General features: G+C 66.2%; 38 protein-coding genes, 2 tRNA genes and 23 pseudogenes (2 of these 63 cut by a window edge). 45 read left to right on the forward strand and 18 right to left on the reverse strand.

Annotation, left to right across the window (positions count from 1 at the left end):
• The 14 genes and pseudogenes from ACSJDS_RS10950 to ACSJDS_RS11015 all read left to right on the forward strand — a co-directional run.
• Positions 1-310 (forward strand): annotated as a pseudogene (locus ACSJDS_RS10950) (tripartite tricarboxylate transporter permease); it begins 1,186 nt to the left of the window's first position.
• A 422-nt stretch (positions 311-732) separates the two neighbouring features.
• Positions 733-2,024, forward strand: a pseudogene (urtA, locus tag ACSJDS_RS10955) (urea ABC transporter substrate-binding protein).
• Positions 2,025-2,115: 91 nt separating this feature from the next.
• On the forward strand, positions 2,116-3,711 hold the full coding sequence (gene urtB, locus ACSJDS_RS10960; RefSeq protein WP_473033313.1) for an urea ABC transporter permease subunit UrtB: 1,596 nt from the start codon (positions 2,116-2,118) through the stop codon (positions 3,709-3,711).
• Positions 3,712-3,715: 4 nt separating this feature from the next.
• Positions 3,716-4,857: pseudogene (gene urtC / locus ACSJDS_RS10965) on the forward strand (urea ABC transporter permease subunit UrtC).
• Positions 4,854-5,693 carry an urea ABC transporter ATP-binding protein UrtD gene (urtD, locus tag ACSJDS_RS10970; protein ID WP_473033315.1) on the forward strand — a complete coding sequence of 280 codons (840 nt, stop codon included), beginning with the start codon at positions 4,854-4,856 and terminating at the stop codon, positions 5,691-5,693. The pseudogene urtC and the gene urtD overlap by 4 nt, the downstream one beginning before the upstream one ends.
• Positions 5,693-6,390: pseudogene (gene urtE, locus ACSJDS_RS10975) on the forward strand (urea ABC transporter ATP-binding subunit UrtE). Before urtD ends, urtE begins: the two are co-directional and overlap by 1 nt.
• Positions 6,391-6,630: 240 nt before the next feature.
• A complete protein-coding gene (locus ACSJDS_RS10980; RefSeq protein WP_473033316.1) occupies positions 6,631-7,524 on the forward strand; it encodes an urease accessory protein UreD in 894 nt (297 codons plus the stop codon).
• A gap of 29 nt (positions 7,525-7,553) precedes the next feature.
• Complete coding sequence (locus ACSJDS_RS10985) at positions 7,554-7,856, forward strand: urease subunit gamma (protein WP_473033317.1); 303 nt, start codon at positions 7,554-7,556, stop codon at positions 7,854-7,856.
• A gap of 26 nt (positions 7,857-7,882) precedes the next feature.
• Positions 7,883-8,202, forward strand: a pseudogene (locus ACSJDS_RS10990) (urease subunit beta).
• A pseudogene (gene ureC / locus ACSJDS_RS10995) lies at positions 8,199-9,900 on the forward strand (urease subunit alpha). Before ACSJDS_RS10990 ends, ureC begins: the two co-directional pseudogenes overlap by 4 nt.
• A gap of 239 nt (positions 9,901-10,139) precedes the next feature.
• Positions 10,140-10,723: pseudogene (gene ureE, locus ACSJDS_RS11000) on the forward strand (urease accessory protein UreE).
• Positions 10,713-11,420, forward strand: coding sequence for an urease accessory protein UreF (locus tag ACSJDS_RS11005; protein ID WP_473033318.1), 708 nt, complete (start codon positions 10,713-10,715; stop codon positions 11,418-11,420). The pseudogene ureE and the gene ACSJDS_RS11005 overlap by 11 nt, the downstream one beginning before the upstream one ends.
• A gap of 248 nt (positions 11,421-11,668) precedes the next feature.
• Positions 11,669-12,310 carry an urease accessory protein UreG gene (gene ureG, locus ACSJDS_RS11010; RefSeq protein WP_473033319.1) on the forward strand — a complete coding sequence of 214 codons (642 nt, stop codon included), beginning with the start codon at positions 11,669-11,671 and terminating at the stop codon, positions 12,308-12,310.
• A gap of 73 nt (positions 12,311-12,383) precedes the next feature.
• Positions 12,384-12,992 (forward strand): HupE/UreJ family protein, encoded by a 609-nt coding sequence (locus ACSJDS_RS11015; RefSeq protein ID WP_473033320.1) that lies wholly within the window; start codon positions 12,384-12,386, stop codon positions 12,990-12,992.
• Positions 12,993-13,079: 87 nt separating this feature from the next.
• On the opposite strand, the gene ACSJDS_RS11020 is transcribed toward ACSJDS_RS11015, so the two are convergent.
• Both ACSJDS_RS11020 and ACSJDS_RS11025 read right to left on the reverse strand, forming a co-directional pair.
• Positions 13,080-14,012, reverse strand: a complete 933-nt coding sequence (locus ACSJDS_RS11020; RefSeq protein ID WP_473033322.1) for a YihY/virulence factor BrkB family protein — start codon at positions 14,010-14,012, stop codon at positions 13,080-13,082.
• 166 nt (positions 14,013-14,178) lie between these two features.
• Positions 14,179-15,081 carry a serine hydrolase domain-containing protein gene (locus ACSJDS_RS11025; RefSeq protein WP_473033323.1) on the reverse strand — a complete coding sequence of 301 codons (903 nt, stop codon included), beginning with the start codon at positions 15,079-15,081 and terminating at the stop codon, positions 14,179-14,181.
• 369 nt (positions 15,082-15,450) lie between these two features.
• Between ACSJDS_RS11025 and ACSJDS_RS11030 the strand changes: the two genes are divergently transcribed.
• The 5 genes and pseudogenes from ACSJDS_RS11030 to dcd all read left to right on the forward strand — a co-directional run bounded on the left by ACSJDS_RS11030 (position 15,451) and on the right by dcd (position 19,433).
• Complete coding sequence (locus tag ACSJDS_RS11030) at positions 15,451-16,053, forward strand: hypothetical protein (protein ID WP_473033324.1); 603 nt, start codon at positions 15,451-15,453, stop codon at positions 16,051-16,053.
• Between the two features lie 10 nt (positions 16,054-16,063).
• Positions 16,064-16,476 (forward strand): annotated as a pseudogene (gene arfB, locus ACSJDS_RS11035) (alternative ribosome rescue aminoacyl-tRNA hydrolase ArfB).
• Positions 16,477-16,659: 183 nt separating this feature from the next.
• On the forward strand, positions 16,660-17,781 hold the full coding sequence (locus ACSJDS_RS11040; protein WP_473033325.1) for a hypothetical protein: 1,122 nt from the start codon (positions 16,660-16,662) through the stop codon (positions 17,779-17,781).
• Between the two features lie 162 nt (positions 17,782-17,943).
• Positions 17,944-18,746 (forward strand): annotated as a pseudogene (gene apbC, locus ACSJDS_RS11045) (iron-sulfur cluster carrier protein ApbC).
• A 121-nt stretch (positions 18,747-18,867) separates the two neighbouring features.
• Positions 18,868-19,433 (forward strand): annotated as a pseudogene (gene dcd / locus ACSJDS_RS11050) (dCTP deaminase).
• A gap of 117 nt (positions 19,434-19,550) precedes the next feature.
• Here the strand turns inward: dcd and purN are convergent.
• Positions 19,551-20,291 (reverse strand): phosphoribosylglycinamide formyltransferase, encoded by a 741-nt coding sequence (gene purN / locus ACSJDS_RS11055; protein ID WP_473033326.1) that lies wholly within the window; start codon positions 20,289-20,291, stop codon positions 19,551-19,553.
• Positions 20,288-21,363, reverse strand: a pseudogene (gene purM, locus ACSJDS_RS11060) (phosphoribosylformylglycinamidine cyclo-ligase). The gene purN and the pseudogene purM overlap by 4 nt, the downstream one beginning before the upstream one ends.
• A gap of 157 nt (positions 21,364-21,520) precedes the next feature.
• On the opposite strand from purM, the pseudogene ACSJDS_RS11065 reads away from it, so the two are divergent.
• Together ACSJDS_RS11065 and hda are read left to right on the forward strand one after the other, a co-directional pair.
• Positions 21,521-22,596 (forward strand): annotated as a pseudogene (locus ACSJDS_RS11065) (AI-2E family transporter).
• Positions 22,593-23,293 (forward strand): annotated as a pseudogene (gene hda / locus ACSJDS_RS11070) (DnaA regulatory inactivator Hda). The pseudogenes ACSJDS_RS11065 and hda overlap by 4 nt, the downstream one beginning before the upstream one ends.
• A 30-nt stretch (positions 23,294-23,323) precedes the next feature.
• On the opposite strand, the gene ehuB reads toward hda, so the two are convergent.
• The 3 genes from ehuB to ACSJDS_RS11085 all read right to left on the reverse strand — a co-directional run bounded on the left by ehuB (position 23,324) and on the right by ACSJDS_RS11085 (position 25,382).
• Positions 23,324-24,184 carry an ectoine/hydroxyectoine ABC transporter substrate-binding protein EhuB gene (gene ehuB / locus ACSJDS_RS11075; RefSeq protein ID WP_473033327.1) on the reverse strand — a complete coding sequence of 287 codons (861 nt, stop codon included), beginning with the start codon at positions 24,182-24,184 and terminating at the stop codon, positions 23,324-23,326.
• A gap of 106 nt (positions 24,185-24,290) precedes the next feature.
• Complete coding sequence (locus ACSJDS_RS11080; protein WP_473033328.1) at positions 24,291-24,845, reverse strand: carboxypeptidase-like regulatory domain-containing protein; 555 nt, start codon at positions 24,843-24,845, stop codon at positions 24,291-24,293.
• Between the two features lie 156 nt (positions 24,846-25,001).
• The gene (locus ACSJDS_RS11085) at positions 25,002-25,382 is read right to left on the reverse strand and encodes a phasin family protein (protein ID WP_473033329.1); all 381 of its coding nucleotides are present in this window, start codon (positions 25,380-25,382) and stop codon (positions 25,002-25,004) included.
• 295 nt (positions 25,383-25,677) lie between these two features.
• On the opposite strand from ACSJDS_RS11085, the gene ACSJDS_RS11090 reads away from it, so the two are divergent.
• On the forward strand, positions 25,678-27,057 hold the full coding sequence (locus ACSJDS_RS11090) for a class II fumarate hydratase (protein ID WP_473033330.1): 1,380 nt from the start codon (positions 25,678-25,680) through the stop codon (positions 27,055-27,057).
• Positions 27,058-27,078: 21 nt separating this feature from the next.
• On the opposite strand, the pseudogene glpD reads toward ACSJDS_RS11090, so the two are convergent.
• Together glpD and ACSJDS_RS11100 are read right to left on the reverse strand one after the other, a co-directional pair.
• Positions 27,079-28,585: pseudogene (glpD, locus tag ACSJDS_RS11095) on the reverse strand (glycerol-3-phosphate dehydrogenase).
• Positions 28,586-28,736: 151 nt separating this feature from the next.
• Entirely contained in the window at positions 28,737-29,495 is a 759-nt protein-coding gene (locus tag ACSJDS_RS11100) for a DeoR/GlpR family transcriptional regulator (protein WP_473033331.1), read from the reverse strand.
• A 295-nt stretch (positions 29,496-29,790) separates the two neighbouring features.
• Here ACSJDS_RS11100 and ACSJDS_RS11105 point away from each other — a divergent pair.
• Positions 29,791-29,867, forward strand: a tRNA-Val gene (locus ACSJDS_RS11105).
• A gap of 33 nt (positions 29,868-29,900) precedes the next feature.
• Positions 29,901-29,977 (forward strand) — tRNA-Val (locus ACSJDS_RS11110).
• Positions 29,978-30,055: 78 nt separating this feature from the next.
• Here ACSJDS_RS11110 and ACSJDS_RS11115 read toward each other — a convergent pair.
• The 4 genes and pseudogenes from ACSJDS_RS11115 to ACSJDS_RS11130 all read right to left on the reverse strand — a co-directional run bounded on the left by ACSJDS_RS11115 (position 30,056) and on the right by ACSJDS_RS11130 (position 33,193).
• A complete protein-coding gene (locus ACSJDS_RS11115; protein ID WP_473033332.1) occupies positions 30,056-30,523 on the reverse strand; it encodes a GAF domain-containing protein in 468 nt (155 codons plus the stop codon).
• Between the two features lie 72 nt (positions 30,524-30,595).
• Positions 30,596-31,411, reverse strand: coding sequence for a MetQ/NlpA family ABC transporter substrate-binding protein (locus ACSJDS_RS11120; protein ID WP_473033333.1), 816 nt, complete (start codon positions 31,409-31,411; stop codon positions 30,596-30,598).
• Between the two features lie 75 nt (positions 31,412-31,486).
• Positions 31,487-32,139, reverse strand: a pseudogene (locus ACSJDS_RS11125) (methionine ABC transporter permease).
• Positions 32,120-33,193, reverse strand: coding sequence for a methionine ABC transporter ATP-binding protein (locus ACSJDS_RS11130; RefSeq protein WP_473033334.1), 1,074 nt, complete (start codon positions 33,191-33,193; stop codon positions 32,120-32,122). The pseudogene ACSJDS_RS11125 and the gene ACSJDS_RS11130 overlap by 20 nt, the downstream one beginning before the upstream one ends.
• A 587-nt stretch (positions 33,194-33,780) precedes the next feature.
• On the opposite strand from ACSJDS_RS11130, the gene ACSJDS_RS11135 reads away from it, so the two are divergent.
• From ACSJDS_RS11135 to ACSJDS_RS11200, 14 genes and pseudogenes are all read left to right on the forward strand, one after another.
• Complete coding sequence (locus tag ACSJDS_RS11135; protein ID WP_473033335.1) at positions 33,781-34,407, forward strand: riboflavin synthase subunit alpha; 627 nt, start codon at positions 33,781-33,783, stop codon at positions 34,405-34,407.
• Between the two features lie 203 nt (positions 34,408-34,610).
• Entirely contained in the window at positions 34,611-35,912 is a 1,302-nt protein-coding gene (locus ACSJDS_RS11140) for an NCS2 family permease (RefSeq protein ID WP_473033336.1), read from the forward strand.
• Between the two features lie 22 nt (positions 35,913-35,934).
• Complete coding sequence (locus ACSJDS_RS11145; RefSeq protein WP_473033337.1) at positions 35,935-36,480, forward strand: adenine phosphoribosyltransferase; 546 nt, start codon at positions 35,935-35,937, stop codon at positions 36,478-36,480.
• Between the two features lie 10 nt (positions 36,481-36,490).
• On the forward strand, positions 36,491-36,967 hold the full coding sequence (gene gpt, locus ACSJDS_RS11150) for a xanthine phosphoribosyltransferase (protein ID WP_473033338.1): 477 nt from the start codon (positions 36,491-36,493) through the stop codon (positions 36,965-36,967).
• A gap of 3 nt (positions 36,968-36,970) precedes the next feature.
• Positions 36,971-37,654 carry a uracil-DNA glycosylase gene (gene ung / locus ACSJDS_RS11155; RefSeq protein ID WP_473033339.1) on the forward strand — a complete coding sequence of 228 codons (684 nt, stop codon included), beginning with the start codon at positions 36,971-36,973 and terminating at the stop codon, positions 37,652-37,654.
• 163 nt (positions 37,655-37,817) lie between these two features.
• Positions 37,818-38,447, forward strand: coding sequence for a uracil phosphoribosyltransferase (upp, locus tag ACSJDS_RS11160; RefSeq protein ID WP_473033340.1), 630 nt, complete (start codon positions 37,818-37,820; stop codon positions 38,445-38,447).
• A gap of 111 nt (positions 38,448-38,558) precedes the next feature.
• A pseudogene (locus ACSJDS_RS11165) lies at positions 38,559-39,801 on the forward strand (uracil-xanthine permease family protein).
• A 135-nt stretch (positions 39,802-39,936) separates the two neighbouring features.
• Positions 39,937-40,542, forward strand: coding sequence for a molybdenum cofactor guanylyltransferase MobA (gene mobA / locus ACSJDS_RS11170; protein ID WP_473033341.1), 606 nt, complete (start codon positions 39,937-39,939; stop codon positions 40,540-40,542).
• Positions 40,539-41,123 (forward strand): molybdopterin-guanine dinucleotide biosynthesis protein B, encoded by a 585-nt coding sequence (gene mobB / locus ACSJDS_RS11175; RefSeq protein WP_473033342.1) that lies wholly within the window; start codon positions 40,539-40,541, stop codon positions 41,121-41,123. The genes mobA and mobB overlap by 4 nt, the downstream gene beginning before the upstream one ends.
• Positions 41,120-42,382, forward strand: coding sequence for a molybdopterin molybdotransferase MoeA (gene moeA / locus ACSJDS_RS11180; protein WP_473033343.1), 1,263 nt, complete (start codon positions 41,120-41,122; stop codon positions 42,380-42,382). Before mobB ends, moeA begins: the two co-directional genes overlap by 4 nt.
• 5 nt (positions 42,383-42,387) lie before the next feature.
• A pseudogene (gene moaC / locus ACSJDS_RS11185) lies at positions 42,388-43,194 on the forward strand (cyclic pyranopterin monophosphate synthase MoaC); the annotation flags it as partial.
• A gap of 7 nt (positions 43,195-43,201) precedes the next feature.
• The gene (moaE, locus tag ACSJDS_RS11190) at positions 43,202-43,651 is read left to right on the forward strand and encodes a molybdopterin synthase catalytic subunit MoaE (RefSeq protein WP_473033344.1); all 450 of its coding nucleotides are present in this window, start codon (positions 43,202-43,204) and stop codon (positions 43,649-43,651) included.
• A 2-nt stretch (positions 43,652-43,653) separates the two neighbouring features.
• Positions 43,654-44,645, forward strand: a pseudogene (gene moaA, locus ACSJDS_RS11195) (GTP 3',8-cyclase MoaA).
• 152 nt (positions 44,646-44,797) lie between these two features.
• Positions 44,798-45,087, forward strand: a pseudogene (locus tag ACSJDS_RS11200) (H-NS family histone-like protein).
• 115 nt (positions 45,088-45,202) lie between these two features.
• On the opposite strand, the gene ACSJDS_RS11205 reads toward ACSJDS_RS11200, so the two are convergent.
• Positions 45,203-46,795, reverse strand: coding sequence for a ribonuclease J (locus tag ACSJDS_RS11205; RefSeq protein WP_473035023.1), 1,593 nt, complete (start codon positions 46,793-46,795; stop codon positions 45,203-45,205).
• 248 nt (positions 46,796-47,043) lie between these two features.
• Between ACSJDS_RS11205 and purU the strand changes: the two genes are divergently transcribed.
• Both purU and ACSJDS_RS11215 read left to right on the forward strand, forming a co-directional pair.
• Positions 47,044-47,898, forward strand: a complete 855-nt coding sequence (gene purU, locus ACSJDS_RS11210) for a formyltetrahydrofolate deformylase (protein ID WP_473033345.1) — start codon at positions 47,044-47,046, stop codon at positions 47,896-47,898.
• Between the two features lie 22 nt (positions 47,899-47,920).
• Positions 47,921-48,592: an energy-coupling factor ABC transporter permease gene (locus ACSJDS_RS11215; RefSeq protein WP_473033346.1), complete on the forward strand. Its 672-nt coding sequence runs from the start codon at positions 47,921-47,923 to the stop codon at positions 48,590-48,592.
• A 181-nt stretch (positions 48,593-48,773) separates the two neighbouring features.
• Here ACSJDS_RS11215 and dinB read toward each other — a convergent pair.
• Positions 48,774-49,828: pseudogene (gene dinB / locus ACSJDS_RS11220) on the reverse strand (DNA polymerase IV).
• 40 nt (positions 49,829-49,868) lie between these two features.
• A pseudogene (gene lexA, locus ACSJDS_RS11225) lies at positions 49,869-50,512 on the reverse strand (transcriptional repressor LexA).
• A gap of 205 nt (positions 50,513-50,717) precedes the next feature.
• Between lexA and ACSJDS_RS11230 the strand changes: the two are divergent.
• From ACSJDS_RS11230 to ACSJDS_RS11245, 4 genes and pseudogenes are all read left to right on the forward strand, one after another.
• Positions 50,718-51,383, forward strand: coding sequence for a TetR/AcrR family transcriptional regulator (locus ACSJDS_RS11230; RefSeq protein ID WP_473033347.1), 666 nt, complete (start codon positions 50,718-50,720; stop codon positions 51,381-51,383).
• A gap of 2 nt (positions 51,384-51,385) precedes the next feature.
• A complete protein-coding gene (locus tag ACSJDS_RS11235; RefSeq protein ID WP_473033348.1) occupies positions 51,386-51,901 on the forward strand; it encodes a L,D-transpeptidase family protein in 516 nt (171 codons plus the stop codon).
• Between the two features lie 119 nt (positions 51,902-52,020).
• Positions 52,021-53,033: pseudogene (gene nagZ / locus ACSJDS_RS11240) on the forward strand (beta-N-acetylhexosaminidase).
• Positions 53,034-53,082: 49 nt separating this feature from the next.
• Positions 53,083-53,660, forward strand: a pseudogene (locus tag ACSJDS_RS11245) (hypoxanthine-guanine phosphoribosyltransferase).
• Positions 53,661-53,901: 241 nt separating this feature from the next.
• On the opposite strand, the gene ACSJDS_RS11250 reads toward ACSJDS_RS11245, so the two are convergent.
• Together ACSJDS_RS11250 and ACSJDS_RS11255 are read right to left on the reverse strand one after the other, a co-directional pair.
• Positions 53,902-55,593 (reverse strand): AMP-binding protein, encoded by a 1,692-nt coding sequence (locus tag ACSJDS_RS11250; RefSeq protein ID WP_473033349.1) that lies wholly within the window; start codon positions 55,591-55,593, stop codon positions 53,902-53,904.
• A 136-nt stretch (positions 55,594-55,729) separates the two neighbouring features.
• Positions 55,730-56,182: a MerR family transcriptional regulator gene (locus tag ACSJDS_RS11255; protein WP_473033350.1), complete on the reverse strand. Its 453-nt coding sequence runs from the start codon at positions 56,180-56,182 to the stop codon at positions 55,730-55,732.
• A gap of 264 nt (positions 56,183-56,446) precedes the next feature.
• Between ACSJDS_RS11255 and ACSJDS_RS11260 the strand changes: the two genes are divergently transcribed.
• A protein-coding gene (locus ACSJDS_RS11260; RefSeq protein ID WP_473033351.1) for an acyl-CoA dehydrogenase family protein crosses the window boundary here: on the forward strand, positions 56,447-56,751 show its 5' portion. 862 nt of this gene lie beyond the right edge of the window; only the first 305 of its 1,167 coding nucleotides appear in the window; the start codon lies at positions 56,447-56,449; its stop codon lies off the right edge, out of view.

Genomic DNA, 56,751 nt, shown 5'->3' on the forward strand with positions numbered 1-56,751 from the left:
GATCTTCTGCATGGTCGGCGTCTATGGCATGGGGTTCAGCGTCATCGACCTGGTCTATCTGCTGGGCTTCGGCCTGCTGGGCCTGGGGATGCGGCTGTTCGGCTTCCCGGCGGCGCCGCTGATCCTGGCGCTGATCCTGGGGGCGATCATGGAGGAGTCCATGCGCCGGGCCCTGCAGATCTCCGGCGGCGACTGGATGGTGTTCATCGACAAGCCGATCTCCATGTGGCTGCTGATCATTGCGGCCCTGTCGCTGATCCTCCCGCTGGTCAAGCCGTTGCTGAGCAAGCTGCGCGCCAGAAGCGGGTAGGGGAGGCGAGTAGGCCCTGGACGATACCCGATGACAGCGGGGATGCCGAGAGATCGGCATCCCCGCCGTCGTTTGGGCTCCACCGCTCTTGCCCGATGCGCCAGCCTGCACCCTGGTGGTGCGAGATGGCAGTGCAGGCTGTTGCAGAGTGCACGCGGGTGGTCGGGAACCCTGCACGCTGGCGGTGCGGTGGCCCCGGGTGGTCGCCGGTGAGGTTTTCTAAGTGTATGAAAATAAGTAGGTAAACCGGGATGCGGCCGGGATGGCTTGCCTCTTGCAAAAGCTGATGGCTGACACTCGCACCCTGACCTTGGCGCGGTGCCATGCCAAGCCAATGAGTCCTTCCCACAAGAAGACGCAAGGAGATTCATGTGAACGCATCCCGATCCAAGACCCTGCGGCTGCGCCCCCTCGCCACGGCGCTGCTCACCACGTCCCTGCTGGGCGCCAGCGGCCAGGCCCTCGCCGATGATGACCCCATCAAGGTGGGCATTCTGCACTCGCTCTCGGGCACGATGGCGATCAGCGAGACGGTGCTCAAGGACACCGTCGAGATGCTGATCGCACAGCAGAACGAGCAAGGCGGTCTGCTGGGGCGTCCGCTCGAGGCGGTGGTGGTCGATCCGGCCTCCAACTGGCCGCTGTTCGCCGAGCGAGCCCGCGAGCTCCTCGCCCAGCACGACGTCGACGTGGTCTTCGGCAACTGGACATCGGTGTCGCGGAAGGCGGTGTTGCCGGTGTTCGAGGAGCTTAACGGCCTGCTCTTCTATCCGGTGCAGTATGAGGGGAGGAATCCTCCGAGAACGTCTTCTACACCGGCGCGGCGCCCAACCAGCAGTCGATTCCCGCAGTCAACTATCTGCATGACCAGGTGGGTGTCGAGCGTTGGGTGCTGGCGGGCACCGACTATGTGTTCCCGCGTACCACCAACCGCATCCTCGAGGCCTATCTCAAGGATGAGTTCGGGGTGGCCGACGAGGACATCATGGTCAACTACACCCCCTTCGGGCACTCCGACTGGCAGAACATCGTCTCGGACATCCGCCGCTTTGGCAGCGAAGGGAAGAAGACCGCGGTGGTCTCCACCATCAACGGCGATGCCAACGTACCCTTCTATAGCGAGCTGGCCAACCAGGGCGTTGATGCCGCCGATATCCCGGTGGTCGCCTTCTCGGTGGGCGAGCAGGAGCTCACGGGTATCGACACCGCCCCGCTGGTCGGTCACCTGGCTGCCTGGAACTACTTCATGAGCGTCGATACTGACGTCAACTACGACTTCATCGACGCCTGGATCGACTGGACCGGCGACGAAGAGACGGTCACCAACGACCCGATGGAGGCCCACTACATTGGCTTCAACATGTGGGCCGAAGCAGTGCGCAAGGCCGGCACCACCGATGTGGACGCTATCAAGGACGCCATTATCGGCGTGACGGTACCCAACCTCACCGGCGGCTATGCAGCGATGATGCCCAACCACCACATCACCAAGCCGGTGCTGATCGGTGAAATCCAGGACAACGGCCAGTTCGACGTGGTGTGGCAAACGCCCTCCACCGTGGCCGGCGACGCCTGGTCCGACTACCTGCCGGGCTCGCGTGACCTGATTGCCGACTGGCGCGCCCCGATGCGCTGCGGCAACTTCAATGTCGCCACCGGGCGCTGCGGCGGCAGCACCGCCGCCGAGGAGGCCGAAGCCGCCCTCGCCGAGTAACCCCCGCTCCCGGCGTCGCATCAAGCGCAAGGCGCCGGGGCGCACGCCCGCTTTACCCACTTCGTGACTTCCTAATGCAAAGGATGAACCCATGAGGCGTCTCCTTTTATTCTGGCTGCTGGTGCTTCTGGCCGTGCCGCTTGGCGCCCAGGCTCAGCCCTCGGCCGACGACTCGGCGGCCATCGAGCTGCTCGACGCGCTGGACGTCGACAGCTTCTCCGCCAAGGGCGAGGCCATCGAGGCCATCGTCGCAAGCGAGGACGAGCGCGCCCGGGACTGGCTCCAGGCCCTGCTCGACGGTCGCCTGCAGCGTACCGATGACGGCCGCTTCGTGGTGGTGCTGGACAATCGCGGCCGCGAATGGCCGGTCGCAGACGCCTTCACCGGCGAGCCGCTGGGCGAGATGTCGCGCCGCGAGCTGGATCGCATCGGCATCAACAACGCCCTGCGCAACCAGCTGCGCAGCGCCATCGCCGTGGTGGACCTCTACTCGGCTGACTTGACGCTGCGGCGTGCCTCTGCCGAGCGGCTGCTGGGTGAAGTGGACGCCGAGCTGGCCGGTCCTCTGGCCGAGCTGATCGAGGACGAGGAGGATGCCCGGGTGCGCCGCCGCCTGACCCAGGCGCTCGCCATCTACCGCCTGGAGCAGGGCGAGGTGGATGCTGTGGCCGACCTGGAGGGCAGTCTGCACTCCCGGGTCCGGGTCGCCCTCAGCCGGGCGACGGCAGGCGACGACCCGGTGCTGGCCGACGCCGCCCGCAACGCCCTGAACGGCATCGAGCAGATGCTCAAGGTCAATCGCGCCGCCGAGACCCTCTACTTCGGGCTATCGCTAGGCTCGGTGCTGGTGCTGGCGGCCATTGGCCTGGCCATCACCTTCGGGGTGATGGGGGTGATCAACATGGCCCACGGCGAGCTGATCATGCTCGGGGCCTACACCACCTGGATGATGCAGCAGCTGCTGCCCGGCCAGCCGGGGCTGGCGCTCATCCTGTCGATACCCGCGGGGTTCATGGTCGCGGCGCTGGCCGGCATCGCCATCGAACGCGGCGTGATCCAATTCCTCAAGGGGCGCCCCTTGGAGACCCTGCTGGCCACCTTCGGCGTCAGCCTGATCCTGCAACAGCTGGTACGTACGGTAATCTCTCCGCAGAACCGCACCGTGATCACCCCAGAGTGGATGAGCGGCTCTCTGGTGGTCAACGATGCGCTGTCGCTGACCCTGAATCGCATGGTTGTGCTGGGCTTTACCCTGGTGGTGTTCGCCGCCCTGATGCTTATCATGCGCCGTACCCGCCTGGGTCTCGAGGTGCGTGCCGTGACCCAGAACCGTGCCATGGCCCGCTCCATGGGCATCCGTGCGACCCGGGTCGATATCCTTACCTTCGCCCTGGGCTCCGGCGTGGCGGGGCTGGCCGGGGTGGCGCTGTCGCAGCTCACCAACGTGGGCCCCAACCTGGGTCAGAACTACATCATCGACTCCTTCATGGTGGTGGTGTTTGGCGGCGTCGGCAATCTCTGGGGCACCTTGGTGGCCGGTCTCTCGCTGGGTGTCATCAACCAAGTGCTGGAGCCCTGGGCGGGCGCCGTGCTGGCCAAGATCATCGTGCTCGTCTTCATCATCCTGTTCATACAGAAGCGCCCCCGCGGACTCTTTCCGCAGAAGGGCCGGGCGGCGGAGGGCTGAACTGATGCATTCCACACACTTCTGGCTGACGCGCCCCTTCGGCGAGCGCTCGACGCAGCTGTTCCTCGGCGTGCTGCTGGCGGCCATGACCCTGGTAACGGTGTTACATCTGGCCGTGCCTCAGGGCCATCCGCTCCATGTCAACGCCTATACCGTCAATCTCTTCGGCAAGTACCTGAGCTATGCCCTGCTGGCGGTGGCAGTGGACCTGGTGTGGGGCTATCTGGGCATCCTGAGCCTCGGCCATGGCGCGTTTTTCGCCCTCGGCGGCTACGCCATGGGCATGTACCTGATGCGCCAGATCGGCGACCGCGGTGTCTACGGACATCCGGAGCTGCCGGATTTCATGGTGTTCCTCAACTGGGACGCGCTGCCCTGGTACTGGACCGGCTTCGATATGGCCTGGTTCGCCTTTCTCATGGTACTCCTGGCACCCGGCCTGCTGGCGCTGGTGTTCGGCTTCCTGGCGTTTCGCTCACGGGTTACCGGCGTCTATCTGTCGATCATCACCCAGGCGCTGACCTTTGCCCTGATGCTGGCCTTCTTCCGTAACGAGATGGGGTTTGGCGGCAACAATGGCCTGACCGACTTTCGCGATATTCTTGGTTTCAATCTGAGAAGCGATGCCACTCGGCTGGGGTTGTTTATCGCTACCGGGGTGGCATTGGCGCTGGGCTATGTGCTGTGCCGGGCCATCGTCGGCAGCAAACTGGGCCGGGTCTGCGTGGCGACCCGTGATGCCGAGGCGCGCACCCGCTTCCTCGGCTATCGGGTGGAGCGATTCCAGCTGTTCGTCTTCGTGGTGTCAGCGATGCTGGCGGGGGTGGCCGGCGCCCTCTACGTGCCCCAGGTAGGCATCATCAATCCCAGTGAGTTCTCGCCGATCTTCTCCATCGAGATCGTGCTCTGGGTGGCCCTGGGAGGCCGGGCGACCCTCTACGGGGCGGTGATCGGCGCCATCCTGGTCAACTACGCCAAGACGGTCTTCACCGGGGTGATGCCCGACGCCTGGCTGTTCGCCTTGGGGGGATGTTCGTGCTGGTCACGGTCTTCCTGCCTCGGGGCATCGCCGGTCTGCTCCACTATCGCCGGCGCCGTGAGGATGACGGCGTGGAATCCACCACTGGCAGGGAGGTATCGGCATGAGCCTGATCAAGTCGTTTGCCGATCGGGACCGGGTGTTCGATTTCCTGGTGCCGGCGGCCTCACCGGTGGACGTGCGCCATGGCCCCATCCTCTACTTGGAAGATGTGACGGTCAGCTTCGATGGCTTCAAGGCCATCGACAACCTCAACCTCACCGTCGACGACGGCGAGCTGCGCTGCATCATCGGCCCCAATGGGGCCGGTAAGACCACCATGATGGATATCATCACCGGCAAGACCCGGCCCGACCGGGGCCAGGTGTGGTTCGGCAGCCGCCACAACCTGCTGACCCTGAATGAGCCGGAGATTGCCAGTCTGGGCATCGGCCGCAAGTTCCAGAAGCCCACGGTGTTCGAGGCGCTCAGCGTGTTCGAGAACCTGGAGCTGGCCATGGCCGCCGACAAGCGCATCCTGCCCACCCTGACTGCCGGTATGAGCGGCGAAATACGTGATCGTATCGATGAGGTGCTCGTGACCACTGGCCTCACCGCGCTGCGAAGCCGGTCGGCGGGGATCCTCTCCCACGGCCAAAAGCAGTGGCTGGAGATCGGCATGCTGCTGATGCAGCGTCCCAGGCTGTTGCTGGTAGATGAGCCGGTGGCCGGTATGACAGAACAGGAGATGGAGCGGACCGCGGAGCTGCTGACAGGCCTCGCCGGCAAGCAGTCCGTCGTTGTCGTCGAGCACGATATGGGCTTTGTGCGCTCCATCGCCCGCCAGGTGACGGTGCTCCACCAGGGGGGCGTGCTGGCCGAAGGCACCATGGACCAGGTGGCCAGCGACCCGAGGGTGATCGAGGTCTATCTGGGGGCCGAGGCCGACGAGGAGGTGGCGTGATGCTGAGTATCGAAAAGCTCAACCAGTACTACGGCGAGAGCCACACCCTCTGGGATCTCGATCTCGAGGTGCCGGCGGGGGAGTGCACCTGCGTGATGGGCCGCAACGGGGTGGGCAAGACCACCCTGATGAAGGCGATCATGGGCGAGGTGAGGGTGGCCTCTGGCAGCATCCGTTACGCCGACGACGTGGAGCTGACCAAGCGGCGCGTGGAGGCGCGCTCGCGGCTGGGCATCGGCTATGTGCCTCAGGGGCGACAGATCTTCCCGCTGCTTACCGTGGAGGAGAATCTGCGCACGGGGCTCGCCGCCCGGGGCGACGGCCGCAGGACGATTCCGGCGCGCATCTATGAGCTCTTCCCGGTGCTTCAGGAGATGAAGCACCGCCGTGGCGGCGATCTTTCCGGGGGCAGCAGCAGCAGCTGGCCATCGGACGGGCGCTGGTGATCGAGCCGCGCCTGCTGATCCTCGACGAGCCGGGAGAGGGCATTCAGCCCAATATCGTCACCCAGATCGGTGAGGTAATCCGTCGGCTGATCGCCGAGGACGGCCTCACCGTGCTGCTGGTGGAGCAGAAGCTGCCCTTCGCTCGCCGCTATGCCGATCGCTTCGTGATCATGGACCGGGGACGGCCGGTGGCGAAAGGCGAGATCTCCGAGCTCTCGGATGCCCTGATCAGGGAGCATCTGACGGTCTAGGCCATGCTGCCCCCTCTGCGGCGGCAGGGTGCGTGCACCTATATGGGCAGTCTGCACGCCCCGGTGCACTTATGGGGTGCGTGGGGAGCCCTGACTGTGCACCGTGGCGGGGCGTCGGAGCGACGCAGTGCAGCTGGGTGTTAATTCAAGTTGCTGAATATCAATAGGAAAAAATTTCATCGCCCGTTCTGGTACGTCCCTTGCTCTTCTTGGATAGATACCCTGAAGCACGAGCCGCCCATGACCGCGATTGAGACAGCCCCGGATGCCAGCCCGTTGACGGACTCCGGCCATCGCTTCGATGACGGGCGTCGCTGGCACGCTTCTCTCGAGCTTGGCTTCGAGGAGCGCCATGGAGTCACGAGGTTGGCGAGGGCGCGCCACCGGGGGCCGCTGCGGGTCCAGCGCCCCTTCTACCCGGAGGGGCGTTCGGGCCCCTGTCACCTTTACCTGCTCCATCCGCCGGGGGGGCTGGTCAGCGGCGACGCCCTGACCATCTCGGCGCGGGTCGAGGCGGGCGCCCAGGCGCTGCTCACTACGCCGGCGGCCAACAAGCTCTACCGCGCCGACAGCCACGGGGTGGCCTGGCGCCAGGCCACCCACCTCGCGGTCGCCGACGGCGGCACCCTGGAGTGGCTGCCCCAGGAGACCCTCGCCTTCGACGGCTCCCGGGGCGAGCAGGCCTCCACCCTCGAACTGGCCGGCAGCGCCCGCTGCCTGGGCTGGGAGGTGCTGGCTCTGGGGCGGCCGGCAAGCGCGCTGCCCTATCGTTCGGGGCGCATCGAACAGCGCTTTCGCCTCACCCGCGACGGCAGGCCCCTATGGCTGGAGCGCCAGCCGCTGGACCCGGCCCACCCGCGCTTCACGGGGCGCTGGGGCCAGGGGGGCGCCAGCGTCCAGGCGACCCTCTGGGCGGTGGGCCTCGATGACGCACCCGAGGCCATCGAGGCGCTGCGCGACTCGCTTCCTGTTTCGCCCCGCTGGGCGGTGACAGTGCGCCACGGCGTGCTGCTGCTGCGCTACCTGGGCGATGAGCGCCGGGAGGCCTGGTCGCTCTGCGAGGCCGCCTGGCGGGTGCTGCGCCCGCGGCTGCTGGGCCTCGAGGCCCAGATCCCGCGGATCTGGCTGACCTGATTCCCCACCTTCACCGACGAGAGGACGCCATGGAACTGACCCCCCGCGACAAGGACAAACTGATGCTCTTTCTGGCGGCTCAGCTGGCCGAGCGACGCCGCGCACGCGGTCTGAAGCTCAACTACCCCGAGGCGGTGGCGCTGATCAGCTTCGAGATCATGGAGGGCGCCCGGGACGGGCGCAGCGTGGCCGAGCTGATGAGCTACGGTCGCGAGATCCTCGGCCGCGACGACGTCATGGAGGGGGTGGCCGAGATGGTCGACGAGGTGCAGGTGGAGGCCACCTTCCCGGACGGCACCAAGCTGGTCACCGTTCATAGTCCGATTGTCTAAAACTGGCTGCAGGAGGGAGCAACGCCATGATTCCCGGTGAGTATCAGTTGCAGGACGGTGAGATCGCGCTGTGTGAAGGGCGCGAACGGATCACCGTCGAGGTGGCCAATACCGGCGACCGGCCGATCCAGGTCGGCTCCCACTACCATTTCGCCGAGACCAACCCGGCGCTGGTCTTCGACCGCGACAAGTCCCGCGGCCATCGCCTCGACGTGGCCGCCGGCACGGCGATCCGCTTCGAGCCGGGCCAGACCCGCGAGGTGGTCCTGATCCCCTTTGCGGGGAGCGGGAGATCTACGGCTTCCGCGGCAAGGTGATGGGTGCGCTGGAAGGAGGCAAGTCATGAAGATCTCGAGACAGGCCTATGCCGATATGCACGGCCCCACGGTGGGCGACAGGGTGCGCCTGGGCGACACCGAGCTGTGGATCGAGGTGGAGCGAGACGCCACCCACTACGGCGAGGAGGTGAAGTTCGGCGGCGGCAAGGTGATCCGCGACGGCATGGGCCAGAGCCAGCGCGCCGATGCCACGGTGATGGACAGCGTGATCACCAACGCCCTGATCCTCGACTGGTGGGGCATCGTCAAGGCCGACGTCGGGATCCAGGCCGGGCGCATCGCTGCCATCGGCAAGGCCGGCAACCCCGATACCCAGCCAGGCGTGGAGATCGTCATCGGCCCCGGCACCGAAGTCATCGCCGGCGAAGGCATGATCCTCACCGCCGGCGGCATCGACGCCCATATCCACTTCATCTGCCCCCAGCAGGTGGAGGAGGCGCTGGCCAGCGGCATCACCACCATGCTGGGCGGCGGCACCGGGCCCGCCACCGGCTCCAAGGCCACCACCTGCACCCCGGGCGAGTGGCATATCGGCCGCATGCTCCAGGCGGTGGATGAACTGCCCATGAATATCGGCCTGCTGGGCAAGGGCAACGCCAGCCTGCCCGAGGCGCTGGCTACGCAGATCGAGGCCGGCGCCATGGGCCTCAAGCTCCACGAGGACTGGGGCACCACCCCGGCCTCCATCGACAATTGTCTCTCGGTGGCCGAGCGGTACGACGTCCAGATCGCCATCCACACCGACACCCTGAACGAGTCGGGCTTCGTGGAGGACACCCTGGCGGCGTTCAAGGAGCGCGGCATTCACACCTACCACACCGAGGGGGCCGGGGCGGCCACGCGCCGGACATCCTCACCGCCTGTGCCAAGCCCTATGTGCTGCCGTCCTCCACCAACCCGACCCGGCCCTACACGGTCAACACCATCGACGAGCATCTCGACATGCTGATGGTGTGCCATCACCTGGACCCCAACATCCCCGAGGATGTGGCCTTCGCCGATTCGCGCATCCGCCGCGAGACCATCGCCGCCGAGGACATCCTCCAGGATCTGGGGGTGATCTCCATGATCGCCTCGGACTCACAGGCCATGGGTCGGGTGGGGGAGGTGGTCTGCCGCACCTGGCAGACCGCCCACAAGATGAAGGTGCAGCGGGGCCTGTTGCCAGAGGACCAGGCGCTCGGCGCCGACAACTTCCGCGCCCGGCGCTACATCGCCAAGTACACCATCAACCCGGCCATCACCCACGGCATCGGCCACGAGGTGGGCTCCATCGAGGTGGGCAAGCTCGCCGACCTGGTGCTCTGGAGCCCGGCCTTCTTCGGCGTCAAGCCGGCGCTGATCCTCAAGGGGGGCATGATCGCCATGGCCCCCATGGGCGACCCCAACGCCTCGATCCCCACGCCCCAGCCGGTCCACTACCGGCCGATGTTCGGCGCCCTGGGCGGGCGGCCAGCGAGACCCGGATCAGCTTCGTCAGCCAGGCGGCTCTGGATGCGGGGATCCAGGAGCGGCTGGGCCTCGCCAGCCGGCTGGTAGCGTGCAAGAACGTGCGCGGCGTCAGGAAAGGGGATATGAAGCTCAACGACGCCTGCCCCGAGCTCAGCGTCGACCCCCAGACCTACGAGGTGCGCTGCGATGGGGAGCTCTTGACCTGCGAGCCGGCCACCGAGCTGCCGCTGGCCCAGCGCTACCACCTGTTCTGAGTGCAAACGTTGGACACCAAGGCGAGCGGCGCCGGGGGCAGGTCGTAGCGGGGGGCCGATTCCAGGGGTGAGGAGCATTGCTCCGAACGGGCTGGCCATGGATGGCCAGCACCGGACCTGCGAGCGAAGCAGGACGCGAGAGCGAAGCAGGGAATCGGTAGCGTACAGGGAGGTATTCACAGCGCCCCCGCGCAGGCCTGCCACCGGATCAGCCGCGATAGACACCAGAGACGATGCCAATGCTGAAACTGACCGAACGCCTGGGCCCCATCGCGGCGGACCAGGCCAGCGATACCCTGACGCTGCCCTATGAGCTGCGTATTCGCGGCCGCCTCAAGGCGGAAAGCGATGCCGGCCGCGACCTCGGCCTCTTCCTCGACCGCGGCCCGGTGCTGCGTGACGGTGAGGGGCTGCGCGCCGAGGGCGGCGAGTTGGTGCGTATCCGCGCCGCCGACGAGCCGGTGGTCACCGCCCGCATCGCCCCCGGCCTGCCCCTGGCGCGGCTCGCCTACCACCTCGGCAACCGCCACGTGCAGCTGGCGCTGGGCGAGGACGAGAAGGGGGATACGTGCGCTTTCCACCAGACCATGTGCTGGAGGAGCTGGCCGAGCTCCTGGGGGCGACACTCGAGCACCACCAGGCCCCCTTCGATCCGGAGCCCGGCGCCTATCAGCAGCTTGGCGGCCATGGCCATTCACACAGTCACTCTCACAGCCACTCGCACGGCCATTCCCACAGCCAGTCACACGGCCATTCCCACAGCCAGTCAAACGGGCATGACCACGACCATGGGCACGAACATGGCCACTCCCATGCCCACTGAGCCGGAGGCCCCGGTGGAGAGGGCGCCAGGCGACGACCTGGCGTTGCTGGGCCTGCTGCAGCTGGTCAGTCCGGCGCTGCCCATCGGCGCCTTCGCCTTCTCCCAGGGGCTCGAGAGCGCCTTCGAGCTGGGCTGGGTGACCGACGAGGCGAGCCTCGGCAACTGGCTCGAAGGGGTGCTCGAGGATGGCCTGACGCGGTGCGAGCTGCCGGCGCTTTCGCGCCTGCACGCCGCCTGGTCGGAAGGCGACGGCGAGGCGATGGCCGAGTGGGACGCCTGGCTCGCCGCCAACCGCGAGACCGCGGAGCTCGCCGCCGAGGATGCGCGGCTCGGGGCCTCGCTCAAGCGGCTGCTGGGTAGCATGGCGCTGCTGCCGGAAGAGCCAGAGCTCCCGGAAGGAGCGGGGTATGTGACGCTGTTTGCCTGGGCGGCACGGGTGCGCGGCATTCCAGTGCGCCAGGCGCTGCTCGGCTTCGCCTGGGCCTGGCTGGAGAACCAGCTGGCGGTGGCCTGCAAGGCGCTGCCGCTCGGCCACACCGCCGCCCAGCGACTCGTCGAGCGGCTGCGCCCGGCGCTGGTCGCTGCGGTGGACCAGGCCCTGGCGCTGCCCGATGACGAACTCGGCCCGGCGCTGCCCGGTCTGGCGCTGGCCAGTGCGCTGCACGAGACCCAGTATTCGCGGTTGTTTCGGAGTTGACCAATGGCGTTGCCCTGGCCAGCTCGCTGCGCTCACCACGCCACGCGTCCGAAACCCTGGCGTCTCGACCGGTCTCCCGCGGCCGGAAAGACGGCACTTCCCTGTGCCGGCTTTCCTCGATCTTCTTCCCTGAAGATCGACCGCGTCGCCTCGGCCGAGTCGCCAGCGGCCGCGCGAGGTGGATTCGGCAGCGACTGGCCTGGCATTGCAAACCTGACAGAGCCGCCCTGCGGCCAAGGAGAGACAAGATGACCCATTGTTTACGCATCGGCGTCGGCGGCCCGGTGGGCTCCGGCAAGACGGCGCTGCTCAAGCAGCTCTGCCGGGTGCTGCGCGACCACTACGATATCGCCGTGGTCACCAACGACATCTACACCCGGGAGGACGCCGACTTCCTGCTGCGCCACGAGGCGCTCGGCGCGGATCGCATCCTCGGCGTGGAGACCGGCGGCTGCCCCCACACCGCCATTCGCGAGGACGCCTCCATGAACCTCGCCGCCATCGACGAGCTCCAAGGGCGCCACCCCAACCTCGAGCTGGTGCTGGTGGAGTCCGGCGGCGACAACCTCTCGGCCACCTTCAGCCCCGAGCTCTCGGACCTCACCCTCTACGTGATCGACGTCTCCGCCGGCGACAAGATCCCCCGCAAGGGCGGCCCCGGCATCACCAAGTCGGACCTCTTGATCATCAACAAGATCGATATCGCCGAGCAGGTGCATGCGTCGCTCGAGGTGATGGAGCGCGACTCGAAGACGATGCGCGGCGAGCGCCCCTTCGTCTTCACCAACCTCTACGACGGCGTGGGTCTCGAGACCATCATCCAGTTCATTCTCGAACGCGGCATGCTGCCGGAGCGCCGGCCGGCGGCAGATGCCAGCGCTACCGCCTGATGCCCATCAGCACCCATAACGAACCGATAGCGACTCGATACCTACCCGACACCCTGGCAAGGAGATCGCCGCCATGACCTCACTCTCACCTGCTTTCACCAAACGCGCTACGCTGGCCGCATTCGCCGCCGCCCCGCTCCTGCTGCTGGCCGGCACGGCCCTGGCCCACCCGGGCCATCACCACCATGAGGGCGGCTTCGCCGCCGGCCTCGCCCACCCGCTGCTGGGGCTCGACCACCTGCTGGCGATGCTCGCCGTGGGACTCTGGAGCCTGCGCCAGTCCCGCGCCCTGAGCCTGGGCGCCCCGCTGCTGGCCGCGGCCGGCATGCTGCTCGGCGCCGGTCTCGCCTGGGGAGGGGTGATGCTGCCCGGCATCGAGTTCGGTATCGCCATGAGCGTGCTGCTGGCCGGCGTGCTCATCGCCGCCCTGGTCAGCGTGCCCACCGCCGTCGGCGCCGGGGTGATCGTGCTCTTTATGCTCTTCCACGGCCACGCCCACGGCAGCGAGATGCCCCACGGCGCTTCCCAGCTCGCCTACCTGGCCGGCTTCACCCTGGCCACCCTGGCCATCACCCTCGCCGGGCGCCTGGGAGGCGGCTGGCTGATGGCGCGCCAGAGCCGCCTGCTGCGCGGCCTGGGGGTCGCCATCGCCACCGCCGGGGCCTTCTTCGCCCTGGGCTGATGCCGGCCGGTGTTTCCACTCGGAGCGCCCGGCCTCGGCCGGGCGCTTCGCGAACGGGCCCGCTTGACGATCCTTGGGACTCTCCACCTAGTCCACGTGGGTGACGGCTTCCCGGCGCGGGTCCACGTACCAGGGCAGTCCGCGGCGCGCATTGTGCTCCAGCTCGGCGATCACCTGGGCGCCGAGCAGCAGGATGATGGCGCCTACCTCCAGGCTCAATAGCACCACGATCAGGGTGGCCAGCGAGCCATACACCACGTTCACGAACGACAGGTTCACGAAGTAGAAGACCAGCAGCAGGCGCACCCCTTCCCACAGCAGGGCGGCCACGAAACCGCCCACCACGGCGCGCCGCAGGGCGATATGCACGACCGGCAGCACCTTGTAGATGGCGCTGAACAGCAGGAAGACCCCGATGAAGCTGAACAGGTTGAGGGCCGGCTCGGAGAGGCCGGCCAGCGGCATCGTCTGGTCGAAGAGCGCTAGCCAGAGGGTGTTGATGGCGTCGGCTAGGGTCGCCAGCAGGGTCAGGGCCAGCAGCCCCGTGCCCAGCACCAGCATGAAGGCGTAGGGAAGCAGCACCGAGACCCAGACGCTGCGCCCGGCGTGATGGGTATCGGGGGCGTGAAAGATGATCGCCAGGGCGTCTTCGAGCATGCGAAACACGAAGGAGCTGAAGAGCAGCAGCACCAGGATGCCGAACAGGCCAATCACGTCGCGGGAGTCGAGCAGGGTGCGCACCGCCTCCATCAGCACCTCGGCATGGGCTGGCGCCAGGTGCACCACCTGGACCGCGAGCACGTCAAAGAGCAGCTGCTCGTCGACCACCTGGGTCAGCAGTACGGTCAGCAGGGCAAACAACGGGACGATGGAGAGCAGCACGTTATAGCCAACGCCGCCCGCCAGTAAGATGCCGCGATTGCGCAGAAAGGCGGCCAGTACCCGCCACAGGAAACGCAGCACCCGCGGCAGCAGGGTGAAGAGAGCATGGCGCGTGGCGGGTAGGCGGGATCGCGTCATCACCGAGCCTTAGGAGACGATTCCCCTTCATAGTCGAGGGGGCCGCGGTGATCGTCAACTGCCATGTCTGCGATGCCCTGCCGGTTGGTAGTGGATCGGCAAGCCCCTTGCTAGGATGCAGTTGACAGTGTGTCGGCCAAAGCTACATCAACAGTGATGCCGTGTCTCACTCGGCATCCAGAAGCGTCTCCACCAGCCTATGCAGCCGTTGTTGGAACTGTCCGCCAGGAGAGGGAGGCAGCGGGTCGGAGGTGATCGCGATTGTCAGTGCCCGCTCGGGAATCACGTACAGCGCCTGGCCCCCAAAGCCGCGCCCGTAGTAGGCGGTGATGCCGGCCAATTGGGTCACGAACCAGCCATAGCCGTAGCCGTCCTGGGTCCAGGGGGAGGTGCCCCGGGCTGTCCACGAGGCCTCGACCCAGCCCTCGGGCAAGATACGGCTGCCGTTGTGCACGCCGTCGTTTCGGTAGAGCTCGCCGAGCTGGATCAGTGCTCGCGGCGACAGTTGCATATCGTTGCCGCCAAAATAGATCCCCTGGGGATCGCGAGGCCAGGCGGGGATGGCGATATCCAACGCCTCGCCCAGCAGCCGCCGGGCCAGGCTGAGGGTGCTCTCCCCGCTGGCTTGGGTCAAGGCGGCCGACAGTAGGTGGCTCGAGCCCGTGGAGTAGAGCATGCGCCCGCCGGGGCGGTCGACGAAGGGGCGCGACAGCGCATCGGCCACCCAGTTGCCACTCGCGACCCAGGCGCCGTAGTTGGCACCCGAGGTGCGCTCCAGGCCTGCCTGCAGGGAGAGCAGATGCCCGACCGTGATCTCGCCGACCCTGGGGTCGGCGTCGCTGGGCACCAGGTTGCCCAGCAGCTCAACCACCGGTTGCTCGGGACTCTCGATCAGACCCCGTTCGATGGCAGCCCCCACCAGCGCGGCCAGGATCGTCTTTGAGAGCGATTTCACATTGGTTGGCTGCTCGACCCCGGGGCCGCCAAATGAGCGCTCGAGCACGATCTCGCCGGCATCTGCCACCACCAAGGCATGCAGGCGGGGCAGCGCCTCAGCCTGCTCGACCATGCGGGATAGGGCGCTGGCCCGCCGGTCGGACGCGCTAGCGCTATTGGCTGCATTGTCTGCCTGAACATGGTAAGTCGCTGTCAGGGCCAGCATAATGACCAGGTGGCTCAGCCAGCGACGCACAGCGCGAGAGCCTTTCGGTGATCTGGGCATCGGGGTGACTCCGTGTCGGGGCCGCCGTTGCAGCTGCCGGTCTGACCTTCGAGGCAGGCTTGGCATGTCGGGTTCCCGAGTTAAGGTGTCTGGAGCCTCGAATCTCTCCACGCTTGGTCAAGCGCTACAGGCTCCTTGGAAGAGAGGCAGTATGGCCAATGTCGAATCATTCGCCCCGCGAAGGGGACGAAACACGACCCGGGGCTGCCGTCTGACATGGCCTCGGCCGCCTTCCTGCGCTGCCTGTCGCTGCTGCTTGCCGGCATCCTGCTGGCCGGCTGTGCGGGGCGCGTGATACCGCCCCCGGCGCCCGCCGAGCCGGTCACGATCTATCTGCTCGACCATGGCCGCCATGCCAGTCTGGTGTTGCCGCGCCAGCAGGGCGGGCTGGTGCGCTACAGCTACGGGGAGTGGGCCTGGTACGTGGAAGGGCGCCGGCACCTGTTGGCGGGAGCCTCGGCCCTGCTCTGGCCGACCCCCAGCGGGCTGGGGCGCGGGGTGGATGAACTGGCTACCGGGTCTCACGAACTGGCAAGGCTGGCGCCGGAAGGCATCGAGCGTACCTTTCCACTGCAGGCTGATGCCTGGCGAGTGGTCGGGTTGCAGCGAGGGCTGGATGCGCATTTCCACAAGGCCGGCGTCGAGCCGGTCTATAGTGAGGAGTTTGGCCTCGAGTTCGTGCCTCATCCGCGGGCCTACTGGCTCACCCGTCAATCTAACCTGACCGTCGCCCGATGGCTCAGACGCCTGGGGTTCAGGGTGCAGGGGATTCCCTGGCTCTCCAACTGGCATGTCGATGTCTCGGATGATGAGCATTAAAGGAGAAACGATGCTGGAAGTCTCACAACAGGTAAGGATTGCCGACCATGAGGTCGAGATGGAGGCGGTGCGCGCCCAGGGGGCTGGGGGCAGAACGTCAATAAGGTGGCGACGGCGATTCACCTGCGCTTCGATGTTCGCGCCTCCAGCCTGCCGGAAGGGATCAAGGAGAAGCTGCTGGCGCTTGGCGACCAGCGCATCACCCGTGACGGCGTGGTGATCATCAAGGCGCAGACCCATCGTACCCAGGAGCGTAACCGGGCAGAGGCGCTGGCCCGGCTCAAGGCCCTGATCAAACGCGTGATGTATGCGCCGAAAAAGCGCATTGCCACCAAGCCGAGCAAGGGCGCCAAGCAGCGCCGCCTGGACAGCAAGAAAAAGCGTGGCCAGCACAAGGCCTTGAGAGGCAAGGTCGATATGTAAGTGAAATGAGGTGGTAGAGGCCGGGCGTATCGAAATGCCCTCGGCGAGCGCAAGCCGCCGCGCGACATAATGCTCCCTTTCCTGATTCGTGATCGCTATGTATGCTGCAATCGATGTCTTCGTAACGCGCGGCCCGTACTGGCCGTCAACCGATTCGCAGCCTTAACCAGAAGGATATGTCGCATGTCGGAGAATCCCAAGAGCCCATTGTTCCAGGATAACCGCGTCAAGGCGCTGGCGGCCGTGGCGGTGGTTGGCGTGGTCTGGGCGATCTTCGCCCAGTCCAGCGCCAGCTCCCACCGCGATCACAGCGAGGCCCTGGAGTCGCAGCTGTCGGCGATGGAGAGCGAGCATCAGGCGCTGGTCAGCCAGCTGGAAGAGCGTGATGAGGCCGGCGAGCAGATCGAGGCCCTGGAGGCCCGTCTGGCCGAGCTGGAAGAGGAGCGCGAGGCGGCGGTGGCGGCCGTTGAAGAAGAGCGCCAAGCGGCCGAAGCTGAGATGGAGGCGCGGCTGACCGAGCTCGAGGAGCAGCGGGCCGAGGCCGCAGCCGCCATGGCCGAGGAGCAGGAGGCCGCCCAAGCCGAGCTGGAGCGTCTCGAAGCCGAGGTGGCCGATACCGAAGCGCGCTTGGCAGAGCTCCAGGATGAGCGTGCTGCCCTGGAAGCCGATATCGAGGCCTACCAGGCGGAGAAGGCCGAGGCCGAAGAGGCGCTGGTCGCGCTGCGCGGTGACTACGAGGCAGTGGATCAGGCGCGTAGCGATGCCGAGGACGCGCGCCAGGAGGCCGAGGAGGCGCGTCAGGAAGCCGAGGCGGCGCGCCAGGAGGCCGAAGAGCTGCGTGAGATTGCCATCGATGAGCGCCAGGAGGCTGAGGTCGCCCGAGACCTGGCCGATAATGAGCTGGCAGCGATCGAAGATGCCATCCTGGAGGCGGACGAGCGGCTTGACGCCCTGAACGCCGAGATCACCGAGCGTGAATCCATCCTGGCCGCACTGGAGGATGACATCGAGGCACTGGAGGCCTGGCGTGACGAGGTGGAGCGCGAGGTGGGCGAGGCCCGTGACGAGCGCGACGAGGCCCTGGCGGCGCTCGAGCAGGCCCGGGTCGAGCGTGACGACCTGATGATCGCCATCGGCATCGGCCGCGATGAGCTGGCCGATATCGAGGGGCGCGTCGAGCGTCGTGAAGAGCAGCTCGAGCGGCTGGAAGGTCAGCTTGCCAACTGGCGCAGCGAACTGGCCGACCTGGAGGCGCGCATGGAGGAGGTCGAAGCCGAAACCGAGGCGCAGGAGGCCGACGACTGAGACGCGCTTGCTTGGCGTAGCGATCCACGACGGCGAGCGATGGCTCGCCGTCGTGCGTTCCGGCATCGGTTGCGGGAGGCAGGCGGCGTCGCGTTATACTGGCTGCACATCGCTCCGGTGGGTCGGGGCGTCACCGCGCAGCAGTGCAAGGAGCGAGACGTGATCGAAGGGGTCGAGCATGTCGTTGCCGTAGCATCGGGCAAGGGGGGGTGGGCAAGTCCACCGTCACCGTCAACCTGGCGCTGGCCATGGCCGCAGAGGGCTACCGGGTCGGCGTGCTCGATGCGGACATCTACGGCCCCAGCCAGGCCCAGATGCTGGGGGTCGCCGAAGGGGTGAAGCCTGAGGCGGCCGGTGAGAACCGCTTTCGTCCGTTGCAGGCTCACGGCATCCAGGCCATGTCCATGGCCTTTCTGGTCGACATTCGCGAGCCCATGGTCTGGCGAGGGCCCATGGTGGCCGGCGCCTTCCAGCAGCTGCTTTCCCAGACCGCCTGGGAGGCGCTGGACGTCCTGTTCATCGACATGCCGCCGGGGACCGGAGATGTCCAGCTGACCCTGGCGCAGAAGGTGCCGGTGAGCGGTGCGGTGATCGTCACCACCCCGCAGGATATCGCCCTGCTGGACGCCCGCAAGGGCATCGAGATGTTCCGCAAGGTGAACGTGCCGGTGCTCGGCGTGGTGGAGAACATGAGCCTGCATGTCTGCTCGCAGTGCGGCCACGCCGAGCCGGTCTTCGGCGAGGGCGGCGGGGAGCGCATCGCCGCCGAGTATGAGACCCGGGTGCTGGGGCGGCTGCCGCTGGCGCTCTCGATCCGGGAACAGGTGGACGGTGGGCAACCCACGGTGGTGGCCGAGCCCGACGGCGAGGTGGCTGCCACCTTCCGCGACATGGCCCGCCAGGTGGCCGAGCAGGTGCAGGGCCAGGCCGACGAGGGGCCCAGTATCTCCTTCAGCGACGAGTGATCAGGGCGACCTCTCGGATCGCCCCGATAGCGGCAATCGCCAGCAGGATGGGCGCAGGCAGTGACGCTCGCCGCCGGGGCCGCTATCATGGCGGCCCCGGTTTTTCTTTCAGGATGATTCGATGAGCATCAAATCCGACAACTGGATCCGCCGCATGGCCGAGCGGGAAGGCATGATCGAGCCCTTCGAGTCGGACCAGGTGCGCTATGTGAACGACCGTCGGGTGATCTCCTACGGCACCTCCAGCTACGGCTACGACGTGCGCTGCGCCGATGAGTTCAAGGTGTTCACCAATATCCATTCGGCGGTGGTCGACCCCAAGGCCTTCGATGAGAAGAGCTTCGTCGACATCAAGGGGGATGTCTGCGTGATTCCCCCAACTCCTTCGCCCTGGCACGCACCGTGGAGTACTTCCGCATCCCGCGCAGCGTGCTGACCATCTGCCTGGGCAAGTCCACCTATGCGCGCTGCGGGATCATCGTCAACGTCACGCCGCTGGAGCCGGAGTGGGAAGGGCACGTGACCCTGGAGTTTTCCAACACCACCAACCTGCCGGCCAAGATCTACGCCAACGAGGGGGTGGCCCAGATGCTGTTCCTGGAGTCCGACGAGGTGTGCGAGACGTCCTACAAGGACCGCGGCGGCAAGTATATGGGGCAGCGGGGCGTTACCTTGCCCCGCACCTGACCCGGCTTCGCCGGGAGCTGTAAGCCATAAGCCGTAAGAAAGGAAACCCGGCCGGGGCCGGCGGAGTTGTCCTTTATCTTGCTGAATTTACGCTGTTTTTACAGCATAGCTTACAGCTTACACTTCTTGATCCTCGTCCAACTCCTCGGCGGCGTCGGCGTGGGAGAGGCGCAGGCCCTGAGGGGGCAGGGGCACGCCGTCGAAGGTGGCGCCCTCGGCGGCGAGCTTCAGGCGCCCCTCCAGGAACCACTTCACGGCGATGGGGTAGATCAGGTGCTCCCGGGCGTGCACCTTCTCCTTGAGGCTCTCCTCGGTCTCGTCGCCCGCGACCGCCACCTCGGCCTGCACCACCACCGGGCCGCCGTCGAGCTCCTCGGTGACGAAGTGCACGCTGCAGCCGTGAGCGGCCACACCGTCGGCCAGCGCCCGGGCATGGGTGTTGAGGCCCTGATAGGCGGGCAGCAGCGAGGGGTGGATGTTGAGCATCCGCCCGAAGTAGCGCTGCACGAAACGCGGCGTGAGAATCCGCATGAAGCCGGCCAGCACGATCAGGTCGGGCTCGTGGCGCTCGATCACCTTGATCAGGGCGCCGTCGTAGGCGTCGCGGTTCTCGTACTCGCGATGCGGCAGCGCCACGGCATCGATGCCTGCCTCGCGGGCACGCTGCAGGCCGTAGGCGTCCGGCTCGTTGGAGATGACCGCCACGATCTCGCCGCCCAGGCGGTCGTGGGTCTGTTCGTCGATCAGCGCCTGCAGGTTGCTGCCGCTGCCCGAGATCAGCACCACCACCCGGCGTGCCTCGCTGGGTTCCGGGGTGATGTCGCGAAGGGTGTCGCTCTGATAGTCGGTGTCGCTCATGCCGTGAGATTCTCCAGCCTGACCGCCTCTTCGCCGGCCTGGCGCGCCACGATCTCGCCGATACGGTGGACCGTTTCCCCTGGGCCTGGAGATGGGCGCGGGCCTGGTCGGCCTGGTCGGCGGATACCACGACGACCATGCCGATGCCGCAGTTGAGCACGCGATGCATCTCATGCTCGTCGACGTTGCCCTGAGCCTGCAGCCAGTCGAAGACCGATGGCCGCGTCCAGCTGGCGACGTCGATACGGGCGCCAAGGGTGTCGGGCAACACCCGGGGATATTCTCCAGCAGCCCGCCGCCGGTGATATGCGACAGCGCATGCACGGTCACACCGCTCTCCTTGATCAGCGACAGCAGCGGCTTGACGTAGATGCGGGTGGGGGCGAGCAGGGCGTCGCCCAGGGCCTGGCCCTCCAGGGCGGTATCCAGGCTGGCCTCGCTGACCTCGAGAATCTTGCGGATTAGCGAGTAGCCGTTGGAGTGGGGCCCCGATGAGGCGATGCCCAGCAGCACGTCGCCCTCGGCCACCTGGCTGCCGTCTCAGGATCTCGGATTTCTCCACCACGCCCACGCAGAAGCCAGCCAGGTCGTAGTCGCTGCCCTCGTACATGCCCGGCATTTCGGCGGTTTCGCCGCCCACCAGTGCGCAGCCGGCCTGCTCGCAGCCCTCGCCGATACCGGTGACCACGTCGGCGGCGATGTCCACATCGAGCTTGCCCGTGGCATAGTAGTCGAGGAACAGCAGCGGCTCGGCCCCGGCCACCACCAGGTCGTTGACGCACATGGCCACCAGGTCGATGCCGATGGTGTCGTGGCGGCCCAGATCCATGGCGAGGCGCAGTTTGGTGCCGACGCCGTCGGTGCCGGACACCAGCACCGGCTCGCGATAGCCGCTGGGTAGCTGGCACAGAGCGCCGAAGCCGCCAAGGCCGCCCAGCACTTCGGGGCGCGCGGTACGCTTGGCGACGCCCTTGATGCGATCGACCAGGGCGTTGCCGGCATCGATGTCGACACCGGCATCCTTGTAGCTAAGCGAAGCCTTTGGCGGCTGGGCGGGGGTGGAGTCGGTCATGGCCTGTCCTGTGTGAGAATCGCTGTCGATGCATCATCGGCATGGGCAAGGCTCGGCACCTGCCGGCCGACGGTCGGTGGGGATGATCGGGCCGGAATTGTAGCATCACGACGCGCGGCCCGCATCGCCGTGACGGGGCCGAGCAGAGGAGCAAGCGATGCGCAGAGAATGGTGGGTGCTGATCGGGGCGGTGGTGGTGGTATGGCTGCTGTTTCAGCTGGAAGCCATGCTGATGCCGTTCATCGCCGGGATGATTCTTGCCTATCTGGCCGACCCCTTGGCCAATCGCCTGCAGCGTTTGGGTCTATCGCGGCCGCTGGCGGTATGTGCGGTGTTTCTGGTGATGATTCTGCTGCTGGGGCTGGGGCTGCTGGTGCTGATTCCCCTGGCGGCACAGCAGGTGCGTCAGTTCGCGCTGGTCGTGCCGGTGATCTTCGAGTGGGTGGAAAACGTCCTGGCACCGCAGATCCAGGCCTGGACGGGGCTCGATGTGGCCGCCGACCTGGATAATCTCCAGGAGACCCTGGCCGATCACTGGCAAGATGCGGGCGGTTACCTGGCCCAGTTCCTGGGGCAGGTGGGGCGCTCCGGCATGGCGCTGATCACCTGGATCACCTATGTGGCACTGATTCCGGTGGTGACCTTCTATCTGCTGCTCGACTGGAAGCGCTTCATCGTCAGCCTGCGCAACCTGCTGCCGCGTCAGTGGGAACCCGACGCCGTGCGGATCGTGGAGCGCTGCAACGAGGTGCTCTCGGCCTTCCTGCGCGGGCAGCTGCTGGTGATGCTCACCCTGGGGGCCGTCTATGCCATCGGTCTGACCCTGATGGGGGTGCGCTTTGGTCTGCTGATCGGCATCATCTCCGGGCTTGCCAGCATCGTGCCCTTTCTGGGATTTATCGTCGGTATCGGCGTGGCGCTGATCGTGGCCTTCTTCCAATTTGGTAGCTGGCTCGCGCTGCTGGGTGTCGTGGTGGTGTTCACCATCGGCCAGGTCATCGAAAGCACCGTGCTTCAGCCCAAGCTGCTCGGCAATCGAATCGGGCTGCATCCGGTGGCGGTCATCTTCGCCGTGCTGGCCGGGGGAACCTGTTCGGTTTCACCGGGGTGCTGCTGGCGCTGCCGGCGGCCGCCGTGATCATGGTACTCTTGCGTGAACTCAAGGATCGCTACCAACGCAGTAGCCTCTATGATGCCCAACGGCATCGCACCCGGGATGAGGAGTCGCCATGAGCCGTGCACCGGCGCAGCTGCCGCTGGGGGTTGGGCTGCGTGATGATGCCACCTTCGCCAGCTTCCTGTCTGGCGCCAACGCCAGCCTGGTGGACCACCTGGTCCATCAGTTCGATGCCAACGGCGAGCCGTTCCTGTATCTGTGGGGGGCCCGGGAACCGGGCGTACGCATCTATTGCAGGCGGCTTGTCATGCCGCCTCCGACCGTGACCTGCGCGCGCTCTACCTGCCGCTCAACGAGCTTGGGCATTTTCCGCCGCTGATGCTCGAGGAAGTCGAGCGCCTCGATCTGGTGGCGATCGACGACATCGAGGTGGTGGTGGGTCGGCGACGCTGGGAAGAGGGCCTCTTTCACGCCTTCAATCGGCTGCGCGATGCGGGCAAGCGGCTGGTCGTGGCGGCTGACGTCGCGCCCCGTCAGCTGCCGGTGAAGCTCCCCGACCTGGCGTCTCGCCTTAGCTGGGGAATGACCTTCCATCTCCAGGGGCTCGATGACACCCAGCGGCTGCTGGCGCTTCAGCTGCGGGCCCGGGTGCGCGGCATGCAGCTGCCCGACGAAGTGGCCCGCTACATTCTGCATCGTGGCCCGCGCGGCCTGGGCGAGCTGTGCGAGGCGCTGGAGACACTGGATCGCGCCTCGCTGTCCGCCCAGCGCAAGCTGACCATTCCCTTCGTCAAGCAGGCGCTGGGCTGGTAGGGGGCGCCGGATGGTCGTCGGCCCGCCGCCTCACCGCTGGCATAGCTGTTCCGTGCGGTACTTGAAGGCGTTGAGCACGTCTTCCTGGGAGAAGCCGTTCTCCACCAGGGTTCGCTCCCAGGCACGAGTGGGCTTGTAAGCGAGCAGCGCCTCGTTGACGGCGTCGCGCAGCGACTCGGACTCGGGGCCGAAGCTAAAGCCGCCCCAGCTTCGCACCTCCTCGCCGTCGAGGATCGGGTCGACGAAATCCATGGCCGCCTCTACCTCCTGGCTCTGCTGATCCAGGGCGGTCACGGTCAGGCCGGTGGCCGCGTAGGCGTCGGCGTTGCCGTCGAGGATGGCGTCGATGGCCTGCTCATTACGTTCGATGGTGACGAGCTTCTCCTCGGGTACGCCAAGGCCCATCAGGGTGTCGCGCTGATCGGCGCCCGCCATGACGGCGACCCGAAACTCGTTGCGCCCGGCGAAGTCCTCGTAGGCTTGCAGTTCGAGGGGGTTGCCGGCACGCACCAGCAGCCCTTCACCATAGGTGGTGTTGGGTTCGGAGTAGAGGATCTGCTCGCAGCGATGGGGCAGGATCGCCATTTCAGCAGCGGCCATGTCAAAGCGCCCCTCACGCAGCCCCGGGATGAGATCGCTGAAATCGGTGACAATCCACTCGATATCGTCGATCTCCAGTGTCTCCATGAGGTGAAGTGCCACCTCCGGGCCTGCGCCGCGTGGCTCGCCGTCGGCGTCCAGGTAGCCGTAAGGCACTTCGTCGGCCACGGCGATCCGGATGCCGCGCTCGCGTACCTCCTCAAGGGTGGCGGCGCTCGCCGGCGCCAGGCCGACCGCAAGCGTCCCGATGACCAGCCGCATCGGCCAGCCGGCGCTGTTGACGTGACTCATCTCCGCCCCTCCGCTGTGTCGGATTGCATGACCTCGGCGGCCCTTCGCCACAGGCCTTTGGCCACAACATAGGCGACACGCCGGTGGGCTGCCAGGCGGTGGCGCCTCAGCGGCTCAGGTTGACCTGCAGGGACCGGCCATTGTGCAGGGTGACCTGGCGGATGATGATCTGTCGCTCACCGCTTCGCGGGTCGATCATGCTGCCCGATACGTAGAACTCCCCCGGCGGCAGGCCGTTCACGGTGAAGTTGCCGTTGCCGTCGGTACGAACGGTGTGGGTGTACTCTCTGGCTCGTGGGTCCGCCGGTTCCACGGCGCGCCCGGCCAGGGCGTTTTCCGCGGCTTCGGCCGAGTAGGTGGTGACAGGGGCCACGGAGATGGTTTCGCCCGCCCCGGCTACGCCGTTCAGGGCCAGGCGGCCGCTGACGGCAGCGGTACCGGTTGTTGGCAACGCCGCATATTCCGCCTCCGGAAAGCTGACCTGCCGTGGGATGCGGCCAGGCGTGGTGGTCCTGGGGGCGTCGCGCTCGACGTCCGGGGCGCGCTCGGTACCGATATCGATGACTTCGATGCGTTCGGGAGGCAGGGCGGGGCGGGGCTCCATCATCTGGCACCCTGAGAGGGCAAGACCCAGCAAGGCCACCGGTATCCAGGCTTTCATGCGATTGCATCCTCGTGATTGGGCCCCGTGCATTCGCAGCATATACGATCCGCAGAGGCGCGCAACCGTGGGGCGGGCCACCCAACGCAAGGAACCCGCCGTTTGGCGGGTTCCTTGCTTGGCCCTGCAGTGCCGGCGAGCGGCCGGCCGGCGGGCTTACTTGGCAGCTTTGGTGGCCGCTTCTTGCGCCTGCTTGACGTTGCTCTCGGCCAGCTTCTGGCTCTGCTGGACGAAGTCCTGCTGCAGGGAGACCACTTTCTCGGCGTCACCCTTCAGGCGCTCGGTCAGCTCCTTGGCAACGCCCTGCTGGCCTTCCAGGTAGCTGCGCAGGCCTTCGGCGTCCTTGACGTTGAGCAGGTTGCGCACCTGGGCCAGGCCGGTGTCGGTGTAGGCCTTGGTGGCGTCGAGCTGGGCATTGACCAGCTTCTCGGTGAAGTCGACGCTCAGGGCGGCATAGGCGCGGGCCGGAGCGAAGAACATCGACTCGACCTGCTTGGTGTCGAACTGCTTGGGATCGAAGCTGAACTGGCTGATCATGATAGGAACCTCCGGGGCTCTTGATGTGATGTGGAACGGGAATTCCGTCCTGTTGCGATGCACAATAGCAAAGTGGTTTGTGCAGTGCAACATTGAATGGCCTCTTGGTCGCGAAACGGCACAGGAAGGGGAGGCCGGCGAGCACGCTGCCGCCTGGTGCCACTGGCGGCGGGCGGTGGGCAGGCGGGTGCCGCGTTCGCCGTTATGATCATCGGCGAGTCAGAGTCAGGCTTGCATGAGGGGCGTGGCGCGACCAAGGTAAGGAAAGTCATCGATACCGACCAAGGAGGTCGCCATGAGCGAGCATCGTATCGAACGTGACAGCATGGGGGAGCTCAAGGTCCCCAAGGACGCCCTGTACGGCGCCCAGACCCAGCGGGCGGTCGACAATTTTCCGGTCTCCGGACAGCCGATGCCGGTGGCCTTCATCCACGCCATCGCCCGCATCAAGATGGCCGCGGCGCGGGTCAATCACGAGCTGGGGCTGCTGGACGCCGTGCGAGCCGAGGCCATTGCTTCCGCGGCCCAGGCGATCATCGAGGGGCGCCACGATGACCAGTTCCCCGTGGATGTCTTCCAGACCGGCTCGGGCACCTCCAGCAACATGAACGTCAACGAGGTGATCGCCCACCTGGCCAGCGCCGAAGGCGTGCCGGTGGGGCCCAACGACCACGTCAACATGGGGCAGTCGAGCAACGACGTGATCCCCACCGCCATCCATCTCTCGGCGGCCCTGGAGGTCACCGCACGGCTGCGCCCGGCGCTGCTCCACCTGCGTGAGACCATCGATACTCGCGCCGAGGCGCTTGACGGCGTGGTCAAGACCGGTCGGACTCATCTCATGGATGCCATGCCGCTGCGGCTCAGCCAAGAGCTCGGCGGCTGGTCGAGTCAGGTGGGGCAGGCCATGGAGCGCCTGGATAGCGCCATGCTGCGGTTGACGCGGCTGGCCCAGGGCGGCACGGCGGTGGGCACCGGCATCAATGCCCATCCCGACTTTGCCGCCCGCATGGCCCGAGAGCTGGGCGATCAGACCGGGCTGGCGCTCTCGCCCAATGACAGCTTCTTTGCCAGCCTGGCCTCCCAGGATGCCGCCGTGGAGCTCTCCGGCCAGCTTCGTGGCTTGGCCTGCGTGGTCATGAAGATCGCCAACGACCTGCGCTGGATGAATTCCGGGCCGTTGGCCGGGCTCGGCGAGATCGAACTGGAGGCGCTGCAGCCGGGCAGCTCGATCATGCCGGGGAAGGTCAATCCGGTGATTCCCGAATCAGCGGCCCAGGCGGCGGCCCAGGTCATCGGGCTGGATACGGCGGTCACCGTGGCCGGGCAGAGCGGCAACTTTCAGCTCAACGTGATGCTGCCGCTGATCGCCCACAACCTGCTGACCTCGATCACCCTGATGAGCAACACCGCCCAGCTGCTGGCCGACCGGGCGATTGCCGGTTTCCGGGTCCGCGAGGACAATCTCGCCGGGCCGCTGGCGCGCAACCCCATCCTGGTGACCGCCCTGAACGGCGTGATCGGCTACGACGCCGCGGCGGCCATCGCCAAGCAGGCCTACCAGGCCGGTCGGCCGATCATCGAGGTCGCCGAAGAGCAGACCGAGCTAAGCCGCGAGGAGCTGGAACGCCTGCTCGACCCGGCGCGCCTCACCCACGGCGGCATACCGGAGTAGCCGGCGGCGGGGTCGGCTCGATCAGGCGGCTGCCTGCGCCCGTCGCCGCGCCGCGATGTAGTGTGAGAGGCGCTCGATTTGCCGGGTGCTCAATCGCAGTCCGAGCTTGGTGCGGCGCCACAGGATGTCGTCGGCGCAGGTGGCCCACTCCCGATCGATCAGATAGTCGACCTCGGCGGCACTCAGGCCGGCGCCGAAATCCTCGCCGAGGTCGGCCATGCAGGCGGCACCCTGGAGGAAGCGAAGGCAGAGGGTGCCGTAGCTGCGGGCAAAGCGGCGTGCGCGGGTCATGCCGAGCCATGGATAGTCCGCCAGCAGGCGGCTGATGAAGGCGGTCTGGCTGACGATATCGCCGCCGGGAAGCCGCGTCTTCTCCGTCCAACCGGGACCCATGGTGGGCAGGTCGAGGGGTCAGCTGGCGCAGGGCCGCCTCGGCCAGCTTCCGGTAGGTGGTGATCTTGCCGCCGTAGACTGACAGCAGCGGGGCGCCGTCAGGGTCCAGGGCCAGGGTGTAGTCGCGGGTCATTGCCGCAGGCTCGGACGACTCGTCGTCACACAGCGGTCGGACGCCGGAGAAAGTGGTGACCACATCCTCGCGACTCAGCTGGCGACGAAAATGTGCGTTGACGACCCCAAGCAGATAGTCGATCTCCGTCTCGCTGGCGGAGACCTGAGCCGGGTCGCCGGTATAGCGCCGGTCGGTGGTACCCACCAGGCTGAAGTCTTCCTCATAGGGCAGCAGAAACACGATGCGCCGGTCGCTGTTCTGCAGGATGTAAGCACGCTCGTCGGCGTTGAGGCGGGGAACCACCAGGTGGCTGCCCTGGATCATGCGGATTCCGTAGCGTGAGTCGCGCCCGGCCTGCTCGCGTACGATGCGCTCCACCCAGGGGCCGCCGGCGTTGACCAGTGCCCTGGCGCGACGTTGAAAGCGCACGCCGCGCTGGGTGTCTTCCAGCTCGAGGTGCCAGTGGCCCTGCGCCTCGCGGGCGGCAATACAGCGCGTGCGTGTCAGGATTTCGGCGCCATGTTCCTGCGCCTGAAGCGCATTGACCAGCACCAGGCGGGCATCGTCTACCCAGCAATCGGAATACTCGAAGCCACGCAGGATCTCGGGCTTGAGCGGCCCATCGGAGCCGAAGCGCAGGCTGCGCGAGCCGGGCAGTCGCCTGCGCCGCCCCAGGTGGTCGTAGAGGAACAGCCCGGCGCGGATCATCCAGGCCGGACGCAGGTCGGCGCGATGCGGCAGGATGAAGCGTAGCGGCCAGATGATATGCGGCGCCTTGTCGAGCAGGCGTTCCCGCTCCCGCAGGGCTTCGCCCACCAGCCGGAACTCGCGGTGCTCCAGGTAGCGCAGCCCGCCATGGATCAGCTTGCTGCTTGCCGAAGAGGTGGCGCTGGCCAGGTCGGCCTGCTCACACAGGGCCACGGAGAGGCCGCGGCCGGCCGCATCGTTGGCGATGCCGACGCCGTTGATGCCGCCGCCGATGACGAAGAGATCGAGCGGATCGGTGGGGGGGCTGGCCATGGCGAGGCTCCGGCTGACTGTCGCGCACTTGCCCATGTCGAACATGGGATGTTTGAAAACGAAAATAGAACAATCGAAAACGAACATCAAGCGCCGACATCGCCTTGCGCGCCTTCGCCAGAGAGCGCTCGTGAAGCTTCCGGCGGGAGGATCAGGCGATATGCAGGGCGACGTCGTGGGCGCGCAGCAGCCGGGCGATGGCTTCGGGGGGCTCGCGGTCGGTGAATAGAGCGTCCAGCTGGGCAATGTTGCCCTGGCGTACCACCGGGTTGCGATGGAACTTGGAGTGGTCGGCGGCCAGGAACACCTGGCGCGAGTTGCGGATGATGGCCTGGGCCACGCGGACTTCCTGGTAGTCGAACTCGAGCAGCGAGCCGTCCTCGTCGATGCCGCTGATGCCGATGATGCCGAAGTCGACCTTGAACTGGTTGATGAAATCGATGGTGGCCTCGCCGATGATCCCGCCGTCTCGAGAGCGCACCTGGCCGCCTGCGATGATCACGTTGAAATCCTCCTTGTGTTGAAGGATCGCCGCCACGTTGAGGTTGTTGGTGATCACCTCGAGTCCTTGGTGTTCCAGCAGGGCCTCCGCCACGACTTCGTTGCTGGTGCCGATATTGATGAACAGGGAGGCGTGGTCGGGAATCTGCTGGGCCAGCAGGGCGGCGATGCGCCGTTTCGCCTCGAGGTTGAGGTTCTTGCGGGTGCTGTAGGCGGTGTTGACGGTGCTGGACTCGAGACCGGCGCCGCCGTGGACGCGCCGAATCAGGCCTTCGCCGGCCAGGGTGTTGAGATCGCGACGGATCGTCTGGGGGGTGACGGCGAAATGCTCGGTAAGCTGCTCGATGCTGGCATAGCCCTGACGACGGACCAGATCGATGATGGCATCCTGACGTAGCTGCTGGTTCATGGTGGCTCCCTGTCGATCGGCCCTATTGTATGCCATCGTTGCCGTTCTCGGCAGGGATGCGATTGTCGAAGGCGACCAGGCGCTTTCCCGCGTGCGCAGAATCGAACATTCTCCCGCGGGCAAGGTGCCCAGCAGGTACCCTGCGTCGATCGACAACTGCCTGATCCACAAGATGTTATATCGGGCTTGCATTCGTCCGGTGAATGGGTAGAATACGCATCCGTTGCCGCAGCGAGCCGGCCGGATCGGGCGCCCCGTGTCTTATCTGGCAAGCACTCGGCAAGAAGCGCACAGCAGGACCATAGCTCAGTTGGTTAGAGCGCCACGTTGACATCGTGGAGGTCGGCGGTTCAAATCCGCCTGGTCCTACCAGCGTCTTCCTGCTTTCGCCGCCGTGATAGCGTCAGGACCATAGCTCAGTTGGTTAGAGCGCCACGTTGACATCGTGGAGGTCGGCGGTTCAAATCCGCCTGGTCCTACCAGATTTGACACGCCCCCGCTGCCCTTGGCAGCGGGGGCGTGTTGCGTCTGGGTCTCTCGCCGTTCGATGGCGGTGCGTGTCACTCAGCCGTTGGGGCAAGGTCGGAGCGGGTGACGAAGACGGCGACCAGCGCTTCGATGCCGGCCTGGTCCTCGGCGCTGAAACGCTCCTGTTGCGGGCTGTCCAGGTCCAGTACGCCCCACAGGTGTTCATCGACTACCACCGGTATCACCAGCTCCGCGCGGGAGGCGGCATCGCAGGCGATGTGGTCGGCCACGGCGTGGACGTCGTCGATGCGCTGGGTTTGCCGGCTGCGCGCGGCCGCGCCGCAGACCCCCTTGCTGAAGGGGATAGGGTGGCAGGCGGGCTTGCCCTGGAAGGGGCCCAGCGACAGCACCTCGGGCTCGCGCTGCAGATAGAACCCCGCCCAGTTCAGGTCCGGGATCGTCTGCATCAGAAAGGCGCAGGTCTGGGCGCTGTTGGTTAGCCAGTCGCGAGTGTCGAGCAGGGCCTCGAGTTGGCGGGCCAGCAGGGCATAGTCGGGCATCGTGTCGGCTCCTTGGTTGCCATTCCCGAAATGACAGGGCCGGCGCAAGGCCGGCCCCTAAACCCGTTCAGTTTACTCCCAGCCGGGTACCGCGCCACCGTCGAACAGCTCCAGCGCCTTGGCGGCAACCGCGTCGCTCTGATAGGCGGACACCAGCTGCTGGATCTCCTCGCGCTCCTCGTCGCCGGCTCGCACCGCGATAAGGTTGACGTAGGGGGAGTCCGGTCCCTCCTTGATCAGGGCATCATCCAGGCGCAGGCCGGCGGGCTGGGCAAAGGTATTGTTGATGAAGGCCAGGTCCACGTCGGGCAGCACGCGAGGCAGCTGGGCCGCTTCGATCTCGCGGAAGCGCAGGCCCTGAGGGTTGTCGATTACGTTGACCGGGGTGGCCTCAAGGTTGTCGGGGTCATCCAGGGTGATGAGGCCGGCATTGTGCATCAGGATCATCGCCCGCCCGCCGTTGGTGGGGTCGTTGGGCAGGGCGATGATGGCCCGCTCGGGAAGCTCATCCATGCTGGCATGCTTTTCCGAGTAGGCGCCGATGGGATAGACGAAGGTGTAGCCGGCTACCACCAGGTCATAGCCGCGGTCGTCCACCATGCCCTGCATATACGGCTCGTGCTGGAAGGCATTGGCATCCAGGCTGCCGTCGGCCAGCGCCGAGTTGGGCGAGACATAGTCGGTGAACTCGATGATCTCCACGTCGAGATCGTAGCGCTCCTTGGCGAGCTGGACGGCCACCTCCATCACCTCGGATTCGGGGCCGGACATGGTGCCGACCGTGATCGAGCGGCTGTCGGCGTCGCCGCCGTCGTTGCCGCAGGCGGTCAGCAGGGCGGCGCCGACCAGAATGGCGGCGCCCAGCAGGCGGGTCGGGGTGAGGGGCATGGGGCATTCTCCTTTATCGTGTGCCGCCAGCGGCGGCGTGTCGTCGATGGCTGGGTCAGGGTGACGTCCTGGGCACTACTTTCGATCGCTCTTGCGTACCAGGTAGTCACCCAGGCTCTGGAAGCCCTGTACCATTACCACCAGGATCGCCACCGTGATCAGCATGACGGTGGGATTGAAGCGGTTGTAGCCGTAGCGAATCCCCAGGTCGCCCAGGCCGCCGCCACCCACGGCGCCGGCCATGGCCGATAGCTGACCAGGGTCACCACGGTGATGGTCAGGCCGGTGATGATGCCGCCGCGGGCCTCGGGTAGCAGCACCTTGCCGATGATCTGCCAGGGCGTGGCGCCCATCGACTGGGCGGCCTCGATCAGCCCGGGCGAGATCTCGTTGAGGGCACCTTCCACCAGGCGCGCAACGAAGGGGATGGCGGCGATGGTCAGCGGTACCACGGCGGCGTTGGTGCCGATCGAGGTGCCCACCAGCATCCGGGTGAAGGGGATGATCGCCACCATCAGGATGATGAAGGGGATGGAGCGCCCGATATTGGTGATGACGCCCAGTACCCGGTTGAGGGTCGGGTGGGCCATGATCTGACCGGGGCGGGTCACGTACAGCAGTACGCCGAGTGGCACGCCGAGCAGGGCGGCGATGATCCCGGAGACGGCCACCATATAAAGCGTGTCGAGGGTGGCTCGCAGGATCAGCTCAATCATCGCGCTGGACATGGCCGAGCACCTCCACGTGTAGGTCATGGGATTCGAGATAGTCGATGGCCTGGCGGGTCTTGTCCGCGGGGCCCAGCAGCTCGGCGATCATCAATCCCAGGGTGCGTTCCTGGATCGATTCCACCTTGGCCTGCAAAATGCTGACGTCCACCTGGCAGTCGCGGGCCAGCCGAGAGATCAGCGGTGTGGCCACGGCGTCGCCGGAGAAGGCGAGGCGGACCACCGGGTGGGTGTGGGGGCCGGCCGTTGTCTTGAGGCGCTCGATCAGCGCCTTGGGAGGCTCGAGCTTCAGGAAGTCGTTGAGAAACTCTCGGCCGAGCCAGGTGCGCGGGGCGGTGAAAAAATCGCCCACCTCGGCCTCCTCGACCAGTTCGCCACCCGAGATCAAACTGACGCGGTGGCAGATCGATTTCACCACCTCCATCTCATGGGTGATCAGCAGGATGGTCAGGCCGAGTCGCTGGTTGATGTCGCGCAGTAGCGTCAGGATCGAGCCGGTGGTCTGGGGGTCCAGGGCAGAGGTGGCTTCGTCACAGAGCAGCACCTTGGGCTCGCTGGCCAGCGCCCGGGCAATCGCCACGCGCTGTTTCTGGCCGCCCGAGAGCTGGGCCGGGTACTGGCGCGCCTTGTCTTCGAGGCCCACCAGTTCCAGCAGCGGCAGTACCCGCTCGCGGATGGCGGTGCGCTTCATGCCCATCAGCTCCAGCGGCAGGGCCACGTTGTCGTAGACGCTGCGGGTGGTTAGCAGATTGAAGTGCTGAAAGATCATGCCGATACGGTGGCGGGCCTGGTTCAGCGCGGCGGCCGACAGGCGGGTCATTTCCTGGTCGTCGACGCTGACGCTGCCGCCGCTGGGCCGTTCCAGCAGGTTGATGCAGCGTATCAGCGTGGACTTGCCGGCGCCTGATAGGCCAATGACGCCGTGGATGCTGCCCTCGGGGACGTGCAGGTCGACGTTCTTCAGCGCGACCACGGCAGTGGGGTCGCTCTCTTTGGTGCCCTTCCGCTGCCCCTTGGGGTAGTAGGTCTTGGAGACGTTGCGTAGTGTGATCATGCTGGTTTCCGCTCGCCGGCGCCGTGTCGATGCGGGGTGCGGCAGCTGGCAGCAAAAAAAGGCCACCCTGACGGGTGGCCATCAACGCTGGACACACCCTTTTAGCTGCACTTCATGCCGAGTTCTCGACATGGGCGCCCGCAATCCGGGTACAAATCGGCGCCTTGAATGTTAGTCGGTGATGTTACGACCAAAGGCGAAGGCTGTCAATCCTGGCGGTGCATGTTTCGGCGGTTATCCGGCCCTGCTAGGGGAAAGGCCTGCACAATGGCTATCCGACTTTTGTTATTTTCTTGGTTCTTCGCACTTTAGCGTGAACATGTTTGGCAGGTTTTATAGTGGGAGGCCGGCTCTGCCGGGCGAAGGCGCCGCAGGCGCCCATGGGTAGCGCTGCGCGCTACTTCGCGAGCTGAAGCTCCCTCCCACAAAGCCAGTTCACGCCAGTCTGCGATGAACCATTTTCTTTTAGATGGCGGGGCCGGTGGCGTATGGATGGACGCCATGCCGGTGAGTTCCTACACTGCCTCTCTTTCATTTCATTTTCATTTCATTCGCCCGCCATGGCGGGCGCTGCGTGAGGAGCGCTCATGTTCACAGGCATCGTTCAGGGAACGGCGGAGATCGTCGCCATCAAGGAGGCCGAAGCATTTCGTACCCACGTCGTGGCCCTGCCGGAGGCGCTGCACCGAGGGCTCGAGCTGGGCGCCTCGGTGGCCCACAACGGTGTCTGCCTGACCGTGACCGCCATCGACGGTGAGCGGATCAGCTTCGATCTGATGCGCGAGACCCTGGAAGTGACCAATCTTGGTGCGCTCCAGGTGGGCGATCGCGTCAATATCGAGCGGGCGGCGCGTTTCGGCGACGAGATCGGCGGTCACGCCATGTCCGGCCACGTCATGACCATGGCCGAGCTGGTCGAATTGGACGAAACGCCCAACAACCGCCGGCTGTGGTTCGAAGTGCCCGAGGCGCTGGGGCGCTTCCTGTTCGACAAGGGCTATGTCGGGGTGGACGGCATCAGTCTGACCATCGGCGAAGTGCGCCGTGTCGCGGCGCAGGCACCGCGCTTTTGCGTCAACCTGATTCCCGAGACCCTGGCGCGCACCACCCTGGTGGATCGAGTGCCTGGCGACCGGGTCAATATCGAGGTCGATCCCCAGACCCAGGTCATCGTCGAGACCGTCGAGCGAGTGCTGGCGGCCCGGGGAGTGTGAAACCGGCGCCGTGCTGACCGTTTCGTCAAGTCTGCGTTGGTAGCCTAGCTGGCGCTTGGCCCGTGGTTTGCTTATACAGAGCCAACCGTGCCGCATCATGGTGGTAGCCGCCAGCCTCGCATCGCTGGCGGCCTTTGGGTACCATGTGCGGCTTTTCTCGCTCCCTCTGGTCCATGAGCCAGCCCCAGCGCAGGAACGCCATCATGAATCGCCTGATCGACAAGCACTTCAAGCTGACGGAACACAACACCAGCATCAAGACCGAGGTCATTGCCGGGATCACCACCTTCCTGACCATGGCCTACATTATCTTCGTCAACCCCAGCATCCTGTCGGAAGCGGGCATGGACTACGGCGCGGTCTTCGTCGCCACCTGCCTGGCCGCGGCCATTGGCTGTCTGATCATGGGGCTGTGGGCCAACTACCCCATTGCGCAGGCGCCCGGCATGGGGCTCAACGCCTTCTTTACCTACGGGGTCGTGCTGGGCATGGGCTACACCTGGGAGGCGGCGCTGGGCGCGGTGTTCTTCTCCGGTTTCTGCTTCTTCCTGCTCAGCGTCTTCAAGGTGCGAGAGTGGATCATCCACTCGATCCCGCTCTCCCTGCGGCTGGGAATCGCCGCCGGCATCGGCCTGTTCCTGGCCATGATCGCACTGAAAAACGCCGGCATCGTCGTCTCCAATCCGGCCACCTACGTGGCGCTGGGCGATCTCTCCGAGCCCGCTGCCATCTATGCGCTCCTGGGATTCTTCGCCATCACCGCCATGGCCTACCTGCGCATTACCGGGGCGGTGATGATCGGTATCCTCGGCGTCACCGTGGTGGCCATCGTGCTGGGGCACAACGAGTATGGCGGGCTGATGTCGATGCCGCCCTCCATGGCGCCGACCTTCATGGCCCTGGATTTCGCGGGCGCCCTGGATGTGGCCATGCTCAGCGTGATCTTCGCCTTCCTGTTCGTCGATCTGTTCGATACCTCCGGGACCCTGGTGGGCGTGGCGCATCGCGGCAAGCTGCTCGACAAGGACGGTAAGCTGCCGCGCCTCAACCGTGCCATGATGGCCGATAGCGGTGCCTCCATGGCCGGCTCGCTGCTGGGCACCTCGACCACCACCAGCTACATCGAATCCACTGCCGGCATTGCTTCCGGCGGGCGCACCGGGCTGACCGCGGTGGTCGTAGCCGGCCTGTTCCTGATCAGCCTGTTCTTCGCCCCGCTGGCCGGCTCGATTCCCGCCTACGCCACCGCCGGTGCGCTGCTCTATGTGGCGGTGCTAATGGCCGGCAGCCTGGCCCATGCCAACTGGGAAGACCCCACCGATGCTGCCCCGGTGCTGATCGCTGCCCTGGCCATGCCGCTGACCTTCTCGATCGCCGAGGGCATTGCCCTGGGCTTCATCAGCTACGCTGCCATCAAGGCGCTCTCCGGGCGCTTCCGGGACCTCAACCCGGCGGTGGTGGTGCTGGCGATCCTGTTCGTGCTGAAATTCCTGTTCCTTGACTGATCACCCTTCACTGAGACCCGCGATGAGTATCTACGGCGACTATATCAAGTCCGTGATTCGTACCGTCCCCGACTGGCCGCAGCCGGGGGTCAATTTCCGCGACATCACGCCGCTGCTGCAGAACCGGTCGGCCTTTCGCAAGCTGATCGACAGCTTCGTGCACCGCTATCAGGACATGGAGCTGGATGCCATCGCGGCCATCGATGCCCGGGGCTTCATCATCGGCGCGCCGGTGGCCTATGAGCTGGGTTGCAGCTTCGTGCCGGTGCGCAAGAAGGGCAAACTGCCGTTTCGCACCATCAGCGAGACCTATACCCTGGAGTACGGTCAAAGCGAGGTAGAGCTGCACTCGGACGCCTTCCGCGAGGGCGACCGTATTCTGGTGATGGACGACCTGATCGCCACCGGCGGCACCATGCTGGCGGCCGCCAAGCTGATCACCCGCAGCGGCGGCCAAGTGGTGGAGACTGCCACCATCATCGACCTGCCGGAGATCGGCGGGTCGCAGAAGATTCGCGAGGCGGGCTTTGGCGTCTTCGCGGTCTGCTCTTTCAACGAAGACGAGTGAGACAACGGCAATGAGCAACCGCTACCACCAGCATTTCACCGTCTCCTGGGACCAGCTGCATCGCGACGTGCGCGAGCTGTGCCACCGCCTGGTTGAGCGTGACTTCAAGGGCATCGTCGCCATCACCCGCGGCGGGCTGATTCCCGCGGCGCTGATCGCCCGCGAGCTCAACGTGCGGCTGATCGATACCGTCTGCATCAAGAGCTACGACCACATGGACCAGGGCGGGCTCGATGTGATCAAGGGCGTCGATCACGACGGTGAGGGGTGGCTGCTGGTCGATGACCTGGTCGATACCGGCAAGACGGCCCGCAAGGTGCGCGAGATGATGCCGAAGGCACACTTCGTCACCGTCTACGCCAAGCCGGATGGCCGCCCGCTCGTCGATCAGTACCTCACCGAAGTGGCCCAGGACTGCTGGATCCAGTTCCCCTGGGACATGGGCATCGCCTACGTCGAGCCGCTGGTCGATCAGGTCAAGCGCTGAGCCATGTCCGCGCCGCTTCCCGACAGCTGGCAGCAGTGGCTGGGTGAGGAATTCCAGGCCCCCTACATGCAAGGGCTACGTGATTTCCTGGCCGCTGAAAAAACCGCCAGGAAGGTCATCTATCCCCATTCGTCACACTGGTTCCGGGCCTTCGAGCTCACCCCGCTGGAGCGGGTCAAGGTGGTGATTCTGGGTCAGGACCCCTACCACGGCCCCGGCCAGGCTCACGGGCTCTGCTTCTCGGTACGCCCGGGGGTGCGCGTTCCGCCCTCGCTGGTCAATATCTACAAGGAGCTGGCGGCCGACGTGGGCTTCCGGCCGGTCGAGCACGGCTGTCTCGAGCACTGGGCGCGTCAGGGCGTGCTGCTGCTCAATACCTCGCTGACGGTGGAGCAGGGCAGGGCGGGGTCGCATCGCGGCCAGGGCTGGGAAACCTTCACCGACCGCGCCATCGGTGCGGTCAGTGACCACGCCGAACCCTCGGTGTTTCTGCTCTGGGGCAGCCACGCTCGGCAGAAGAGGGCGCTGGTGGACACTTCCCGGCATCTGGTGCTGGAGTCGCCGCACCCCTCGCCGCTCTCGGCGCATCGCGGCTTCTTCGGCAACCACCACTTCTCCCGGGCCAACGCCTTTCTCGCCGAGCAGGGCCGTACGCCCATCGACTGGCAGCTGCCGGAGACGCCGTAGAGCGATTGGTTAATTTGTCGACGGATTAGCCCCGGCGGATCAGCTCCGAGAGCGCCGCCTACAACTCAGCACAGGATGCGGGTAGAATGGCCCGCAATTTGTCCCAGGCGTCCATGCGACAAAGGTCGTCTCCGCCCCATCCCGCCGTCGAAGAGGTCTGCCCATGAGCGTTCATGCCATCCAACATCCGCTGGTCCAGCACAAGCTGGGGCTGATGCGCGAAGCCGGTATCAGCACGAAGAGCTTCCGGGAACTGGCCGGCGAGCTGGCCAAACTGCTCACCTACGAAGCGACTCAGGACCTGGAGGTGGAGACCCAGGAGATCGACGGCTGGAGCGGCAACAAGATTCCGGTGCAGCTGCTCAAGGGCAAGAAGGTCACCATCGTGCCGATCTTGCGCGCCGGGCTGGGCATGCTCGATGGGGTCACCGACCTGATCCCCAGCGCGCGAATCAGCGTGGTCGGCCTCTATCGCGACGAAGAGACCCTGGAGCCGGTGCCCTACTTCGCCAAGTTCGCCGGTGAACTGGATGAGCGTTTGGCCATCGTCATCGACCCCATGCTGGCGACTGGCGGCACCATGGTGGCCACCCTCGACATGCTGCGCGATCGCGGCTGCAAGCACATGAAGGTGATCGTGCTGGTGGCCGCTCCGGAAGGCATCAAGCGAGTGCAGGACGCTTACCCGGACATCGAGATCTACACCGCGGGGGTCGATGACCATCTCGACGAAAACGGCTATATCGTGCCCGGGCTCGGCGACGCCGGGGACAAGATCTTCGGCACCCGCTAAGGGTTTCCCGGTTCCTGACGGCACATCCCGAACGCCCCTGAGATTTCCGATCCAGGGGCGTTTTGCCGGGGGCATGCCCCATCTTTTCTCTCATTACACTGGAGACTTTCCATGACGGACCACTCGGCGGCCGCACCGGTAACGATCGATTCCCCGCTCAAGACCCTGCTCACCGGGGCCCAGATGCTCTTCGTGGCCTTCGGTGCCCTGGTGCTGGTGCCGCTGCTCACCGGGCTCGATCCCAGCGTGGCGCTGTTCACCGCCGGCGTCGGTACCCTGGTGTTCCACGGGGTGACGCGGGTCACGGTGCCGGTCTTTCTCGCCTCGTCGTTCGCCTTCATCGCGCCGATCCAGGGGTCGGTGGCCAGCTTCGGCGTGCCGGCCACCATGGGCGGGCTGCTGGCGGCGGGCCTGGTCTATGTGGCCATCTCCCAGGCGGTTCGCCTGAAGGGCACCGCCTGGCTGCATCGCCTGCTGCCGCCGGTGGTAGTGGGGCCGGTGATCATGGTGATCGGCCTGGCGCTGGCCCCGGTGGCGGTGAGCATGGCGACCGGCGAGACCAGCGATCACATCGACTACGGTGCCGCCATCTTCCTCTCCATGGCGAGCCTGCTGGTGACCCTGGTGCTGGCGGTATTCGGTAGGGGGCTGCTGCGGCTCATTCCGATCATGGGGGGATCGCCACCGGCTATCTGCTGGCACTGCTGATGGGCGTCGTCGACTTCTCGCCGGTGACCGAGGCCGCCTGGCTGGCGATCCCGAGCTTCACCGCGCCGAGCTTTCACTGGGCGGCGATCCTGTTCATGATCCCGGTGGCCATCGCCCCGGCGGTGGAGCATATCGGCGACATGGTGGCGATCGGCTCGGTGACCCGCAAGAACTACCTGGAGAAGCCCGGCCTGCACCGTACCCTGCTGGGCGATGGTCTGGCCACCTCCACGGCGGCACTGTTCGGCGGCCCGCCCAATACCACCTACTCCGAGGTCACCGGGGCGGTGACCCTGACCCGCGCCTTCAATCCCAGGATCATGGTGGTCGCCGCCTGCATCGCCATCGGCCTGGCCTTCGTCGCCAAGCTCGGTGCGCTGCTTCAGACCATTCCGGGGCCGGTGATGGGGGCATCATGACCCTGCTGTTTGGTTCCATCGCCGTGGTGGGCATGAACACCCTGGTGCGCGCCGGCCACTCGCTGACGGCCCCCCGCAACCTGGTGGTGGTGTCGCTGATCCTGGTGTTCGGTATCGGCGGCATGCAGTTCGGCGGCGGTCAGTTCACCCTCCAGGGGGTGAGCCTCGCCGCCCTGGTGGGGATCCTGCTCAACTGGGTGCTCCCCGGGGCGGAAGAGGACGAGTGAGTCCCGCCATGGCCTAGGCGGGGGATGGGGAGATCACCCCGCCGGGCGGCTGTCACTACCTCTCCGGTGTCATGGCACCCCCGGCTTGCCTAGGGCATCATGACAGGCATGGTTCGAGGACGAGCAGGAAATTCGATGACTCCCCAGCATGATGTGACCGGCTTGATCCTGGCCGGCGGTCAGGGGCGCCGCATGGGCGGCCGTGACAAGGGGCTCGAACCCTTGGCGGGACGCCCCCTGGTGGCCCATGTGCTCGACCGCCTGGCGGGGCAGCTGGCCGGCGTGATGATCAATGCCAACCGCCATCTCGACCGCTACGCCGACTATGGCGATCGCCTCATTACCGATCTCGAAGGTGGCTATCAGGGCCCCCTGATGGGGATCTATAGCGGGCTGCGGGCGGCCGACACGCCCTGGGTGCTGGTGGTCCCCTGCGACACGCCGGCATTGCCCATGGATCTGGTGCCGCGGCTGGTCGCCGGCCTGAACGACTGCGACATCGCGGTGGCCCATGACGGCGAGCGCCTGCACCCGGTGGTGGCGCTTCTGCGCACGCGTTTGGCCGACGACCTGGGCGAGGCCCTGGCCAAGGGCGAGCGCAAGATCGACCGCTGGTATGCCCGTCATGCCTGGTGTCCGGTGCCGTTTCACGACTGTCCCGAAGCGTTCGTCAACCTCAATACCGACCGTGACAAGCAGCGCCTCGAGGCGCGCCAGGACGAGGAGTGCCGCCCCCGATGAGTGCCGTGATCGATGCGCCACTGGGTTTTGACGACCGGCTGCCACTGCTCGGCATCGCCGCCTGGAGCGGCACCGGCAAGACCACTCTGCTCGAGCGGCTGCTGCCTGAGCTGAGGCGGCGCGGCCTGCGTGTCGCGGTGATCAAGCATGCCCATCACGCCTTCGAGGTGGACCAGCCGGGCAAGGATAGCCATCGCCTGCGCCAGGCGGGGGCCTCGCCCATGCTGGTGGCCTCGCGTCGACGCCTGGCGCTGATGATGGAGACGCCGGAGCAGGATGAGGCCGACCTGGGCCAGCTGATCGAGATGGTGCGGCCCCAGCGCCCCGATCTGGTGCTGGTGGAGGGCTTCAAGGCCTGGCCGCTGCCCAAGCTGGAACTCTACCGGGAAGCCCTCGGCAAGCCGCTGCGGGTGGCCGAAGACCCCTGGGTCAAGGCGGTGGCCAGTGCGTCGCCGCTGACGCTGCCCGACGGGGTCGAGGCGCTGGATCTCGACGACCTCGTGGCGATAGCCGACTGGGTGGCGGCTTGGCCCGCGCGCTGGGTTCGGGAGCGGTCGCCGCGTGAGGAGCTGGGCACATGAGTCTCTCCTGTTTCGATTTCGGCGATCGCATGCTCAGTCTGGAAGAGGCCAGGGCGGCTGCGCTCGAGCTGGTCGCGGCGCCCCTGGGGGAGGAGTGGTGCCCACTGGCCGCGCTGCACGGCCGCGTGTTGGCTCGGCCGCTGACGTCGCCCATCGATGTGCCCCAGCACACCAATGCGGCCATGGACGGCATTGCCCTGGCGTGGCCCGCCCCGGCCGCGGGGCGCCCCGAGGCCTGGAACAAGGTCGGCGAGGTGCTGGCCGGACATCGCCGCGAGGCCGCCCTGGCCCCCGGCGAGTGTGTCACGATCATGACCGGTGCGCCGCTGCCTGCCGGCGCCGACACCGTGATCATGCGCGAACAGCTCGCCTTCGAGGGTGACCGGGTGCGAGTGCTCCATGCCGAAAGCGTTCGCCAAGGACAGCATGTGCGACACGCCGGTGAGGATATCGCCTGCGGCGACACGGCGCTGGCGGCCGGCACCCGAGTGGAGGCCGCCGAGCTAGGGCTGCTGGCATCGCTGGGGCTGGCGGGCGCCGCCGTGCATCGTCGTCCGCGTGTCGCGCTTTTTTCCACCGGCGACGAAGTCACCGCGCCCGGCGAGGCCCTGCCGCCGGCGGGCATCTTCGACGCCAACCGCTTCTCGCTGCGTGGCCTGTTGACCGAGCAGGGCGCCGAGGTGCAGGACCTGGGTATTCTTCCCGATGACCGGGCCACCCTGGTGGCGGCGCTGTCGGAGGCCTCGTCGCAGGCGGACCTCGTCATCACCAGCGGGGGCGTTTCGGTGGGCGATGCCGACCGGGTGCGCCAGGCGCTTGATGAAGTGGGGGAGCTGGGGTTCTGGAAGATCGCCATCCGCCCCGGTCGCCCCCTGGCCTGCGGTAGACTCGGGACGGTGCGTACGCCGTTCTTCGGCCTGCCCGGCAATCCGGTGGCAGCCATGGTGACCTTCCTGCAGTTCGTCGCCCCGGTGCTGAGACGACTCCAGGGGCGTCGTGAGCTTGCCGTGCCGCGGTTGACGGCGCGCTGCGAGGCAAGCCTGCCGAGCCGTGTCGGCCGGGTCGATTTCCTGCGCGGGGTGCTCAGCTGCGACTCCCAGGGCCAGCTGCGGGTACGCAGCACCGGCCACCAGGGCTCTGGGATTCTCTCCTCAATGGTCGCGGCCAACTGCCTGATCGAGATCGCCGCCGAGCGCGACGGCGTCGCCCGCGGTGACGTCGTCACCGTTCAACCGCTTGCTGACATGTTCCGAGGCTAACCGATATGACCCTGACTCATCTCAATCCACGCGGCGAAGCCCATATGGTGGATGTCGCCGACAAGTCGGAGACGCGCCGCGAGGCAACGGCCTCCGGGCGTATCCAGATGAAGCCGGAGACCCTGGCGTTGCTGGCTGAAGGCGGAATGCCCAAGGGCGACGTGCTGGCCACCGCCCGTATCGCCGGCATTCAGGCCGCCAAGCGGACGCACGAGCTGATACCGCTCTGTCACGCTCTGCCGCTCTCCAAGGTGAGCGTCGATTTTCGGCTCGACGAGGCGACCTCAAGCGTCGAAGTCACGGCCAGCTGTCGGCTCAATGGACGCACCGGAGTCGAAATGGAGGCCCTGACGGCGGTCTCGGTGGCCTGTCTGACCCTCTATGATATGTGCAAGGCCGTCGACAAGGACATGGAGATCGGGGGCATTCACCTGGATGCCAAGAGTGGCGGCAAGTCCGGCGACTATCGTCGTGACGCCTCGGCATCCGCCCCGGCTCCCATCGTCACGGGCGGCAGTTCGGCCGGCGAGGTGTCGGTGGGGCCTCGGTGCGACATCGCCGGCCCCTGCGTGCGGGTCAAGTGCCTGGCCGAGCTGCGCGAGCGCCTGGGCATCAGCGAGATGTCCCTGCCCCTGGATAGCCTGCCCAGCGCCGATGTCGGTGGGTTGAAGGCCGCGTTACGCCAGCGCGACGAGCGCTTCGCCGGACTCTCCGAAGGGCGTGTGCTCTGTGCCGTCAACCAGGTCATGGCCAACGATGCCACGCCGATCACCGACGATGACGAAGTGGCCTTCTTTCCGCCGGTGACGGGGGCTGACGATGATTCGTGTGCAGCAGGCTCCTTTCGATGCAGGAGCCGAACAGCAGGCGCTGCTGGCGGGGCGCAGCGATATCGGGGCGGTGGTCAGCTTCACCGGGCTGGTGCGCGATTTCAACGAGCGGCCCGAGGTCAACGCCCTGACGCTGGAGCATTACCCGGGAATGACCGAGGCCGCACTAGGTGAGATTGTCGATGAGGCCGAGGCTCGCTGGCCGCTTCAGGGGCTGCGCGTCATTCACCGGGTTGGACGCATGACCCCTGGAGACCCTATTGTACTGGTAGTCGTGGCCAGCGCGCATCGCCGTGCCGCCTTCGAGGCCTGCGACTTCATCATGGACTACCTCAAGACTCGAGCCCCTTTCTGGAAAAAGGAACACAGCGCCAGCGGTGACTACTGGGTTGCCGAGCGTGAATCCGATCACCGGGATGCGGGTCGCTGGGAGCGTTGAACATGGCCGAATCGCTGATCGATGATTTTGGCAGACGGGTCCGCTACGTGCGGATCTCGGTGACGGACCGCTGCGACTTTCGCTGCGTCTACTGCATGAGCGAGGAGATGACCTTTCTGCCCGTGCCCAGATCCTCACGCTGGAGGAGCTGGCCACCGTGGCCCGCGCCTTTGTCGAGCTGGGCGTGGAAAAGGTGCGCCTGACCGGCGGTGAGCCACTGGTCAGACGCGATATCGATCATCTGGTGGGTGAGATCGGCTGGCTGCCCGGGCTCAGGGATTTTGCCATGACCACCAACGGGGCGGGCCTGGTCAAGCAGGCCGCTCGCCTGCGTGACGGTGGTCTCAAGCGTCTCAATATCAGCCTCGATACCCTGGACCCGCAGCGCTTCCGACAGCTGACCCGTACCGGAGAGCTCGACCGGGTGCTGTCGGGGCTCAGGGCCGCCCGCGCCGCGGGTTTCGAGCGCATCAAGCTCAATGCGGTGATCCTCAAGGGGCGCAATGACGACGAGGTACTCGATCTGGTGGCCTTTGCTCGCCAGGAAGGGGTCGACATCAGCTTCATCGAAGAGATGCCGCTTGGCGATGTGTCGGATCACTCCCGGGCGGAGACCTTCTGCTCCAGCGATGAGGTTCAAGCGCAGATCGAGCGTCACCATGCGCTGATCCCTACGACCGAATCCACCTTGGGGCCGTCGCGCTATTTCCGCATGAGCGACAGCGAGACCCGTATCGGCTTCATTTCCCCCCACAGCCACAATTTCTGCGCGAGCTGCAATCGGGTGCGTGTCACGGCAGAAGGGCGGCTGCTGCTGTGCCTGGGCAACGAGCACTCCGTGGACCTGCGCGCGGTGCTGCGCCGCTACCCGGGTGATCTCGAAGCGCTCAAGCAGGCCATCGTCGCGGCCATGCCCCTCAAGCCGGAGCGCCACCATTTCACCACTGACGGTGATGTCCAGGTGGTGCGCTTCATGAACATGACCGGCGGTTGAGAGACCGTTCGAGTGATTTTGTCGTCTCCCATTGGCCAAAAATCCGCGATAGAACTGCCAAGGCTTTTCTTGCCAACTGCGCCTCAAGGCATATACTTTTGACGAGTGGGGCCCAACGCTTCACTCATCGTTTTCCTGCATGGAGGAGGCCAATGTCCAGCGAAACTCTGGAGCGCATCGCCCGCAACAAGAACGTGGCTCGTGCCGCTGCCCGTCAGCTGAGTATGGAACAGCTGCACAAGCTCTCCGATGTCATCGGTGAAGTCATCGAGCAGAAAAAGAGGAAGAGAAGTTACGCGAGCAGGAAGAGGCGGACAAGGAGCGCAAGCTGGCCGAGATTCGTGAGGCCATGACCGACGCCGGCCTCTCCGTGGAGGACCTGGTGGGGGAACCGCCCCGTCGGCGTCGCGGTCGCCCGCCGAAGAATGCTTCCAGCTCCTGACTCAGCCGAGCGCGTTAGCCTGCAAGGCAAGAAGGGTAAGAGCAGTGAAGATCGGGGCGAACCTCAGGGTTCGCCCCGATGCGTTGGTAGCGGTTGGGGCGCTGACCATTGCAGGCTAATGCGAGGCATCGTAGAGCGGCGTTTCCACGGCGAGTAGTTGCAAATGGACGTCGGGAAGCTGACGAAGGTGCTCGCCCAGCCAGGCGACGATCAGCGGCTGCAGCGCCTGACGAAGCTCCGGCAAGGTTTCGGCTTCCAGCCCATCGAGGCGCTCGTCGAGCCAGTCGATGAAGGCGTCTTCGTCCAGTGTCCGCATGCGGTGAGCATCGAGCATCAGGCGGCCGATGCGTGTCCAGCCTCCGCCGGTGGAGGCTACCGGCAGGGCGAGGTGCAGGGTGCCATGACGCGGTGAGCCCTGGTCGGCGGCCAGCCCAGGCAGCGGGGTCACGGCATTCTGGCTGACGATGCAGGGGCGCTGGGGGTGGCGTGTTTCCAGCGTCAAACCGTCGGCGTCCAGGCGAATCATGTCGCCGTTGGTCGGCGTCAGCGGTGCCTGGATGCCGAGTTCGTGCGCCAGCGCCTGGTGTGCCTGCTGGTGGCTGGGCTCGCCGTGGACCGGCAGGAGATGCCGGGGTTTGACCCAGTCATAGAAGGTGCGCAGCTCCTCCTGAGCAGGATGGCCGGAGGCGTGTAGCTCGGGGTGGTTGAACTCGTCCCAGAGGGTGACCTCCAGGCGCTTCAGTCCCTGCTTGAGGCGTTCGATCAGCGGCTCATTGCCGGGAATCGCCTTGGCGGAGAAGATCACGGTGTCACCGGCCATCAGCTCGAAGCTGGGGTGGCGCCCCCTGGCCAGCCGGCTCAGGGCGGCCCGCGGTTCGCCCTGACTGCCGGTCGCGATGACCAGTACCTCTTCCGGCGGCAGATAGCCCAGGTCGCGCACTGGCACCAGCGGGGGCATCTCATCGAGATAACCGAGTCCGCGGGCAACGCCGACCATCCGCTCCATGGAGCGTCCCATCAGGCTGACGCGTCGTCCACAGCGCTCGGCGGCCAGGGCGATGGCGAGTACACGGGCCAGATTGCTGGCAAAACAGGAGACCACGACGCGCCCGGGGCACTGCTGCAGCGTGTTTTCCAGCGCCCTGGCCACGTCGCCTTCGCTGCGTGAATGGCCGGGCAGCGGGGCATTGGTGGAATCGCCCACCACCAGATCCACTGGCGCTACGGCGCGAAACAGGTTGCCGTTGACCGGCGGGCCGATTAGCGGTTCGGGGTCGAGCTTCCAGTCGCCGGTATGCAGCACGCGATGCTCGCCGACGGCGATCAGCAGCGCACAGCTTTCCGGTATCGAGTGGGTCAGCGGCAGGTAGCGTAGGGTGAAGGGGCCGGTCTCCAGCGCCTCGCCGGGGTCGATGACGCGAATGGCATCGCTGGACAAACCCTGCTCGAGGAACTTGGCTCGCAGCAGGCCGGCGGCCAGCGGCGTGGCATACACCGGGCAGCCCCATTGCGGCCATAGCCAGGCCGCGGCCCCGATGTGGTCCTCGTGGCCATGGGTGATGATCAGGGCTTGAGGGGCGATGCCCAGTGCCTTGGGGGTGTCCAGGCTGGGCACCTGGAGCGGGCTGTCGGGCAGGTCCTGGCGGATCATCATGCCGCAGTCAACGGCAATCCAGTCGCCATCGTGCCCGTAGAGCGTCAGGTTCATGCCGATCTCGCCGCAGCCCCCCAGCGGCAGGAAATGCAGCGGAGTGCGGCGTCGGGGGCGAATCGTCACGCGGGGTGGGTGCATCGGCAAGTCATGAATCTGGCTGTGGATCAATCACTATACGGGAACGGCGGGACCCTCCACAATGACGGGGCGGCGCTGGGCTGCCGGCCATTCGGCGTGTCCCCGGGAGGCGAGTTCGCTACAATGCGCGCTTTCGAATTCTGCACAACACGGCGGCAGCTACCATGTCTCACTACTATCGTCTGGTCGTTTCCTGTCCCGATCGCCGGGGCATCGTGGCACGGGTGTCCGGTTTTATTGCCGGGCATGGAGGCTCCATCACCGAGGCGAGCCAGCACTCCGACCTGGAGTCGGGACGCTTTTTCATGCGCTACGAGATACTGGCCGACTCCATCGGCATGACCGCCGACCAGCTCCGCGACGCCTTCGACCCGGTGGCCAAGGAGTTCGACATGGAGTGGGCGCTGCGCGATACCCGGCGTCGCCCGCGAGTGGTGGTGATGGTCTCCCGGGAGTCCCACTGCCTGGTGGATCTGCTCTATCGCTGGACGGCGGGGGAGCTGGACGGCGACATCGTCGGGGTGATCTCCAATCATGAGGACATGCGCGGGCTGGTGGAGTGGCACGGGCTGCCCTATCACCATGTGCCGGTGCCCGCCGAGGACAAGACGGCGGCCTTTGCCCGGGTCGAGCAGCAGGTCGAGGCGCTCGAGGCCGATATCGTGGTGCTGGCCCGCTACATGCAGATTCTTCCGCCCCGCCTGTGCGAGCGCTATGCCGGCCGAGTGATCAATATTCACCACAGCTTTCTGCCCTCCTTCGCCGGGGCGCGTCCCTACCATCAGGCCCATGCCCGGGGTGTGAAGCTGATCGGTGCCACCTGTCACTATGTGACCGAGGAGCTGGACGCCGGCCCCATCATCGAGCAGGACATCCATCGCGTCAGCCACTGTCATACCACCGCCGACCTGGTGCGCTTCGGGCGCGATGTGGAGAAGGCCGTGCTGGCCCGCGGGCTGCGCTGGCACCTGGAGGACCGGGTGCTGATCCATGGCAACAAGACAGTCGTCTTCGCCTGAGGCGTGATCGCCGGGGAGGGGTATGTCGTTTTCCGAGCTTATGCTGGCGCCCTGGCTGCTGCTCTGCGGCGCCCTGGTTGCCCTGGTTGTGGTCGGGCTGGCGCTGGCCCAGCGCCCTTGGCAGGCGCTGCTGTCCGACCGTGGCCTGCAGCATCGCTGGCTGGCGGCCACCGTGGCCGTGCTGCTGCTGTGGCAGCTGCGCGCCCAGGCGGTGGACTGGTTGACCCTGCATCTGATGTTTACCGCGCTGCTGACCCTGGTGTTCAAGGCGCCGTTGGCGCTGCTCTCCAATCTGCTGGTCAACCTCTCGCTGGTGGTGCTGGGCAAGGTGGCCTGGCCGCTGCTGGGCGTGAATGTGCTGATCACCGGTGTGGTGCCGATGGCGATCACGGTGCTGGTGTGGCGCCTGGTGGACCGGCGCCTGCCGGACAACCTGATGGTGTTCCTGTTTCTTTGCGGTTTCTTCGGAACGGCGCTTGCCACCCTGGGGACCGGCCTGGCGGGGTTGGGGTTGGTGATACTGGGCGCCAGCGACCCGGAGGCGGTGTACCTGGCCTGGGAGTATGTTCGCTTCCTACCGCTGCTGATGCCGTCGGAAGCCTTTATCACCGGGATGCTGCTCAGCATCCTGATGGTCTATCACCCCAGCTGGGTCGCGACCTTCAACGACCACCGCTATATCGATACGAAATAGGGGCGAGGTTCGAGGGACGAGGTGCGAGGGGCGAGGTACGAGGTTCGAGGTGCGAGGTTCGAGGTGCGAGGTTCGAGGTGCGAGGCGATGGCCTGAGTTGTAAATGAGTACTTTGATCGGACTCGCGCACGAGCCGATTTTTAACGCCGTATGGTCGAGCGCAGCCAGTTTTCGGACAGAGCTAGAGGTTCAGCGCCAGCTGGCGACGGGCGCCCTCGGGCACCAGTCGCACCCCCACCCCAAGCAGGCGCACCGGGCGCTCGCGGCGTGCCCAGGCCTGGTCTAGCAGGGCGCTGAACGTCTCGAGCGCCGGGAGGGCCCCGCGCCCCTCCAGCGTCGTCAGGCCGAAGTCGTCGAAGCGAACCTTGACGAAGAGTCCCGCCAGCGGAGGGTGCCCGTGACGGGCGAGGCGCGCCTTCAGGCGCTCGCACAGCGGCGCCAGGGCGGCATGGCAGTGGGCGAGGTCGGGCAGGTCCTGGGCGAAGGTGGTCTCGACGCTGACCGATTTGCGCTCGCGCTCGAGGCGCACGGGGCGGTCGTCGATGCCGCGGGCCAGTTCGAAGAGTCGGCGTCCGAACTTGCCAAACTCCTGAACCAGCTGGGTCAGCGGCAGACGCTGCAGGTCGGCGCAGGTGGTGATAGAGAGCGATGCCAGTCGGGCCGCCGTGGCGGGGCCTACCCCGTGCAGCCGGGTCACCGGCAGGTCGTGCAGAAAGGCGTCGACGCCCTCCGGGGGATCACGGTGAGACCGTCGGGCTTGTCCCAGTCGCTGGCAATCTTGGCCAGGTACTTGGTGGGGGCGGCGCCCACTGAGACCGTGATGCCGGTGCGGGCCAGGCACTGCGCTTTGAGCCACTGGGCCATCCAGGTGGCGCTGCCGGAAAAGCGTGTGACCTCGGTGACATCGAGAAAGGCTTCATCCAGCGACAGCGGCTCCACCAGGGGGGTGAGTTCGTGGAAGATGCCCTGGATCTGCTGGGAGACTGCCCGGTAGCGCTCGAAGTCGCCGGGCAGCAGCGTCAGCTGCGGGCAGAGCCGCAGCGCCCGGGCCGTCGGCATGGCGGAGTGAATGCCGAAAGCGCGCGCGGGATAGTTGCAGGTGGCGATCACCCCGCGCCGCTCGGCGCTGCCCCCGATGGCCAGCGGGATGTCGCGAAGGCGGGGGTCGTCGCGCATCTCCACCGCGGCGTAGAAGCAGTCGCAGTCGGCGTGGAGGATCTTGCGACTTTGATTCATCGAAACGCCAGCCAATTCAAGACGCATCGAAGCCAGCTTCTTACCCCAGGGCCTGGCCGTTGCCGCCGCGAATCACCCCAACCCCGATACCCTCGATCTCCAGCGGCTGATGGCGCAGGTCCACTTCGATGGGCGGGAAGTCGGGATTCTCAGCGGCCAGGGTGACGCGGTGGCCCTGACGTTGAAAGCGCTTGACCGTGACCTCGTCATCGAGCCGGGCCACGACGATTTGGCCGTCGCGCACCCGCTCGGTGCGATGTACGGCCAGCAGGTCCCCCTCGAGGATGCCGATCTCCTTCATCGAGAGGCCTCGGACCTTGAGCAGGTAGTCGGCCCGGGGCGTGAAGAACTCCGGCGGCAGGGGGCAGTAGCGATCGATATGCTCGGCGGCCAGGACCGGGCTGCCAGCGGCGACTTCGCCGATGATCGGCAGGCCCTCTCCGCTGGGCTCGGGGTTCGACTCGGTCTCCTGGGCGGGCAGGCGAATCCCGCGAGAGGTGCCGCGGATGACCCGGATCACGCCCTTGCGCTCCAGGGCCCGCAGGTGTTCTTCGGCGGCGTTGGGGGAGCGAAAGCCCAGCGCACGGGCGATCTCGGCTCGGGTGGGGGGTAGCCGAAGTCGTTCATGGTCTTGACGATGAAGTCATAAACATTCTGCTGGCGGGCGGTGAGGGGGCGTGTCATGCGACCTCCGGATGAACGTATCGTGCTCTATTGTGAAAGTATACAGCATGGAGGTTCATCCAGTAAAAGTCGCGTGTCATGGCAGGCTGGTTCCAGCCTTCTAGTCGTTTCAAACAGCAGGCTTGGGAGCCGAATTGAGAAAGTCCCGCGCTTCACGTAGGATGCAGCTACGTTTAAAACATCCGTTTCCAGCGGAGCCTGAGCGATGGCCCAAACCGATACCGTCACCCGGATTCTCGATACCGCCGAGGTCCTGTTTGCAGAGCGCGGCTTCGCCGAAACCTCGCTGCGGACCATCACCAGCAAGGCCAGGGTCAATCTGGCCGCGGTGAACTACCATTTCGGCTCCAAGAAGTCGCTGATCCAGGCGGTCTTCGCGCGTTACCTTGACCCTTTCACGGAGCGCTTCCATCGGGCCCTTGACGAGCTCGAGGCGCGCCACGCCGGTCAGGTCATTCCGCTGGAGCTGCTGCTGGAGACCATGGCCCGCACGGTGCTGGAAGTCCCCGCGGAGCGCAACAGCCTCAAGGTGTTCATGAAGCTGCTGGGGCTGGCCTATAGTCAGGCCCAAGGCCATCTGCGCCGCTATATCCAGCAGGAGTATGGCGGCGTCTTCACGCGCTTCACCGAACTGGTACGCCAGGCAACGCCGGAGCTGCCCGACGCCGAACGTTTCTGGCGGCTGCACTTCGTGCTGGGTACCGTCATCTTCACGCTGTCCGGCCTGGATGCGCTGCGCGATATCGCCGAGAAGGACTATCAGGAACATGTCACGGTGCGCGACCTCATTCGCCGCCTGCGCCCGGTGGTGGTGGCGGCCATGAAGGCGCCGCTACCTCCCGCGCCGGCGGTGCACGCCGAGGCCGGCTGAGCATGCGGACGCCGCGCCTGTCGGAGCTCCCGCCGGAAGGGGTGTGGCTCGAGGTCGATGTCGCCGAGCAGCGCCTGGTGGTCTGGCAGGGCGAGCGTACGGTTGCCGAATGGCCGGTCTCCACGGCGCTGGCGGGGACCGGTCAGGCCGAGGGCAGTGGCGCGACACCGCTTGGCTGGCACTATATCCGTGCCGCCATCGGTGCCGATCAGCCGGCCGGCAGCGTGTTTCGCGGTCGCCGGCCCACCGGCGAAGTGTTCTCGGCGTCCCTGGCCGCCGAGCATCCCGAGCGCGACTGGATCCTCACCCGTATTCTTTGGCTGTGCGGCCTGGAGCGAGGCGTCAACCGCGGCGGCAGCGTCGACAGCCAGCGTCGCTATATCTACCTGCACGGTACGCCGCCGAGCGAACCCATGGGCGTGCCGCGCTCCCACGGCTGCATCCGCCTGCGGGACAAAGCGCTGCTGGCGCTCTTTGCCCTGGCGCCCCCCGGTACGCCCGTCTGGCTGCATGATTGAGCGTTTTCGGCGAAGCTTTGAGGTACCGCAAGTTGCGCTTCGATCATGACCCGCACGCCTATTCCCGTCGATGACTTTGGTCTAGAATCGGCCCCCTTCGATTCCCGAGGAACCTGCTCATGACCCAGTCTCTCGGCCCGGTGATGCTCGACCTGGAAGGCACCCAGCTGACCGATGAGGAGCGTCACCTGCTGAAGCGCCCCGAAGTAGGGGGGTGATCCTCTTCGCCCGCAATCTCGAGGATGCGCGTCAGACCCGTGCCCTCTGTGATGCCATTCGGGGCGTCCGTCCCGAGCTGCTGTTGGGTATCGACCAGGAGGGAGGGCGAGTCCAGCGTCTTCGCCAAGGGGTGACGCGACTGCCCTCCATGGGGCGCATCGGTCGCGACTTTTCCGCCGCGCCCGAGGTGACGCAGCGTTTCTGCCTGGATGCCGGCTGGCTGCTGGGGATGGAGATGGCCGCCTGCGGGCTCGACCTCACTTTCGCCCCGGTACTCGACGTGGATAGCGGGATCTCCAGCGTGATCGGTGATCGCAGCTTCTCCGCCGATCCCGACGCCGTTGCCGCCATGGCCGGTGCCTTCGTGGCCGGTCTCCACGAGGCGGGAATGGCCGCCGTGGGCAAGCACTTTCCCGGTCACGGTGGCGTGGCCGCCGATTCCCATCGCGAGCTGCCGGTGGATCCGCGCCCACTCGACAGCCTGCGAGCTCACGACCTGGTGCCGTTCGCCGCGCTGGCCACGCGGCTGGATGGGGTGATGCCGGCCCATGTGATCTACTCCGCCTTCGATGCCCGCCCGGCCGGTTTCTCTGCCAGCTGGCTCGGTATGCTGCGTGAATCCCTGGGCTTCAAGGGCACCCTGTTCTCCGATGACCTGGGCATGACCGCGGCCGGCTTCGCGGGTGACCCGGGGGAGCGGGCCCTGGCGGCGCTGAATGCCGGCTGTGACATGGTGCTGGTCTGCAACGACCGCGCCGCCGCTCTCGAGGCCTTGGATGCCTGTCACGGTCGTACCTTCCGTCCTGCGGCCCGACTGCGCTATGGCCGTGCCCGTCCCGATCTGGATGCTCTCGAGGCCTTGGGACGCTGGCGCCGGGTACATGCCCGCCTCGAGGCCCTGGCCGGCGAGTGAGTTCACGCCGGCCGTCTCTTCTTTCCTCTTGTCGAAACGAGCCATACCGATGCCGAAACTCGACCCCCAGACCCACGACTCCCTGGCCACCATGCGCGAGGTCATGGACAGCGCCGACTGCCTGATTGCCCAGCAGGAAGTCGAGGGTGCCCTGGACCGCATGGCCGCACAGATCACCGAAGACCTCGGGGACAAGCTGCCGGTCTTCTACTGCGTAATGAATGGCGGCTTGATCACCACCGGCCACCTGCTGACTCGACTCGGCTTTCCCCTGGAGGTGGACTATCTCCACGCCACGCGCTATCGCGGCGGCATTCGGGGCGGCGAGCTGTTCTGGCGCGTCTCGCCGGAGGTGCCCATGGCCGGGCGTCACGTGGTGATCGTCGACGATATCCTCGACGAAGGGGCGACCCTGGCGGCGATCCTCGACTACTGCCGGGAGGCGGGGGCGGCCAGCATCTCCACCGCGGTGCTGGTGGACAAGCAACACGAGCGCAAGGCGGTGCCGGGCCTCAAGGCCGACTACTGCGGCCTGGAAGTGGTCGACCGCTATGTGTTCGGCTTCGGCATGGACTACAAGGGCTACTGGCGCAATGCGCCGGGATCTTCGCGCCGAAGGGGTTGTGACCCGGGCTGCGCCCGGGAGCTGTAAGCCTTAAGCTATAGGAAAACCCCACGGGCCGAGAGGCTCGTGGGGTTCTTCAGCACAGTGACGAGTGGCTGTGGGAGGGCGGCTTCGCCGCGCGAATGGCGCCGCCAGGCGCCCTGGCAGTGTTGCAGAGGCTGGCGACGTCCGCCGGGAGGCCTTCGGCCTCCATTCGCCCGGCAGAGCCGGCCTCCCACCGGTAACCATCCATTGCCGTAGTGCCTACGCCAGCCCCAGCTCGTGGGTGGCTTCTTCGCGCATCTTGAACTTCTGGATCTTGCCGGTGACGGTCATCGGAAACTCATCGACGAATTTCACGTAGCGCGGCACCTTGTAGTGGGCGATCTTGCCCTTGCAGAACTCCTTCAGCTCGTCGGCGGTGAGGCGCTGGCCGTCGCCGAGCTTGACCCAGGCCATCACTTCCTCGCCGTATTTCTCATCGGGTACGCCGATGACCTGAACATCGGAAATGGCCGGATGAGTGTAGAGGAAGTCCTCGATCTCGCGGGGATAGATGTTCTCGCCACCACGGATGATCATATCCTTGATGCGCCCCACGATGGCCACATAGCCCTCATCGTCCATGGTCGCCAGGTCGCCGGTGTGCATCCAGCCGGCGGCGTCGATGGACTTGGCGGTGGCTTCTTCGTTGTTCCAGTAGCCGAGCATCACGCTGTAGCCGCGGGTGCACAGCTCGCCGGTCTCGCCGCGCGGCACCACGGCGCCGGTCTCGGGGCTGACCAGCTTCACCTCCAGGTGCGGGTGGATGGTGCCCACGGTGGTCACGCGCTTCTCCAGCGGTGCGTCGGTCTGGGTCTGGAAACTCACCGGGCTGGTCTCGGTCATGCCGTAGCAGATGGTGACGTCTTCCATGTTCATCTTGTCGATGACCTGGCGCATCACCTCGATGGGGCAGATCGACCCGGCCATGATGCCGGTGCGCAGGGTCGAGAGATCGTACTGGGCGAAGTTGGGGTGTTCGAGTTCGGCAATGAACATGGTCGGCACGCCGTACAGCGCCGTGGCCTTCTCATCGGCCACCGCCTTGAGGGTCGCCTCCGGCTCGAAGCCGTCGCCCGGATAGATCATGGTGGCGCCGTGGGTCACGCAGCCCAGGTTGCCCATCACCATGCCGAAGCAGTGGTAGAGCGGCACCGGAATCACCAGCCGGTCCTTCTCCGTGAAGCCCATGGTGCGGGCGACGAAGAAGCCGTTGTTGAGAATGTTGTGGTGGGAGAGGGTGGCGCCCTTGGGGGCCCCGGTAGTGCCGGAGGTGTACTGGATGTTGATCGGCTCGTCGAACTGCAGGGTGGCCTGGATCTCTGCCAGGTGCTCGGCGGAGACTTCATCGGCATGGGCCAGCATGCTCTGCCAGCTGAACATGCCGGTCAGGGCGCGGTCGGCGTCGAGACAGATGACCCGTTTGAGGTCGGGCAGCTTGGCGCTGGTGAAGGTGCTCGGGGCGCCGTCGCGCAGCTCCGGGGCGAGCTCGGCCAGGGTGGCGACGTAGTCGGAGGTCTTGAACTTGCCCTGCAGGATCAGCGTCGAGGTGCCGGACTGTTTGAGGGCGTACTCGAGCTCGTGGGTGCGGTAGCTGGGATTGATATTGACCAGCACGGCGCCGATCTTGGCGGTCGCGAACTGGGTGATGGTCCATTCCGCGCAGTTGGGCGACCAGATACCCACCCGGTCACCCTTCTTGACCCCCAGGGCCAGCAGGGCGCGGGCCGCCTGGTCCACCGCCTGCTGCAGCTCCTTCCAAGTATAGCGCTGGCCCTGATGGAGGCTCAGCAGGGCGTCGCCGTCGGGAAAGCGTGAAACCGTCTCGTCGAAGCAGTCGCCGATGGTCTGCCCCTTGAGAGGCGTGTCGCTGGTACCGCTGACATAGCTGTTCTGGACGTGTTGGCGTGTCATCGTATTACCCGTCTTGTTGTTGCGAAAGCGTGAAACTCGGTTGTGTCGCTGAGGCGGGCGCCTGGCCCGGTGCGCGCGGGCCAGCAGGCGCCGGCGGCATGTTCGGGGGTGGAGCGATCACCCGGCAGTCCCGGGCTCAATGCGCCGCTGGATCCGGGTCGAGCCGGTCGAGAACGTCGCGGGCACGCGCTTCCACGTCATCGAGCTCGCGCTGCATCAAGCGGATGTCCTCGAGCTGACGCTCCATGTTGCTACGCTTGTCGGCGAGGATCTCCAGCAGACGCTTGAGCTGACGCGCATTGCCGTCGGGCATGGCGTCGTACATCTCGATGACTTCGCGGATCTCGGCCAGGGAGAACCCCAGGCGCTTGCCCCGCAGGGTCAGCTTCAGACGGACCCGATCCTTCTCATGATAGATGCGGGTCTGACCGCGGCGTTCCGGCGCCAGCAAGCCCTCCTGCTCGTAGAAGCGGATGGTCCGCGGGGTCACCTCGAACATCCGGGCCAGTTCCCCGATGGCGTAGGTGCGGCGCTGCCGTGGCAGGGTGCCGTTGGCCGTGGGACTGGCTTCCGGTTTGGGTGTGCTCATCGCTACCTTCCTGTGACTGGGCGGGCCGTCTTGCGGTCTTGCTCCACCTAAACCGCAACACTAGACGACGTTGACGTTAACGTAAAGTGCTTGTCGACCAAGGGTGGAGTACGTTAAAACCTAGCAAGTGCTAGGTTGGTAGGGCCTGCCGGCGGCTGACAGTCGGCCCATGATCTACCAAGCTATTGTTTCCATAACCCTGAACAGTTTCCAGATCCCGAAACGCTTCCAGACCCTTGAAGCCGCAACCATGAGGATGCCTCGATGGATTTCTCCCTGACCGATGACCAGAAGGCGCTTGTCCAGGCGGCCGCCGACTTTTCCAAGGCCGAACTGGCCGACCACGCCGCCGAATGGGATGAGACCTCGCACTTTCCTGTCGATGTCATTCGCCGTGCCGGGGAGGCGGGGTTTCTCGGTATCTATACGCCGGAAGAGCAGGGCGGGATGGGCCTGTCGCGTCTGGATGCCTCGCTGATCTTCGAGCAGCTCTCCCAGGGCTGTATCTCTACCACCGCCTATTTGACCATTCACAACATGGTCACCTGGATGATGGCCAGCTGGGGAGA

It is taken from the genome of Halomonas sp. SL18_1, from assembly GCF_055755715.1.

Bases quoted from the DNA above. Each gene is read 5' to 3' on its own strand.
- urtB (WP_473033313.1), top strand. From the start codon at position 2,116: ATGAGGCGTCTCCTTTTATTCTGGCTGCTGGTGCTTCTGGCCGTGCCG.
- urtD (WP_473033315.1), top strand. From the start codon at position 4,854: ATGAGCCTGATCAAGTCGTTTGCCGATCGGGACCGGGTGTTCGATTTC.
- ACSJDS_RS10980 (WP_473033316.1), top strand. From the start codon at position 6,631: ATGACCGCGATTGAGACAGCCCCGGATGCCAGCCCGTTGACGGACTCC.
- ACSJDS_RS10985 (WP_473033317.1), top strand. From the start codon at position 7,554: ATGGAACTGACCCCCCGCGACAAGGACAAACTGATGCTCTTTCTGGCG.
- ACSJDS_RS11005 (WP_473033318.1), top strand. From the start codon at position 10,713: ATGCCCACTGAGCCGGAGGCCCCGGTGGAGAGGGCGCCAGGCGACGAC.
- ureG (WP_473033319.1), top strand. From the start codon at position 11,669: ATGACCCATTGTTTACGCATCGGCGTCGGCGGCCCGGTGGGCTCCGGC.
- ACSJDS_RS11015 (WP_473033320.1), top strand. From the start codon at position 12,384: ATGACCTCACTCTCACCTGCTTTCACCAAACGCGCTACGCTGGCCGCA.
- ACSJDS_RS11020 (WP_473033322.1), bottom strand. From the start codon at position 14,012: ATGACGCGATCCCGCCTACCCGCCACGCGCCATGCTCTCTTCACCCTG.
- ACSJDS_RS11025 (WP_473033323.1), bottom strand. From the start codon at position 15,081: ATGGTCGAGCAGGCTGAGGCGCTGCCCCGCCTGCATGCCTTGGTGGTG.
- ACSJDS_RS11030 (WP_473033324.1), top strand. From the start codon at position 15,451: ATGGCCTCGGCCGCCTTCCTGCGCTGCCTGTCGCTGCTGCTTGCCGGC.
- ACSJDS_RS11040 (WP_473033325.1), top strand. From the start codon at position 16,660: ATGTCGGAGAATCCCAAGAGCCCATTGTTCCAGGATAACCGCGTCAAG.
- purN (WP_473033326.1), bottom strand. From the start codon at position 20,291: ATGAGCGACACCGACTATCAGAGCGACACCCTTCGCGACATCACCCCG.
- ehuB (WP_473033327.1), bottom strand. From the start codon at position 24,184: ATGAGTCACGTCAACAGCGCCGGCTGGCCGATGCGGCTGGTCATCGGG.
- ACSJDS_RS11080 (WP_473033328.1), bottom strand. From the start codon at position 24,845: ATGAAAGCCTGGATACCGGTGGCCTTGCTGGGTCTTGCCCTCTCAGGG.
- ACSJDS_RS11085 (WP_473033329.1), bottom strand. From the start codon at position 25,382: ATGATCAGCCAGTTCAGCTTCGATCCCAAGCAGTTCGACACCAAGCAG.
- ACSJDS_RS11090 (WP_473033330.1), top strand. From the start codon at position 25,678: ATGAGCGAGCATCGTATCGAACGTGACAGCATGGGGGAGCTCAAGGTC.
- ACSJDS_RS11100 (WP_473033331.1), bottom strand. From the start codon at position 29,495: ATGAACCAGCAGCTACGTCAGGATGCCATCATCGATCTGGTCCGTCGT.
- ACSJDS_RS11115 (WP_473033332.1), bottom strand. From the start codon at position 30,523: ATGCCCGACTATGCCCTGCTGGCCCGCCAACTCGAGGCCCTGCTCGAC.
- ACSJDS_RS11120 (WP_473033333.1), bottom strand. From the start codon at position 31,411: ATGCCCCTCACCCCGACCCGCCTGCTGGGCGCCGCCATTCTGGTCGGC.
- ACSJDS_RS11130 (WP_473033334.1), bottom strand. From the start codon at position 33,193: ATGATCACACTACGCAACGTCTCCAAGACCTACTACCCCAAGGGGCAG.
- ACSJDS_RS11135 (WP_473033335.1), top strand. From the start codon at position 33,781: ATGTTCACAGGCATCGTTCAGGGAACGGCGGAGATCGTCGCCATCAAG.
- ACSJDS_RS11140 (WP_473033336.1), top strand. From the start codon at position 34,611: ATGAATCGCCTGATCGACAAGCACTTCAAGCTGACGGAACACAACACC.
- ACSJDS_RS11145 (WP_473033337.1), top strand. From the start codon at position 35,935: ATGAGTATCTACGGCGACTATATCAAGTCCGTGATTCGTACCGTCCCC.
- gpt (WP_473033338.1), top strand. From the start codon at position 36,491: ATGAGCAACCGCTACCACCAGCATTTCACCGTCTCCTGGGACCAGCTG.
- ung (WP_473033339.1), top strand. From the start codon at position 36,971: ATGTCCGCGCCGCTTCCCGACAGCTGGCAGCAGTGGCTGGGTGAGGAA.
- upp (WP_473033340.1), top strand. From the start codon at position 37,818: ATGAGCGTTCATGCCATCCAACATCCGCTGGTCCAGCACAAGCTGGGG.
- mobA (WP_473033341.1), top strand. From the start codon at position 39,937: ATGACTCCCCAGCATGATGTGACCGGCTTGATCCTGGCCGGCGGTCAG.
- mobB (WP_473033342.1), top strand. From the start codon at position 40,539: ATGAGTGCCGTGATCGATGCGCCACTGGGTTTTGACGACCGGCTGCCA.
- moeA (WP_473033343.1), top strand. From the start codon at position 41,120: ATGAGTCTCTCCTGTTTCGATTTCGGCGATCGCATGCTCAGTCTGGAA.
- moaE (WP_473033344.1), top strand. From the start codon at position 43,202: ATGATTCGTGTGCAGCAGGCTCCTTTCGATGCAGGAGCCGAACAGCAG.
- ACSJDS_RS11205 (WP_473035023.1), bottom strand. From the start codon at position 46,795: ATGAACCTGACGCTCTACGGGCACGATGGCGACTGGATTGCCGTTGAC.
- purU (WP_473033345.1), top strand. From the start codon at position 47,044: ATGTCTCACTACTATCGTCTGGTCGTTTCCTGTCCCGATCGCCGGGGC.
- ACSJDS_RS11215 (WP_473033346.1), top strand. From the start codon at position 47,921: ATGTCGTTTTCCGAGCTTATGCTGGCGCCCTGGCTGCTGCTCTGCGGC.
- ACSJDS_RS11230 (WP_473033347.1), top strand. From the start codon at position 50,718: ATGGCCCAAACCGATACCGTCACCCGGATTCTCGATACCGCCGAGGTC.
- ACSJDS_RS11235 (WP_473033348.1), top strand. From the start codon at position 51,386: ATGCGGACGCCGCGCCTGTCGGAGCTCCCGCCGGAAGGGGTGTGGCTC.
- ACSJDS_RS11250 (WP_473033349.1), bottom strand. From the start codon at position 55,593: ATGACACGCCAACACGTCCAGAACAGCTATGTCAGCGGTACCAGCGAC.
- ACSJDS_RS11255 (WP_473033350.1), bottom strand. From the start codon at position 56,182: ATGAGCACACCCAAACCGGAAGCCAGTCCCACGGCCAACGGCACCCTG.